A 55937-nucleotide genomic window follows, 5' to 3' on the forward strand; every position below is an offset into this window, starting at 1 on the left:
GGGAATCTCGCTCAGATCTTTCTTCATGATTCTTCTCCTCAGGCGACCTCGGGAATCGTCGCCGAACCGGTGGCGATCGTCTCTTCGGGAATGGCCGAAAGATGGGATTCCGCCGCCATCATCCAGTGCGCCAGGCCGCTCATATCTGCAGGCTCGGCGGCTTCGGGATAAATATTGCGCTGAAGGGCCGCGGAAAGGGCGGCAACGTCACCGGCATCCAGCGCCTTCGAATAGGCTTCCAGCCGGCCGTAAAACATCCCAGCCAGCTTCTTCATGCGCTTCGGCACGCTGTTGTCGCCGATGCCGAGTTCGCGAATCGAATAATCGATATCCTCAAAAAAGGCGTCAACGATCTCCTGGGCGATCTCCTGGCCGCTCGTCCCGGACGTGCGGGTGCGGCGGAAAAATAGGATCATGGCTATCGACAGCATCTCGAAGCGGCCCATGACGGTATCGGGCACGTCAAGGCGCTCGTAGAGCTCCGGCATGCGGGCAGCGGCCGTAAGAGCCGCATATTGCCGCTCGACGATGGTCTGGTTGCTGTTTCTCTTACCGAAGAGCCCGAAGATCATTTGTTTTTTCCGGAAATGCCACATTCTTAGCGCCAAGCGGCACCGGGCCTTGTTGCATGATTTCGAAAGCTGGTTTACCGAAGCAGGCGCGAATTGCAATGCTGTTCGTGGCCGGTTTCGGGACAGGTGCGCTCCGGTGCACAACGAGGCGGATCGGGAGAATTCGACCCCGGAATGGCCACAATGGTTTTGCAGGAGGAAGCACGCAGTATTTGGAATGGCTGCTATCGATACTCAAGGGAGTAGATGTCGTTGAAGAAACGGTATTTCAAGTCAGACATGAAATTCTTCAGCAATGCGGCCATTGCCATCATAATCGCCTCCACCACTGCCCTTTCAGGCTGCCAGACGAGCACCGTGCTGAACGGCGGTTATATCGTCGACCAACAGTCGCTGGCGCTGGTGCCCGAGGGTTCCAGCCGCGAGCAGGTGCTGCTGTCGCTCGGCACACCGTCCACGACGGCAACCTTCGACGGCGAAGTCTTCTATTACATCTCGCAGCGCCGCCAGCGCTCGATGGCCTACCAGAAGCTGCGCGTCACCGACCAGAGCATTCTCGCCATCTATTTCGACAAGGATGGCGTCGTGACGCGCCGCGCCAATTATACCCTCCAGGACGGCAAGGTATTCGACACGATTTCGCGCGTTACGCCGACCGGCGGCCGCGAACTCACCTTCCTGCAGCAGATGCTGTCCGGCGGCAGCGCGGCGAATGCGGCCCGCAGCCTGTTCGGTGGCGGTGCCGGCGGCACGCCGCAGAACCCGTCCAGCCTGCGTTAAGGCAAGCTGTCCCATACAGAAAAACCCGCCGGAGCGATCCGGCGGGTTTTTCGTATTATTGGCTAGCGCACCTTACAGCATCAGCCCGAAAACCAGAATCGATTTTCGGAAAACCTGATGCGTAAATTCAAGGAGATAGAGCGTCCCTAGTGCGTCCGGATGGACGCACGGCGCTCTAATGGGCGAGAATCGCCAGCAGCAGCAAGGCCACGATGTTGGTGATCTTGATCGCCGGGTTGACGGCGGGACCGGCCGTATCCTTGTACGGATCGCCGACGGTATCGCCCGTCACAGAAGCCTTGTGGGCGTCCGAGCCCTTCATGTGGCGCACGCCGTCCTTGTCGACGAAGCCATCCTCGAAGCTCTTCTTGGCATTGTCCCACGCGCCACCGCCCGAGGTCATCGAAATTGCGACGAAGAGGCCGTTGATGATGACGCCAAGCAGCGATGCGCCAAGTGCTGCAAAGGCCGACGCCTTGGAGCCGGAGATGATAAGTACGCCGAAATAGACGATAACGGGCGCCAGCACCGGCAGCAGCGACGGAATGATCATTTCGCGGATCGCGGCCTTGGTCAGAAGATCGACGGCGCGGCCATAATCCGGCTTTTCCGTGCCCTGCATGATGCCTGGCTTTTCACGGAACTGCTTACGCACTTCCTCGACGATCGCGCCGGCGGCACGGCCGACAGCGGTCATGGCGATGCCGCCGAAAAGATAGGGAATAAGGCCGCCGAACAGCAGACCGGCGACGACATAGGGGTTGGACAGATCGAAGGAGATCGAGCCGATATTCTGGAAATACGGATATTGATCCGGATGCGCGGCAAAATATTGCAGGTCGTTCGCATAGGCCGCAAAGAGCACCAGAGCGCCGAGGCCGGCCGAACCGATCGCATAACCCTTGGTGACGGCCTTCGTCGTGTTACCGACGGCATCGAGCGCGTCGGTGGACTTGCGCACTTCCGGCGGCAGGTGGGACATTTCGGCGATGCCGCCGGCATTGTCGGTGACCGGGCCGAAAGCATCGAGCGCAACGATCATGCCGGCAAGGCCGAGCATGGCGGTGACCGCGATGCCGGTGCCGAAGAGGCCGCCGAGCTGATAGGTCGCAAGAATGCCACCGACGATAACGATTGCCGGCAGCGCCGTCGATTCCAGGGATACTGCGAGGCCCTGGATGACGTTGGTGCCATGGCCGGTTACCGATGCTTGGGCGATCGAGACGACCGGGCGTTTGCCTGTGCCGGTATAATATTCCGTGATGACGACGATCAGTGCGGTGACGACCAGACCGACGAGACCGCATACGAAGAGCTTCGTGCCCGTTACCTCAAAGCCGGCGACCTGCCCGAGCGAACCCCAGCCAACCGTCAGCGAAGTCGCGGCACCGAGACCGATGATCGACAGAAGGCCTGTCACGATGAGGCCCTTGTAGAGGGCGCCCATGATCGAGCCGTTCGGGCCGAGCTTGACGAAGAAGGTGCCGACGATCGAGGTAATGATGCAGGCGCCGCAGATTGCCAGCGGATAGATCATCGCAGACTGCAGAACGGGTGCGCCGGCAAAGAAGATTGCCGCCAGAACCATCGTTGCGACCACGGACACCGCGTAGGTTTCGAAGAGGTCGGCTGCCATGCCGGCGCAATCGCCGACATTGTCGCCGACGTTGTCGGCAATGGTTGCCGGGTTGCGCGGGTCGTCTTCCGGAATGCCGGCCTCTACCTTGCCGACGAGGTCGCCGCCGACATCGGCACCCTTCGTAAAGATGCCGCCGCCGAGACGGGCGAAGATCGAGATCAGCGATGCGCCGAAGCCGAGCGCCACGAGGGAGTCGATGACCTCACGCGAGCCGGGCTCGTGTCCGAGCACGATCGTCAGCACGTAATAATAGATGGAGACGCCGAGCAGCGCGAGACCGGCAACCAGCATGCCGGTGATCGCGCCCGACTTGAAGGCAATATCCAGGCCGGCCTTGAGGCTGGCGGATGCTGCCTGGGCGGTGCGCACATTGGCGCGGACGGAGACGTGCATACCGATGAAGCCGGCAGCACCTGAGAGGACGGCGCCGATCAGGAACCCGATCGCGGCCGTGGCGGAAAGAAGCAGCCATGCTGCAATGAAAACAACAATGCCTACGATGGCAATGGTTCTATACTGACGCGTCAGATAGGCCTGGGCGCCCTCGCGGATATAGCCCGCGATCTCCTGCATGCGGCTGTTGCCCTGATCGGCTGCAAGCACCGACCGGGTTGCCCAGATGGCATAGACCACCGAGAGCAGGCCACATGCGATTACCAATAAAAGAATGGTCATTCGCTCTTTCCTCCCATAAGCCGGAACTCACTCCTTCTCCGGCGACGAATGCCGTTGAATCGACTCCTCTCCACAGAAACGCTCAACAGGCGAGCGGAGATTGCGTGGTCGATAACGTCGCGTCAAGACTGCAAAACTTCAAAAGCCTTGCAGTACCGCAGAAAGAACGGGAGGGATTGTTTGGGGCTAAGTGCCTACTTCTTCTGGTCGCCGCGCACTTGCTTGGCGATGCGGTCCAGAACGGCGTTGACGAGCTTGGGCTCATCGTCGTCGAAGAAGGCACGAGCGATCTCGACATATTCGGTAACGATGACGGCGACCGGCACGTCCTTGCGGTCGACGAGTTCGAAAACGCCGGCGCGCAGGATGGCGCGTACGGTGCTATCGAGACGCGACAAGGCCCAGTCGTCCTGCAGGGCAGAGGCGATCAGCGGGTCGAGGCGGAGCTGGTCGCGCACGACGCCCGAGACGATCGAGCGGAACCAGCCGGCATCGGCCTTCAGATAGGTTTCGCCGTCAAGTTCCTGGCCGAGGCGATGCGCCTCGTATTCCGCTACGATTTCCAGAACGCCGGTGCCGCCGATATCCATCTGATAGAGCGCCTGCACAGCCGCGAGGCGTGCAGCGCCCCGCTGGTTGGCAGCCTTGACCAGTCGTTCGGTATTTTCGTCAGTCATTCTTTATGCACCCAGCTTCTTCTTCAGCTCGATCATGGTGAGAGCTGCACGGGCGGCGAAACCGCCCTTGTCCTTGTCCGAACGGCGCGCGCGCGCCCATGCCTGTTCATCGTTCTCGACCGTCAGGATGCCGTTGCCGATGGCAAGTGACTCGCTGACGGCGAGATCCATCAGAGCGCGCGAGGACTCGTTCGACACGATGTCGAAATGATAGGTCTCGCCGCGGATGACCATGCCGAGCGCGACAAAACCGTCATACTGCGTGCCATCATTATCCGCGCCATCGAGCGCCATGGCAATCGTCGCCGGAATTTCCAGCGCACCGGGCACGGTAACGACGTCATACGTAGCACCCGCTTCTTTCAGCGCGAAGGTCGCGCCTTCCAGAAGAGCATCGGCCATGTCGTCATAGAAGCGCGCTTCGACGATCAAAATATGGGGAGCGGTCTCTTTCGGCATGGTTCACCTTCGGTTGGAGGGGCGTTTTCCACTCGGGCAGGCCGCGGTCAAAACATGCCTTCGAGCGAATGGCAAGCAAATTCGGGCGGCGCCCCAAGAGGAAAGATAAAATATCTGCAATGAGATAGCGGAGTCCGGTTTTGCCAAGAGCAACGGCGCAAAAAACATGCTTAGCCGAGTGACGTGAAAACGGCGAATCAAAGGCGGCCTTCGTGAATAATTTGTAATTTGTTTTCAGTGGCTTATGCCATTGAAACGATGATGCTGCAGCGCCAAATCTCAGTCGTAACGCCAACGATCCCCTGCAACGACAGCCGACCGTCACAGCAGACGAAAGGATACACTTATGAACCGCGTTTCCAAAATCGCTTTTGCCGTCGCTTTCTCCTCCCTTGCATTTGCCGGCGTCAGCCGGGCCGAAAGTCTTGGCATGAATACCGCACAGGGTATCGAGCAGACGCTTCGCACCTTCCAGGGCGACTTCGACGTCCGGCCCGTCTATGACTGGCACAATCTCGACGACGAAAACACCGGTCCGCGCTCCGTCCTCCAGCGCCCGCAAAGCGCCGTACATGCCATCCAGGCCTCCATCGACGCCAACAGGTCGCTGGCACACAAGCTCAACAATGAAGGCGTCAATATCCGCAATGTCGTGAATGCCGAACAGGCAGCCGATGGCAGCATTACGTTCTACGTTCGCTGAGGCCGCCGACTTGGAAGGCGGGTATGGACGGCTGATTCCTCGCCGCCCATACCCGACTTTTCTCGAAATCACTGTTGCATTTTCCGCCGGATAAGAGTGTCTTCTCGTCAAAACGGAGAACTCTATGCCGACAAATGTTAAGCCGGTCATCAACACGGCCGATCTCTCCCTCGAACACTGGACGAAGGGAACGTTCTTCGAAAGCCACGATACGTCTTTCGGAAAAGACCTTGGACTTTCCAATCTCGGCATCAGCTACAGCGAAGTACCACCAGGCAAATCCGGCTGCCCTTTTCACAACCATCATGTGGAAGACGAGCTCTTCTATATCATAGAGGGTACGGGCGAATATCGGTTCGGCAACCATCGCTATCCGATCAAGAAGGGCGACGTGCTGGGTGCCCCTTCGGGCGGGGCGGAAACGGCTCATCAGATCATCAATACCGGATCGACGCCGCTGATCTATCTGGGCCTATCGACCAAGGCGAAGACCGAGATCTGCGAATATCCCGATTCCGGCAAGTTTCTCGCCAAGACCAACCGCGACGGCAGTTCCTTCGGCCATATCGGCCGAGGCGAGAACACGCTCGATTACTGGGATGGCGAACCGGGCCTCTGATATCCGCTCCGTCATCGCAACTCCATTTCAGAGCAGATTTTCATGATCGATATTCCGACACTGGAAACCCGGCGGCTCATTCTGCGCGCACATCGGCGCGACGATTTCGACGCGCATTTCGAGCTCTGGCGTGACGAGAATGTCGTGCGCTTCATCACAGGCGTGCCCTCCACCCGTGAGCAGAGTTGGGCACGGCTGCTGCGGATTGCCGGCATGTGGCATCACATGGGCTTCGGGTTCTTCGCGCTCGAAGAAAAAGAAAGCGGCCGTTTCATCGGCGAAGCAGGTTTCCTCGAAGCCAAGCGCGACATGGAGCCCTCGATCGAAGGCACTATGGAGGTGGGCTGGGCCTTGCTGCCTTCCACCCAGGGCAAAGGTTACGCCACAGAAGCCCTGAAGGCGATCATCGGCTGGGGTGAGACGCAGTTTCCAGGACGGCCAATGACTTGCATCATCAGCCCGGACAATGCGCCGTCACTGAAGCTCGCCGAAAAGCTTGGCTTCCGAGAAACGGCGCGAACTGACTATAACGGCTCGATCATTCAGTTTTCGCGCTAGGAAACTCCGCAAGGCGGGCAGCATACCGCGCCATCGTGTCGACCTCGAAGTTGACGAAGTCGCCGGCCTTGCGTTCGCCCCAGGTCGTGACCTCCAGCGTGTGGCGGATCAAGAGCACGTCGAAATCCGTGCCATCGACGGCGTTGACGGTTAGCGACGTGCCGTCGAGCGCAATCGAACCCTTAGGTGCCACGAACTTCGCGAGATGAGCTGGTGCGCGCAGGCGGAAACGAGTGGCATCGCCTTCTTCCGTCACAGACAGGATCTCGGCCTTGCCATCGACATGGCCGGAGACGATATGGCCGCCAAGCTCGTCACCGATTTTCAGCGAACGTTCGAGATTGATATGGCTGCCCGCCTCCCAGGTGGAAATAGTGGTGAGGCGTAGAGCCTCCTCCCATGCCTCCACCTCAAACCAGCAGCCGTTGCTGCCCTCCTGCGGCAAGCCGGTCACGGTCAGGCAGATGCCGGAATGAGAGATGGAAGCGCCCATATCGATGGTCGCCGGGTCGTAATTCGTCGTGACGCGAAGCTTGATGCCTTCTTTCAAAGGCGCAACGGATTCGATCGTGCCGATATCAGTGATAATTCCGGTAAACATCAATTCTCTCTTTCGTATTCGTCCAGGCGATCCGCGCCAAATATGTAAGTGCCCCTGTGGGCGAAACCGGATGGTATGTCGGTTGGCTGCAGCGGGGATTCAATACCACCGTCACCGATGACGACAGGGCCCTGATAAAGCTGGATGCGATCGACGAGGCCGGCTTCGAGGAAAAGTTTCGCGGTTTTCGCGCCGCCTTCGACGAGGAGTGAAGAGATGCCGCGTGTGGCAAGCGCCAGCAGCAGGACTTCAGGATGATAGGGATTGCAGTAGAGGACTTCGACGCCGGCGGCTTCGAGAGCGGCGTGGCGGGTGTCGATCGCGGCGGGTTCGGTGGGTGTGTTACCCCCCTCTGTCCCCAACGGCGATCCATCTTCACTTGCCACCACAATAACGGGCACTTCCCGCGCCGTCTCGACCAGCTTGCTCGTCAGCGGCAGCGCCAAAGCGGGATCGAGCACGATGCGAACAGGCGATTGCACCTCAAGACCCGGTGTCCGCACCGTCAGCAGCGGATCGTCTGATATTGCCGTGCCGATGCCGACAAGGATGGCATCGGTTTCGGCCCGCAGCGCCTGGACCTGGGCGCGGGCTTCCGGACCAGTTATCGCCACCTGCCCTACTCCCTTGCGGCCGATCATGCCATCGGCGGAAACGGCAAGCTTGAGAGTCACATAGGGGCGGTTCTTCGTCTGGCGGGTGAGGTATCCAGCGAGCGATTGCCTTCCTTGTTCCTCCAGCACGCCTGTCGTGACTTCGATGCCGGCATCGCGCAGCATGGAAATGCCGCGGCCGGATACCCTGATATCGGGATCGGTCACGCTAATGACGACGCGCCCGACGCCATAGGCGATCAGGGCTTCGGCGCAAGGCGGTGTCTTGCCGTGATGCGAGCAGGGTTCGAGCGTGACATAGGCGGTTGCACCGCGGGCAAGTTCGCCGGCTTCAGCGAGCGCCTGTGGCTCGGCATGCGGGCGACCGCCGTGTGCCGTCACGGCCCGACCGACGATCACGCCATCGCGAACGATGACACAGCCGACGGATGGATTGGTGGACGTCTGGCCCGTGTGCCATCGCGACAGGCGGATCGCGGCTGCCATGAAGCGTTCGTCCTCAGGCTGCGCGATCCCCTCGCCCATGGTCATACGTCCAGCGGATCGCCGGCGATTTTGGCGTTGAGCTCGGCGATCAGTTTTTCGAAATCCTCGGCATGCGAAAAATCACGATAGACCGAGGCGTAGCGCACGAAACCGACATCATCGAGACCCTTTAACGCTTCCAGAACCTGCAGGCCGATCTGCTCGGAGGAGATTTCCGTCTCGCCTGAGCTTTCCAGCCGGCGCACGATACCGGAGACAGCGCGCTCGATACGGTCGCGATCGACGGGCCGCTTGCGCAATGCCACATCGAAGGACCTGACCAGCTTATCGCGGTCGAAGGGAACCTTTCTGCCGGTCTTCTTCGTGACCATCAACTCACGCAGCTGCACGCGCTCGAAGGTCGTAAAGCGACCGCCGCAATCAGGACAGATGCGGCGCCGGCGGATGGAGGTGTTATCCTCCGCCGGGCGTGAATCCTTGACCTGAGTGTCTTCCGAACCGCAATAGGGGCAGCGCATGCCTTCTCCTTAGCCCATGTAGTCATACATGGGGAAGCGATCAGTCAGATTCACCACCTTGCCGCGGACGGCAGCTTCGACGGCGGCATTGCCTTCGTCGGAATTGGCGACCTTCAGGCCGTCGAGAACCTCGACGATGAGGTTACCGATTTCACGGAATTCGGCTTCCTTGAAGCCGCGCGTCGTGCCAGCCGGTGCGCCGAGGCGAACACCCGAGGTGACGAAGGGCTTTTCGGGATCGAAGGGAATACCGTTCTTGTTGCAGGTGATGTAGGCGCGGCCGAGTGCGGCTTCTGCGCGCTTGCCGGTGGCGTTCTTCTTGCGCAGATCGACGAGCATCAGGTGGTTGTCGGTGCCGCCGGAGACGACATCGAGGCCGCCGGCAACAAGCGTTTCGGCCAGCGCCTTGGCGTTCTTGACGACCTGGGCGGCATGTTCCTTGAATTCAGGCTGTAGCGCTTCGCCGAAGGCAACGGCCTTGGCGGCGATGATGTGCATCAACGGGCCACCCTGAAGACCGGGGAAGACGGCGGAGTTGAACTTCTTCGCCAGATCCTCGTCATTCGTCAGGATAACGCCGCCGCGCGGACCGCGGAGCGACTTGTGGGTCGTGGTCGTCGCAACATGGCAGTGCGGGAACGGCGACGGATGCACGCCACCAGCGACGAGACCGGCGATGTGGGCCATGTCAACCATCAGGTAGGCGCCGACCGAGTCAGCGATCTCGCGGAAACGCTTCCAGTCCCAGATACGGGAATAGGCGGTGCCGCCGGCGATGATCAGTTTCGGCTTGTGTTCTTTGGCCTTACGCTCGACGTCGTCCATATCGAGCAGGTTATCGCCCTCGCGCACGCCGTAGGACACGACGTTGAACCATTTGCCGGACATGTTGACCGGCGAACCGTGCGTCAAGTGACCGCCGGAATTCAGGTCGAGACCCATGAAGGTGTCGCCCGGCTGCAGCAGCGCAAGAAACACGGCCTGGTTCATCTGCGAACCGGAATTCGGCTGAACGTTGGCGAAGTTGACGCCGAAGAGCTTCTTGGCGCGCTCGATGGCGAGTTCCTCGGCGATATCGACGAACTGGCAGCCACCGTAGTAGCGCTTGCCGGGATAGCCCTCGGCATATTTGTTTGTCATGATGGAGCCCTGGGCTTCCAGAACGGCGCGGGAAACGATGTTCTCGGATGCGATCAGTTCGATCTCATGCCGTTGACGACCGAGTTCCTTTCCGATCGCGCCAAAGATTTCCGGATCGACGTCCGCAAGCGAGCGATTGAAGAAGGATTCGGTGGAAGCATTGGTCATGGGCTGGCTCCTTCACTGGGATGCGGCAAGGTATTAGCCTTCCACCGATGCGAGGGCAATACGAAGAACGACATTTGCTGGGCTAAGCGCGCGAGCCGAACAGTTTGCGTCTGATATCGCCTCGCGGAAATGAAAAAAGCCGCGCACATGGCGCGGCTTTGCGTGAACTCCATACGCCGGACTTACTGTACCGGCTGCTCCATGCCTGCGGTGGTGTCGAGCGCCAGTTCGGCATTGCCGTCCATCTGGTAGATGTCGTCGCGGAACTGGACGACGCCATCAGGCATGCCCCAGGCCGAGATATAGACGAAATAAACGGGAACTTCGACGGCAAGCTTGATCGGCGTGTTGACGCCGCTTGCGATCACCTGCTCCATCTGCTGACGGCTCCAGCCAGGGGTCTCGCGCAGCAGCCATGTCGACAGGTCTCGGACATTCTGGACGCGCACGCAGCCTGAAGATTCGAAGCGCATGAGCTTGTTGAACAGGCCCTGCTGCGGCGTGTCGTGCATGTACTCGCCGTTCTTGTTGTAGAAGTTGATCTTCGTGGAGGCCATGGCGTTGATCTTGCCCGGATCCTGACGGAACATCAGGTTCGGCGCCTCGCCGTTCCAGTCGACTGTCTCAGGGGCGACTTCGTTGCCCTTGCCGTCGATCAGGCGGATTGCGTTCTTTTCGAGATAGGTCGGATCCTTGCGCATCAGCGGCATGATGTCCTTCTCGACGATCGAGCGCGGCGCCGTCCAATACGGGTTCAGGATGACTTCATATACCTTGGAATTGACGATATGCGTCGGGCGGCTGAGGCGGCCGACGACCGCGGTATGGCGGGTCGCAACGCTGCCATCTTCAACGGCTTCCACATAGGCGGCCGGAATGTTGACCATCAGGTGACGGCGGCCCATGTCTTCCGGGAAAGTCTGAATGCGGATCAGGTTGGTGTTCAGCTGCTGCAGACGCACATCGGCCGGGATATTCATCGCCTTCAGCGTGAATTCGCCGAGAACGCCGTCGGCCGGCAGGCCGTGACGGGCCTGGAAGCGCTTGACGGCGCCGTCGACATAGGAATCGAAGGCGTTGGAAAGGCCGGCCTCACGCGGCAGGTCGCCGGTGATCGCCAGACGCTGGCGCAGCGCCTGGACAGTGGGAGAACTGACACCGAGCTGCAGGCGCTGATCGCCCGGATTGACCTCCGGCCAACCGCCGGCGGACGCGATCTGCTGATACTGCATGATCGCCTGCTGCGTGCTCGGCACCGACTGCGGGCTGAGGATCGGCGTATTGGAGAGAACGGCCGTCGCCGTGCGCGAGGCGGCTTTCGCGTCGAACTGGTCGTCCCAGTTGCCGCGTTTCGGGGCATTCAGGAGCCCATCGAGCGCCGATTGCGCGAATGCGGGTGCGGCAAGCGCGCCGGCACCGACCGTTGCCGCCGACGCCAGAAAGGCGCGGCGCGAGAGAGCTTCAATTCCGTTCTTCTTAGACATTCGTCCCAACCACTCAATGCCACGGTGGAGGAAGCCGCGGCCCTTTGCGATATTCTGCGCTTTAACGCAGATCCCTATCCGTTCGTTCTTCCGGCGCAGCAGGAAATTCCGCCAGTCCCATCACAAGATTGCGAGCAACCTGGATGGTGCCAATGGTCCAGCGAGGACGCCGGCTATCGAATATTCCGCTGTCACATCAATATGGCCAATTCGTGTTGCCGGGCCGGAAGACAGACTGCCGGTTGCCGGAAACCGCGTGCACCGAACCACATGACCGGTAAACCGTGGCGGTTAATAACGACTAAAAAACGGCTTGAATACCGGGCTTTTCGCTTGGCTGGCTTGCGTTGCAAAGATGCCACGCAGAGGCGAGCGGTGAAAGCGAGGCGTGGATTTTCGTCAACCCTGAAGTCTCGGACCCAGAGGCGGTACAGGATCTGATCGTTCCAGAAGTGGCTGCTCGGCCAAGGCCCCAATGGCGACCTACGGAATTACTCATGGGATAACGGCGGCCTGCCTCTCGAATCTCGGCTACCACTTCTGGTATTCGTCTGGCATGGAACATTCGACCTCCCGCTTCAAACTCAGAATTGTCCGGAATCGCTATCGCGAGTGGCTGGAGCGGTCGAATGACGTAAACGCGCTGACACTCATATGGGCCGTGAACGCGCTCCAGTCTGGAAAAGCCAAGCTCGCTGCCAGATACATAACGTTCCCGAAGGAAGCAGTGATCGGAAAGCGAAGGTTCGACGAGTACGCCATCCACCCATGGGAGCTTGAAACAATCGTTACGTCACTTCTTTCGACTCCAAAGGATCGACCACGTACCGGCCGCTATAAATATACGAACCTCACTCGGTTTGAGTCGCTCGGCGTATTGGTCAACTTGCTGCGGGAGTTGGAAAACGGCGAGTACGGGATGACGGGAACAGCCGACAACATCTGGGAGGAAATGTATCGGATTGGCCAGAGGCAATTTGCATGGCAGCGCGGATACAACACCGAGCAGCTTTACCGCTACGCCTATGTCTATGGGCAGGGCGAGTGCGGAGAGTTTTTCGAAGAGAAGAACGGCATCTCAGTTTCGAATTTCTTGTACTTAAGCGTTGCCCTGTTCGGACTCCTCCTAGAAAAGCCTTGGCTCACTGAACCTGATACCTCCGCGCTTGGTTTGTCGCAGGAGGATATGGCAAGAACGCTTGCTTTACACAGTATCGGGCTTATAGAGGCTCGCGCGAAGGCGACTAAGATGAACGCAGATTCGGTGAGAAGTCTCGGGACGCCAATGCGAACGGCATATATGCCAAGCGTTTTACGCCAACATCCGATCATCCGCGTTAGCCACCGAAGTTTAATTTACACTGCGCCTTTGCCGCCACTTATCATGAACCGGGCTACCGCCGGGCTCTACTACGACATCAAGCGAGGCCCAACTCGCTTGATGACTGAGGCCAACGCCCGTTTTGAGGACTACGTGAGAAAGCTTGTAGAAGCTTACCATTCGCGCTTTCAGGCTCTGAAAGGCAAACCATACGGACGGAGTAAGGCGACGTTTGTAGATCCCCCGGACTGCCTTATCAGAGACGGCGATCAGATCACGATAGCGATCGAATGCAAGGCAACCAAGCTCACCTTCGAAGCCCAATTTTCGGATAATCCGGCGATTGCGGCGAAGCAAGGATTCGAGCAGGTCGTCAAAGGAATCTTTCAGCTATGGCGGTTTTTCTCGCACGCGCGTCAGGGAGTCTACTCCGCCAACACAGTATCTGCCACCGCATACGGAATCGTCCTTACGATGGACAGCTGGATGCAAATGGCCACCAAACTTCGACGATCAGCGCTTGAACGGGCTAGGCAGCTAGCTGCTTCCGATCCCGATATTATCGAAGCAGATATGCGGTTGGTTGTTTTTGCGTCGATACAAGAACTGAACGACAGTTTCGCTCAGACAGAAACAGACGGCTTTATGGAGGTTTTAGGCCATGCCGTTACAGAAAAATACGAAGGTTACGGGTTGTCTGAGCTAACGAGGGATTGCGGCGTAGTGCTTACGCGCAAGCCGTTCCCCATAGATGTCACCCAGATCCTACCTTGGTGGTCCAAGATGGAAGGTCCGAACGACCGCCCACTCCTCTAACTACGGACGACTTATATGAATATAGCCGGGCCTGGACGATACGAGCTAGCCTATACGCCGGAAGCGTTCACCGTCCAATGTTTGCAGGGCTCCTCTCGCTTTTCCGGAATAGCTAAATCCCTGCAACCGAAGCTTTATATCGCCAGTATCGACAATAAGCCGATCTACGTCGGGATCACCAAGAGGAGCATGCGGCAGCGGCTCTCCTACGGTTGGAAAGCCGCCGGAAGTCATGGCTATTACGGATACGCTTGGCGTCATCACGGTGCATATGCGGTGTTGGATGTTTGGGAACATGTAGACCTGAGGGCCGGAACGAGCGAGAAATCGAGACGGTCGAGGCCGAAGTAGTATTTCTGATACGACAAGCGGGCCAGTGGCCCGCCTTTCAGACCGAAATCCATTTCTACCAATCAACCGAAGAGCATCGGCGTCTGGCTGAGGAAATCGTCAGCCGGTACGATCTCTAAGCGTCCGAGGCGCGCGTTGCCAACGGCGGCGCTCAAAAGGGGACAGAGCGGCGCGTGGCCGTGTCAGAAAGTGATCGGGGTACAGCAGCAGAAAAGCGCGTCGCGGAGGGAAAGCCGCGCGCGCTCTAAGTGCCGATGGAGGTCGGTTTACTGGCACGCAATTGTAACGCAGCTAGCTGCGATCGCGTGCTTCTTGGTACTATTTGATGCCTGCCGCGCGCTTTAGTCCCACTGCCAAGCAAGCATTGCCACTCGATTAAACCATTACAATCTATACAAAATCTGATCGTTCCAGAAACGGTCAAGACGCTGAAGCAGCTTGTTCATCTGCGTAAACTCATCCGTGCCGATGCCACCAACCTTGTCGATCGAGGCGATGTGGCGTTCGTAGAGCCGGGCCACCGTTTCGGCGATGTCCTGGCCGGTTTCGGTCAGGCTGATACGGACCGAGCGGCGGTCGATGCGGGAGCGCTGGTGGTTGATGAAGCCGAGGTCGACCAGCTTCTTGACGTTGTAGGAAACGTTCGAGCCGAGATAGTAGCCGCGAGAGCGCAGCTCGCCGGCGGTCAGCTCGGAGTTGCCGATGTTGAAGAGCAGGAGTGCCTGAATGGCGTTGACGTCACTGCGGCCCTGACGGTCGAACTCGTCCTTGATGACGTCGAGCAGACGACGGTGAAGACGTTCAACAAGATGAAGGGATTCCATGTAAAGATCACGGATGCCCTGTTCGTGTGCATGGAAAGTCGATGCCGCCTGCGGCTTGATTTTCGTGTTCATTTGACTGCCTCACTGTTTTGTTTGGCGGTGTCGTTTTCTTCCCGCCTTGAGTGAGACCCTATCGAATACATATAAAATTCGACTTAAACCGCAGGCTTAACAGAGGCTTACGAAAACCCCTTGATGTATCAGGGTAAATCAACACTTACCTGACGGCGCTGCCGGCGCCGCTCCAGCCACAGGGAAAGCCTGAAAATCCAGTAGATGACCGCGACGATCACGTGGAGCAGAATGATCAGGTGATTGGGTCCGAAGATCTGCGGGAGCAGACCGTACATGAGGATCTGGCCGCCTGCGGCGAGCACCCAGATAACCGGCCCCCAGGAAACCGTGAGCCAGAGGCCTAGCGAGGCGACCGGGAAAAGAACGGCAAGCGAGGTGCTTGCGACCTTCCATGGCAGGCTCAACAGATCGAAGCGGCCGGCGCCGACAAGCGAGTAGCCCACGAGCATCGCCCAATACTGCAAACCGAACCAGAAGCAGGAGACGGCAACGAGCCGCAGGAAGAAGATGAAGAGGATATCCGTCAGCGTCCGTTTCGGTATCGTCGGAGAATCGGTTTCCATGGCGGAACATCACACTCGAGTTGCGGCTTCAGTTATTCGGCTTTCATCCGCCGCGGCCAATCGTCCGGTTTGGATTTTCCGGGGCGCATGATAATGACCGCTTCGATAAATGGAATGGCCCAGGGACAGATATCATGCAGGACAAGACGCATCTCGTCGATGAAATCACCGGTCACCGCCGCATGCGGCGCAACCGCAAGGCCGACTGGACGCGCCGGCTTGTGCAGGAAAATCGCCTGACGGTCGACGATCTGATCTGGCCAATCTTCATCGTTCCGGGAACCGGCATCGTCGATCCGATCGCGGCCATGCCCGGCGTCAACCGGATGAGCGTCGACAAGGCGGTCGAGGCGGCGAAGGAAGCGGCCGATCTCGGTATCCCTGCCCTTGCTACCTTCCCCGATATAGAGATGGAATTGCGCGATGAGACAGGCTCGAACAGCCTCGTCGCCAATAACCTCATCAATCAGACGACGGCTGCCATCAAAAAGGCAGTGCCCAATATCGGCATTATTACCGATGTGGCGCTCGACCCCTTCACCAGCCATGGGCATGACGGCATCCTGCGCGATGGCGAGATCGTCAATGACGAGACGGTCGACCAGGTGGTCAAGGCGGCGATCCTGCAGGCCGATGCCGGCGCCGACATCATCGCCCCCTCGGAAATGATGGACGGGCGCATCGGCGCGATCCGCCGTGGGCTCGATGCCGCCGGGCATCAGAATGTCGGCATCATGTCCTACGCAACGAAGTTTTCTTCCGGCTTCTACGGGCCCTATCGCGAGGCGATCAATACCAAGGGCCTGCTGAAGGGCGACAAGAACAGCTATTACATCAATCCGGCAAACGGCACGGAAGCGATCCGCGATGCCGCCCTCGATGTCGAGGAAGGCGCCGACATGCTGATGGTGAAGCCGGGTCTTGCCTATATCGACATTTGCTGGCGGGTGAAGGAGGCTTTCGGCCTGCCGACTTTCGCCTATCAGGTTTCCGGCGAATATTCGCAGATCAAGGCTGCGGCTATGAACGGCTGGATCGACGGCGAGCGAATCATGATGGAGACGCTGCTTGCCTTCAAGCGTGCCGGCTGCGACGGCATCCTCACCTATTTTGCGCCGGAAGTGGCGAAAATCCTCGCAAAAAGGTGATTTTCGGGCGAATTATTGTATTTCCCCCTGACGATACCATATCAGCGGCATCGTCTTTCGAAGGGAGATATGGATGAGCTACAATCCCAACCCGGTCTATGCCGCACCGGAGGACTGGCGCGCCTATAGCGGTGTGCTCAGCCGTCGCGTCTTCGCCTTCATCCTCGACTACGTCATCGTAGCCCTGCTCTGCATTCCGGCGGCGATCGTTGTGTTCTTCCTGGGGATCGTCACGCTGGGGCTCGGCTTCATTCTTTATCCGGCCCTCTTTGTCATCGTCGCAGGTCTTTATTTCGGCATGACCGTCGGCGGCCCTGCACAGGCTTCGCTGGGCATGCGCGCGATGGGTATCGCGATCGTGCGCGTTGATGGAAGGCCAATGGACTTCATCCTGGCGATTGCGCATCTGGCGCTGTTCTGGATCCTGAATTCGGTACTGACACCGCTGATTCTTCTGGTTGGCTTATTTACGGAGCGCTCGCGCCTGCTGCATGATTTCCTCGTCGGCACGGCGACGGTTCGCACCAACTGATCCATCCCGGCGGAGGCGAAATAAAGTCTCCACCGGCCCTTTGACGGCCACAAAAGAGCGCCATATCCAAGAAATCGAATATTCGATTGCGCGGCACTGAATGTCGCGCGGTTGACGTTTTTTATTCTTGCGTCATGCTGTCTGAATTGACACGCGCTTGAAAGGAAATCTCCGCGAGAGATGAATACGCAGACCACGCCATCCCCGCAGTTTTATCTGACGGCTCCGGCTACCTGTCCGTATCTGCCGCATGAGATGGAGCGTAAGGTCTTCACCCATCTCGTCGGCCCGCGTGCGGCAGAGATGAACGACATCCTGACCCAGGGCGGCTTTCGCCGTTCGCAGAACATTGCCTACCGACCTGCCTGCGAGGCTTGCCGCGCCTGTGTCTCCGTGCGCATCCTGGCGCAGGAGTTCGAACCCACCAAATCGATGAAGCGGGTGCTGACGAGCAATTCCGATATCATCGCCACGGAATTTCCGGCTCAGCCGTCTAGCGAGCAATATTCTCTCTTCCGACGTTACCTCGATTATCGCCACCAACAGGGCGGCATGTCCGATATGACCGTGCTCGATTATGCGATCATGGTGGAAGACACGCATGTGAACACCAAGATCATCGAATACCGCCGGCGCGAGGAAGGCTCCGGGCTGGAAACGCGGCCGAAGGGCGAGTTGCTCGCCGCCGCACTGACCGATACGATGAGCGACGGTCTCTCCATGGTCTATTCCTACTTCAATCCTGATCTCGATCGGCGCTCGCTCGGCACTTTCATGATCCTCGATCATGTGCGCCGCACAAGAGCGCTCGGCCTGCCGCATGTCTATCTTGGCTACTGGGTTCAAGGATCGCGGAAGATGGATTACAAGACACGCTTCCAGCCACAGGAACATCTGACGCCGCGCGGTTGGGAACGTTTCGATCCCTCTTCTCTCGAGGACGATCCGCAGGACTGATGCCCCTTCCCCACCTTTCCGATCACCGGAAGGGCCTGCTGCTGACGGCGATCGGCGGATTGGCACTTTCCATGGATATTCCGCTCGTTCGCCTTGCTGACGGCGATATCTGGTCGATCCTCAGTGTGCGAAGCGTGGCGACGGTTCTTGCCACGCTCGTCATCCTGATTGCGATGCGCCTTTTCTCCGGCAGGTGGCCGCTGCTCGTTCCAGGTCGTCCCGGCCTGCTGGCCGGGCTGCTTTACGGGCTTTCTTCCGTCACCTTCGTATTGGCAGTCTTCAACACGGCCACCGCCAATGTTGTCTTCATCGTCGCCTTCAACCCGATGTTCGGGGCGCTGCTGTCCTGGCTGTTTCTCAAGGAGAAGCCGCAGCCGGCGACGCTGATCGCCATGCTGTTCATGATCTTCGGCGTCGGACTGATCGTACGCGAGGGACTTTCGAGCGGCCATTTCTTCGGCGACGCCATGGCGCTGCTCAGTGCGCTGGTGCTTGCTGCCGCTATCACAGTCGGGCGCGCCTCGCGCCGGGAAATGGGTTTCGTGCCGCTGCTTGCCGCAATCCTGCCGGCGGCACTCGGCCTGGCGCAGGTCCTGCCTTCCGGACTTTCAATCGCCCACCCCGGCTGGATCGCCTTCAACGGCGCCATCATGATGCCGGTCGCCTTCTGGTGCCTGGCGACGGGGCCGCGTTATCTCTCTGCGCCTGAGGTCGGAATGTTCTACCTGCTGGAGACGGTGCTTGCGCCGATCTGGGTCTGGATGATCTTTGCCGAAACGCCAGCCACCATGACGCTCGTCGGCGGTGCGATACTGGTTGCGGCGATTGCGGCCCATTCCGTCTGGATGGCGAAAGGCAAGAGCGTTCAGCCCGCTTGATCGGCGAGTGATTATGACCTATCTTCTGTTATAACTCTGTTATTACGGGAAGCGGCTATGAACGTCACCATCCGCAAAATCGGCAATTCGGAAGGGGTCATCATTCCGAAGGAAGTACTTCAACGTCTTGGGCTCAGCAGTGGCGATAGCCTTGAGTTGCGCGAAACGGACGGCACAATCCACCTGGTTCCGGAATCCGCAGATCTTGCAGAACAGATGCGCGCTGCACGCATCGGCATGGAAAAATATAGGGTTGCCCTTCGTGAACTCGCGAAATGAGCCGTTTGAAGTGGCTCAGCCGGGAAGCGATTGAAAAGATGCATGAAGAGCAGATCGCCGAACACGGCGGTCTTCCAGGGCTTCGCTCTTTCGATTCATTGGAAATGGGCTTGGCACGACCGATCAACAAAGCGGCTTATGGTGAGCCGGATATTTTCGCGTTGGCGGCAGCCTATCTGCACGGGATCGTTCGAAACCATCCCTTCGCGGACGGCAACAAGCGCACCGGTTACCTCGCAGCTTTTACATTTCTCTATATCAACGGCTACCTTATCGATGCCGACAACGCGCAAATCATCACCTTCGTGCTGGATGTCGCGGCAGGAGAAATCGACGAGGACGGCGCGACACGCTTCCTGCGCGATCACACGATACCGCTCACGCCATAGCGCCGGCCGACTGTCCTGCTTCGGGATTCGACCGTTTCGAACTTGCGGAAAGCTCCAGTTCCCGATCTAGCCCTTCGATGATGTGCGTCCAGCCCTGGCGGGTCTTTTCCTCGTATTCCGCCCATTCCGCGCACATTTCGTGCGTGAGGGTCAGGCGGCTGCCGCTGCCGAGCGGTTCGATATCGATTTCGACGCGATCGCAATTGTGGTCGTGCTCCTCGACCGAAAAGCAAAACACAATGCGTCTGGGGCGTTTCAATTCCAGGAATACGCCGTGATGAAAGGCGTCGCCGGTCGGGCGGCGGTCGACGATGATGAAGCGGCCGCCGACGCGCGGATCGATATCGGCGCGGACGACATGGCCGTCATCGGTTGCGAATAAAAAGCGGCGGGCGATTTCGGGATTGAGCCACGCATCGTAAATCGTAGCGGGCGGCGCCCTGTAGCTGTGGGCGACATGCAGCTTGATGGTATTGGCGGGCATCGGCATTCCTCCGTTGGCGGGCCTCCGTTGTCGGGGCCTCCATTGTTCGCGCGCGCTCTCAAGCGCACGGCTGACGGCCATCCCGCCCGCCCGCGGAACGACATTGCCCTTCTTGTTGGCCCTTCTTTTGGTGACAGGACAGAGATAGAGGAATTGCTCCGCCCGCCAAGGGCGGAGCTTCAAAATTCCCGGATCAGCCGGCGAATTTGCCGCTGCGCGGGAAGCCCTTCGGCACCGTGCGGCCGGCGGTGGCGCGGTCGGCCAGCCATTCGGCAAGCTCGTCCTTGTTCTTCGTGAAAGTACGGCCGGCACTGTCTTCCCAGCTCAAGCCATCGGTGATGGCAAAGCAGCGAACGTCGGAAATGCCGCCATCCTTGTAGCGCTGCAGGCGCACGCCCTTGCCGCGCGTCATTTCCGGCACTTGGCTGAGCGGGAAGACCAGCATCTTGCGGTTCTCGCCGACAACGGCGATGTGATCGCCGGACACAGGCACGAGAAGCTTGGTCTCATCGGGCATGGAAACGTTCATGATCTGCTTGCCCTTGCGGGTATTGGCGACCATTTCCGCCTCCGGCACCACGAACCCGTTACCGACGGTCGAAACGATCAGCATCTTGCGCGCAGCATCGTGGACGAAGGCGGTCAGCACATCCTGATCGTTTTCCATGTCGATCATGATGCGCAGCGGCTCGCCGTGGCCGCGGCCGCCGGGCAGCTTGTCGCCACCGAGCGTGAAGACCTTGCCGCCGGTCGTGACAATCAGGATCTTGTCGGTCGTCTGCGCGGGGAAGGCAACCTTCAGACCGTCGCCTTCCTTGAAGGCCAATGTCGACGTATCGGAAATGTGGCCCTTGAGAGCGCGGATCCAACCCTTTTCGGAGACGACGACGGTGATCGGTTCCTTCTCGATCATCGCGTGCTGGATGGCTTCCTCGTCGGCCTCGGGGGCTTCGGCGAACTGCGTGCGGCGACGGCCGACCTCGGTGGCTTTGGCGAATTTCTTCTTCACCTCGCCGATTTCCCAGGCAACCGTCTGCCACTGCTTCTCGTCGGAGGCGAGCAGCGCTTCGATATCGGCCTTTTCCTTGGTGAGTTCGTCGTGTTCCTTACGGATCTCGAATTCTTCGAGCTTGCGCAGAGCGCGCAGCCGCATGTTGAGGATCGCCTCGACCTGAACGTCGGTCAGATCCCAGCGCGCCATCATGACCGGCTTCGGCTCGTCCTCTTCGCGGATGATGCGGATTACCTCATCGATGTTCAGGTAGGCGATCAGCAAACCGCCGAGGATTTCCAGGCGCCTGTCGATGGCCGCCAGACGGAAGCGCGAGCGGCGCTGCAGGACTTCGCGGCGGTGCGCCAGCCATTCCTTCAGCACCTCGTTCAGCGCCATGACGCGGGGTATGACGCCCATAGACAGGACGTTCATGTTCAGCGGGAAACGGCTTTCGAGCTCCGTCAGCTTGAACATCGATTCCATGAGGATGGTTGGATCGACGGTGCGGCTCTTCGGCACAAGGACGATTCGGATATCCTCGGCCGACTCGTCCCTGATGTCTTCCAGCAGCGGCAGCTTGCGGGCGATCAGGAGTTCGGCGATCTTTTCGATCAGGCGCGACTTCTGCACCTGGAAGGGGATCTCGGTGACGATGATCTGGTAGCCGCCGCGGCCGAGATCTTCCGTCTCCCATTTCGCACGCACGCGAAAACCGCCGCGGCCGGTGCGGTAACTTTCGATGATGCTTTCTTTGTTATCGATGATGATGCCGCCCGTCGGAAAATCCGGGCCGGGAATGAACTCGACGAGCTTCTCGACGGTAGCATCGGGATGTTTGATCAGATGCAGCGCGGCGTCGCAGACCTCGTGCACATTGTGCGAGGGAATGGACGTCGCCATGCCGACTGCAATGCCCGAGGAACCGTTCGCCAGAAGGTTCGGGAAGGCGCCGGGAAGAACGACCGGCTCGGAATTGGATTCGTCGTAGGTATCGCGGAAATCGACGGCATCCTGGTCGATACCTTCGAGCAGCAGCTCGGAAACCGCGGTCATCTTCGATTCGGTGTATCGCATGGCAGCGGGACTGTCGCCGTCGATATTGCCGAAATTGCCCTGCCCGTTCACTAGCGTGTAGCGCTGCGAGAAATCCTGCGCGAGGCGTGCCAGCGCGTCATAGATCGACTGGTCGCCATGCGGATGATAATTACCCATCACCTCGCCGACGATCTTGGCGCATTTCCGGAAGGCCGCATTCGGCCGCAGACCCATATCGTTCATCGCATAGACGATACGGCGATGGACCGGTTTCAAACCATCGCGCACGTCAGGCAGTGCGCGGTGCATGATAGTCGACAGCGCATAGCGAAGGTAGCGCTCTTCGAGCGCCGCCTTCAGGTCGACCGGATGAATATTGTCGCCGTCTCCGCCGGAAGGCGGTAAAATCTCTTGTCCCATGGAATCCTGACTAGCTCAGAAGTGCCTGTGGGGCAAGGAATCCGGGCGTTCCGGCTGTGGATGACGTCTTCGTGCCGACACGAAAGACGGAAAAAGTATCACCTGAATTTGGACTTCGTTTGCCGATCCCCTCAACAGAAATTTAGGGGTCTGCAAATATAAAGGCGGACCGTTCCGCAGTAGCTTCATTGCAATAGTCAACGGCACTTGCCATCCAGGGGACTTTCTCATGACCTTTTACCGCACAACGCGGCTGATGCTTTCGAGCGCAGCCATTCTTTCGTTCGCCGGCTCCGCTTTCGCGCTCGACGGACAGGACCTCCTGAAGAAGATCAATGCCGCCTACAGCCAGCAGGGCGGGATGGTCGTCGCTGCCGATAGCGTTGATATCGACGGCACGACAGTCACACTCAAGAACGTCAGCTTCAAACCGGCGGGCGGCGAAGCTGTCTCCATCGGCGAGGTCACCCTCTCCGGGGTCGAGGAGCAGGACGGCGGCAGCTATTATATTGAAGAGGCCGCATTTCCGGATATCAACTCATCCAAGGACGGCGTAACCATCAGCGCCTCGGACCTGACGCTCGGCGGCATTTCCGTTCCCGCGCAACCGGGCGACAGCATCGATGCCATGTTGTTCGCCGAGAGCGCCCATACCGGTGCGATCAAGGTGACCAAAGATGGTATGGAAACGTTCTCCGTCCTCGAAAGCGACATGAACGCCACGCTGCGCGAAGATGCGTCCGGCTTCGATTTCGACGGGGCGTTCAAGAGCTTGAAGGCCGATCTCAGCCAGGCCGGCGACGATCCGGCGAGCAAGGAAGCTATCGAGAAGCTCGCCCTTCAGCATATCCAAGGCGACATTTCCATGAAGGGTGGTTGGGATCTTGAGCCCGGCACAGTCGATCTTTCCGAGATTTCCTTCGACTTTACCAATATTGGCAAGCTGAATTTCGGCTTCAAAATCTCCGGCTGCACGCTGGCCTTCATCAAGTCGATGCAGGACGCGATTACCCAGTCGGAAGCCAACCCGAACAAGGAAGAAGCGCAGCAGGCGTTTGGTTTCGCCATGCTCGGCCTTGCCCAGCAACTTAACTTCGAAGGCGCGCAGATCCGCTTTGAGGATGCATCGATCACCAAGCGTGCACTGGAATATGCTGGCTCGAAGCAGAACGTCTCCGGACAGCAGATGGCGAATTCGCTGAAGGCCATGACGCCGATCATACTCGCGCAGCTCAACATTCCGGAACTGCAGAATGCCATCTCGGCTGCGGTCAGCACCTTCCTCGACAATCCGAAGAGCCTGACCATGAAGGCCACGCCTGATAAGCCGGTCGCCTTCCCAATGATCATCGGTGCCGCCATGGGTGCGCCGAACACAGTGCCGCAGATGCTCGGCGTGAAGGTTTCGGCGAACGACTGAGCCTGTTCTGGATCCAACAAAAAAGCCCGGCGATGATCTCGCCAGGCTTTTTTGTTGAAGAACTTGCGTCTCAGTCTTTCTTTTGCGGCGGGATCGGGCGGATCGCCAGTTCGCGGAGCTGGGTGGGCGTTGCCGGGGTCGGCGCGCCCATCAAGAGGTCCTGAGCCTGCTGGTTCATCGGGAAGAGCGAGATTTCGCGCAGGTTCTTGGCGCCGACGAGCAGCATGACGATGCGGTCGATACCGAAAGCAGCACCACCATGCGGAGGCGCGCCGTACTGGAAGGCGCGATAGAGGCCGCCGAAACGATCCTCAACATCCTGCTGGCTCAAGCCCACCTTTTCGAAGGCGGCGACCATGGTTTCCGGTGACTGGTTACGGATCGAACCCGAGGCGATTTCGAAGCCGTTGCAGACGGCGTCGTACTGGAACGCTTTGATCGTCAATGGATCCTGGTTCTGCAGCGCATCGAGGCCGCCCTGCGGCATCGAGAACGGATTGTGGGCGAAGTCGACCTTCTTTTCTTCTTCGTTCCATTCGAAGAACGGGAAGTCGACGATCCAGCACAGTTCGAAGCGGTCGCGGTCGACAAGATTCAGTTCCTCACCCGCCTTGGTGCGGGCTTCACCGGCGAACTTGTAGAACTTGGCGGGATCGCCGGCAACAAAGAAGCAGGCGTCGCCGTCACCAAGGCCGAGCTGCGTGCGGATCGCGTCGGTGCGCTCCTCACCAATGTTCTTGGCAAGCGGACCTGCGCCCTCGAGCTTTTCGCCTTCCTTGCGCCAGAAGATGTAGCCGAGGCCCGGCTGGCCGGTCGACTGCGCCCAGGCGTTCATGCGGTCGCAGAAGGCTCTGGAGCCGCCGGTCTTGGCCGGGATCGCCCAGACCTGAACCTTCGGGTTAGAGGCGATCATATTGGCGAAGACCTTGAAGCCGGAGCCGGCGAAATGGTCGGTCACCGCTTCCATGACGATCGGGTTGCGCAGGTCCGGCTTGTCGGAGCCGTATTTGCGGATCGCTTCGTCATAAGGGATACGCGGCCATTCCTTGGTGACCGGCTTGCCTTCGGCGAACTCCTCGAAGATCTTGGTCATCAGCGGACCCATCGTGTTCCAGACGTCTTCCTGGGTCACGAAGCTCATTTCGAGGTCGAGCTGGTAGAATTCGCCCGGAAGGCGGTCGGCACGCGGGTCTTCGTCGCGGAAGCAGGGCGCGATCTGGAAGTAACGGTCGAAACCTGCAACCATCAAGAGCTGCTTGTACTGCTGAGGGGCCTGCGGAAGTGCGTAAAAGGTGCCGGGATGGATGCGGCTCGGCACGAGGAAGTCGCGCGCGCCTTCCGGCGAGGAGGCGGTTAGGATCGGCGTCGTATATTCGGTGAAGCCGACATTGCCCATTTCACGGCGCATGGCGGAGATCACCTGCGTGCGCTTGACAATGTTCTTGTGCAGCGTCTCGCGGCGCAGGTCGAGGAAGCGGTATTTCAGGCGAACGTCTTCCGGATAGTCCGGCTCGCCGAAGACCGGCAGCGGCAGCTCCTTGGCAGCAGAGAGCACTTCGATCTCCTGCGCGTAGAGTTCGATCTCGCCGGTCGGCATGTTCTTGTTGACGGTATCTTCGGTACGGGCCTTGACGAGGCCGTCGACGCGGATGACCCATTCGCCGCGAACGGTTTCCGCCTGCTTGAAGGCAGGCGAATCCGGGTCCGCAACGATCTGCGTCGTGCCGTAATGATCGCGAAGGTCGATGAACAGCACGCCGCCATGATCTCGGACACGATGGACCCAGCCGGAAATACGGACAGTCGAGCCGACGTCCGATTTACGAAGAGCGGCGCATGTGTGGCTGCGGTAGCGGTGCATGATCTCAATTCCTGGTATTTGGCTTAAGACGGCGGCATGGTCCGCAGACCTGCAGCGCCGACAAGAAAATCGGGCGGACAAGCGCATGGACGCTCTGATTTGTCAAGGCTTGGCGGGGCAAACGAGCCGTTTACGTCAGCGTTTCCGAGGGAGTTGCGGTGCTCGCGCTGCGGCAGTTTGGCCGAAGCCAGCATATTGATGAAGGCGGCAGTCAACTTTAAAAGGAAGCATCGTCAAAGACGGAGTTTCCGATGCCCCTGCTCACACGCCGCAACCTCATCAAGGCTTCCGCCGTTGCCGGCGCCTATGGTGCGGGCATGGCCATTGCGGGACGGTTCGGGCTGGCGGAAGCCGCACCCGAGCCGCGTGTGCTGACGGCGCGAAAGACCGAAGCGCAGATCATCGATGGTTCACCGACGCGAGACATCATGACATGGGGTGACGAGGGCTTGCCGCCCGTTCTCAGGATGCCGCGGGGGAAACCCTGCGCCGCGCGGCTGAGCAACAACCTCGACGAGCCGACGACGATCCATTGGCATGGGCTGCGTATCGACAACAAGATGGACGGCGTGCCCTTCATCACGCAGCCCTATGTCTATACGGGGGACAATTTCGACTATCTCTTCACACCGCCGGATGCCGGCACCTTCTGGTATCATCCCCACTGCAACACACTGACCCAGATGGGTCATGGCATGACGGGCGTGCTCGTGGTGGAAGATCCGTCCGATCCTGCCTTCGACGCGGAAGTCGTGCTCAACTTGCGCGACTGGCGGCTCGGCGGTGACGGACAGTTCATCGCGCCCTTCCGCCCGCGCGATGCAGCCAAGGCCGGCACTTATGGCACGATCCGCACCGCAAACTGGCATCAGGAGCCAATATATGATGCGCCCGCCGGCGGGCTGATCCGCCTGCGTATCGCCGTCACCGACGTGACCCGCATCTTCTCGCTGAAGATGGAAGGTGCCGAGGCGACGGTCATCGCCATCGATGGCAATCCGGTGCCGAAGCGCTTCCCGCTGGATCTCCTGCAGATCGGCCCCGGCCAGAGGCTCGATCTTGCCGTTCGCATGCCTGATAGCGAGGGGGCGGTCGCGACGCTGGAAGATATTCGCGGCACGACACCCAAGGTGATCGCGAGACTGCGCGCCACCGGGCAATCGTTGAAGCGCGATATCGGCGATCTCGGCGCGCTCGCAGAAAATCCGGTGCCGAAGGCCGATCTCTCTTCGGCGGAAACGATTCCGCTCGTGCTGTCCGCAACCGCGGAGAACGCCGCCGTCGACAGTATTTGCGGCACGCTCGGCTACAGCTTCTGGGCCATCAACAAGGTCCCGTGGCCGGGCGACACGTCCGATCCGACCGCGCCGCTCGCCGAGCTGAAGCTTGGCAAGAGCTACATCTTCAATCTGGAAAATGTCACGCCGCACACTCACCCGATCCACCTGCACGGCATGAGCTTTACCGTCATCTCATCCTCGACGCGCGAGGTGATACCACTCATCTCCGATACCTACCTCGTGCAGCCGGATGAGAAGGTGCAGCTTGCTTTTGTCGCCGACAACCCCGGCGACTGGGTGCTGCATTGCCATATCATCGAGCATCAGAAGACGGGCATGACAAGCTATCTTCGCGTGGTTTGATATTATGCCTCGGTTGTCGTCCTGTTGACTCAACGGCAGAAAATATCGCCTATATCCCGGCGAATAAGACTTCGCGAAGGTGAAGCCCGCTCCCCGTATTGACATATCTCTTCGAAAGGGGAAGGAAGGTTCAACTGACCTCTTCCTTGTGAATGAATTGATATGATCGAAACCACCGCCGATCTGGCGGCCGCCTGCAAAGAGCTGGCCAAGTCCGATTTCATTACCATCGATACCGAATTTCTGCGTGAGACGACATTCTGGCCTGAACTGTGCCTGATCCAGATGGCGAGCCCGACGGTCGAGGTGCTGGTCGATCCTCTGGCGAAAGGCATCGATCTTTCGCCCTTCTTCGAGTTGATGGCCAATCCAAACGTGCTGAAGGTATTTCATGCGGCGCGGCAGGATATTGAAATCATTTTCAATCGTGGCAACCTGATCCCTCACCCTATCTTTGATACACAGGTCGCCGCCATGGTCTGCGGCTTTGGCGACAGTGTTTCCTACGACCAGCTCATCAGCCGCACCAAGAATGTTCATATCGACAAGTCCTCGCGCTTTACTGACTGGAGCCGACGGCCGCTGTCCGACAAGCAGCTTGAATATGCGCTGGCCGACGTCACGCATCTGCGCGACGCCTATCTCTACCTGAAGGCCGAACTGGAGCGCGAAGGCCGCGCTTCCTGGCTGCGCGAGGAAATGGACATTCTGGAATCGCGCGAGACTTACGATATCCATCCCGATGACGCCTGGCAGCGGCTGAAGCTGCGCCTGCGCAAGCCGCAGGAACTGGCCATTCTGAAATATGTCGCCGCCTGGCGCGAGCGCGAGGCGCGGTCGCGTAACGTGCCGCGGTCGCGCGTGCTGAAGGACGACGCGATCTACGAAATCGCGCAGCAGCAGCCGAAGGACGCCGAAGCTCTCGGCCGCCTGCGCACGATTCCGAAGGGCTGGGAGCGCTCGGCCACGGGGGCCGCGGTGCTCGAAGCGGTCAATACTGCGCTTGCGCTGCCACGCTCCGAAATGCCGCATGTGCCGCGCCAGGCGCAGCCGCCGGAAGGTGCGGCAGCAGCCGTCGAGCTTCTGAAGGTGTTGCTCAAGCTGATTTCCGAAAAGCACGGCGTGGCGCCCAAGGTGATCGCCAATAGCGACGACCTGGACAGGATAGCGGCTGAGGGCGAAACGGCCGATGTCGCGGCCATGCATGGCTGGCGGCGCGATCTTTTCGGCGAGCCGGCGCTGCAGCTCATCCGCGGCGAGATCGCCTTGCGCTTCGCCGGCCGCAAGGTCGAGACAGTCGTTCTACCTGAGTAAATTCAAAATCGCTTGACCACCGCCAAACGCAGGAAACAATAGCCGAATGAAGTGCTTCGGCGAAAGGGCGGCATGAGAGAGATATCCCCGACGCAGAACTGGATCCTGATTGCGCTCGTCCTGGCACTCAGCGGCGTGGTCTACGACCTATACTTCTTTGCCGGCCAAACGCCGGTCATCGGCGCGATCTTCGCGCTCTTCATTGGCATGCCGATCCTCGCCTTCGAGCGGAAGGTATTTCTGCGCAGCCTCTACCGGCGCATTCAGAAACTACCAACCCTGCTCTTTATCATCTCCGAGCTCGTCATCTACGAAATCCTGATGAGCATCGGCTTTGCGGCAGCCGGCTTCCTCCTCGCGCTGCTGGGCGCTCTGACGCCACCGAAGATGATCGACGTGCTGATCATGCCGTTCGACGTCTTTCTCTATGCACTCGCGGTCTGCGCTACGTTGATCTTCCTGCTCAGGGTGCGCGAACTGCTGGGGCGCGAAGTTTTCATCAGCATGCTGATCAGCCGCTATCGAAACCCGATCAAAGAAGAGCGGGTCTTTCTGTTCATCGATCTCGCCGAATCTACCGCCTTTGCCGAAAAGCATGGTGACCTGCGTGCACAGCAGCTTCTGAGTTCGCTGTTTGCCGCCTTCGCAGAGCCGGTACGGCGTCACAAGGGCCTGATCAACGACTATGTCGGCGATGCGGCGATCATCACATGGCCTCTGGCGCGCGGCGTCAAAGATGCGCGCTGCGTACGCTGCCTCTTCGATATCCTCGCCGATATCGACGCCAATGCCGCGAGCTGGAAGAAAAGCTACGGCCATGTGCCGAAGCTCAGGGCCGCCCTTCACGGAGGCAGCGTCATTACGGCCGAGGTCGGCGTAGACCATCACAAGATCAGCTTCTTCGGCGATACGGTGAACACTACCTCGCGGCTGGAGTCGCTCTGCCGGACACTCAACCGGCCGGTGCTGATGTCCGCCGAGCTTGCCCAGCGCATCACGCTGCCGGAGGAGATTATCGGCGAAAACCTTGGCAATCACGCCGTACGCGGCCGTGGCCAGGGGCTCGATGTCATCGCACTTTCTTCACGCACCGTGACTGTCCTCAATCAACCAGCGACTCTCAGGCGCGGTTGAAACGAGGCTTTATCCACCCGTCACCAAAGCTTCACCCAATCGTCAATGTGCCGACATGAATGCCCTGCTAAGCGGATGGCGCTTTTGCACTCCGTTCTATGGGGACATCATGAAGAACGTTCTTTTCGCTTCCGTATCCATTTTCATGCTCGTCGCAGGCTCCGTCTCCGCCGACCAGCAGCTCTTCCCGGCGAAGCTCGCCGGCCAGGCCATTCTGCCTGCCAACACGTTGACCCCGGCTCCGGCCGATGCGCCGGCTTTTCTCAAGACCTCGGGCAAGTTCACGACCCCTGACCGCAAGCGCACCGAGAAGCTCGGCACCATCGACGGCAAGGATGGCGCCCGCGTCACCGACCTTAAGCTGCCGCTCGACGGCCAGCCGATCCAGGGTTTTTCCGGCATCAAGACCATGCCCGACGGCACCTTCTGGACGCTCTCCGACAACGGCTTCGGCTCGAAGTTCACCTCGTCCGACTCCATGCTGTTCCTGCATCAGCTGAAGTTCGACTGGAACGCCAACAAGGTTGACGTCGTCAGGAACCTCTTCCTGTCCGACCCGAACAAGATCGCTCCGTTCCCGATCGTTACGGAAGCCTCCGACACCCGTTATCTCACCGGCGCCGACTTCGACATCGAATCCGTGCAGCCGGTTGCCGACGGCTTCTGGCTCGGCGACGAATTCGGTCCTTACCTCCTGAAAATCGACACCGAAGGCCGCCTGACGGACGTCATCCCGACGACACTCGACGGCAAGCCGGTCCTGTCCCCCGACAACCCGCTGATCCAGCTGCCAGCCAACCCTGCCGCCAAGATGCCGACTTTCAATCTGAAGCGCTCCGGCGGCTTCGAGGGCCTCGCCATGTCGAAGGACGGCTCAAAGCTCTACGGGCTGCTGGAAGGCGCGATCTACAATGATGGTCAGATGGAAACGGTTGACGGCCACACCGCCATCCGCGTCATCGAATTCGACGTCGCTTCCAAGAAGTGGACCGGCCGCAGCTGGCTCTATCCGTTCGAAGACAAGGGCGCTTCGATTGGCGACTTCAACATGCTTGACGAGACCACCGCTCTCGTCATCGAGCGCGACAATGGCGCCGGCACGAAGGACAAGGCTTGCGCCGACCCCAAGCAGCCGAAGCCGGACTGCTTCGAAGCTCCGGCCGAGCTGAAGCGCGTTTACAAGATCGAGTTCAATGATGCCAACGTCGGCAAGGCTGTCCGCAAGATCGGCTATATCGATCTCCTGAACATCCAGGATCCTGATAACAAGAAGAAAGCCGGTGATATCCCCGGCGTCTACAACATGCCCTTCGTGACGATCGAAAACGTCGACCGCGTCGACGCCACCCACATCATCGTCGGCAACGACAACAACCTGCCATTCTCGGCCGGTCGCGCTGTCGACAAGGCCGACAATAACGAGTTCAGCATCCTCGAAGTCGGCGAGCTCCTGAACGCGAAGTAATCCGGGTTTGGTGTGAGATCGAGAGGGCGGTGCGAGAGCGCCGCCCTTGTTGGTTGATCCTATTGAGTCGTCTATTCGAAGCGAAATGCCAACCGCTTGTTCGTAAGCCGCGACAATTGCTGCAGGCGACCATCCAGCCGCTCGCCGGCAAAGTCGTGGTATTCGTGCGGCACGACGAATTCCAGATCGAGGTCGGGGGACGCGGACTTGCGGAAAGTCAGGTTGCGCACGATCCCCGGCATGGAAGCCGAGAACAGGTAGACGACTCGCAATATGCCGCCAAGCAGCTTTGCGCGATCGACGAATTGCGGACCGGCGATCGAAGAGAGCGGCGCCGTGGAGCCATCGTCGTGCAGGCCTTCGAAGCGGTAGTAATTGGTCAGGGCAATGAAGGCACGGCCGGGGTGGCTGATGCCGACGAAGGACGAGTGAGCAATGACGTTCAGCGCCTGGGCACCGCGATAGTCGGGATGGGCGCGCCAACTGATATCGGCCAGCAGGCAGGCTGCCTGACGATAACGGCTTTCCTCGTCGGTTTCCTGAATGCCGAAGAAGGGCATCATTCGGCCGGTCCAATCGGCCAACTCGCGGGCGTGTTCCGGCGAACGGGCTCGCAGGATGGCAAGTTCGCCAGCAGCGGCAAGCAGCGGGTCCGACCGGCGCTCGGATTCAGACAGCAGCGAGTAGAGATAACCTTCGCGCACACCCTGGGCGGAAAAGGAAATCACTGAAGGCTTCATGGCGTTCAGCACTTCCTTCATGGCGATAGCACCAAAGGGCAGCAGAGAACGACGGTGCTTGGATACCGCCTGCAGAGCCGGCTCTTTGGAATCCTTAGCCGTAACGACCTGATCGAGGAACTGCATCATGCCTTCGAGAGACACCTCGTAGCCTTGCATCATGTGCAGTGGATAACGGGTGATCTCCATGTGCAGCTTGGCAATGTTTCGCCAGGTGCCGCCGACGGCGTAGAAGGTGCGCCCCTGCCCCCTGGAGAGAAGTTTGGCGGTCTTGACCTGCTTGCGGGCAAAGGCACGCGCTTTGGCGAGCGACCCGCCAGCATATTCGGACAGACGCAGACCGCCGAGCGGCAGGGTAATACCGCCACTGACATCCTTGCCCCTGATATCGATCAGTTCCAGAGAACCACCGCCAAGATCGCCGGCGATACCATCAGGATTGTAAAAGCCGCTGATGATGCCGAGCGATGCGAAGCGCGCCTCTTCCTCGCCCGAGAGTATGCGGACATGGCGCTGCAGGATCGTCTCGGCCTGATGGATGAAATCGGGGCCGTTGCTTGCCTCACGCGCGGCCGCCGTCGCCAGCACATACATGGTGGCGGCGCGCGCCTGATCGGAGAGCGCCTTGAAGCGATGAAGGGCCTGAAGCGCGCGTGCGACGCTTTCCTCATCCATCTTGCCGGTCAGGGCTATGCCCTTGCCGAGGCCGCAGAGAACCTTTTCGTTGAAGAGGATGGTGGGCGAACGCGACAAGCCTTCGTAGACGACCAGACGGATGGAATTCGATCCGATATCGACAACGGAGACCGGGGCGATACCCGGAAGTCGCCCCTGGGCTTCAGATTCAACCATTAGGTCCAGTTTACTTGTTGTTCCGGCCGGCAAGCAGACCGGCGATCAGCTTCGGCGCACTCGATTTCAGAGCTTCACCGCGGCCCGACAGGCTGGGATTGGTCATGAAATACTGCTGCGCATTAAACGGTTCCTCGCCCTTACGCACTTCCATGCGCCGTGACGTACCGTCGGGCAATATCTCGTAGCTTTGTTGATTGTCAATCACGTTGCCGAGCATAATCTGTGACAAAACCTGCTCGTGAACGGTCGGATTTGTCAGCGGAACGAGCGTTTCGACGCGGCGATCGAGGTTTCTCGGCATCATGTCGGCCGAGCCGATATAGACAAGGGCCTTGTCGGACGGCAAGCCATAACCATTGCCGAAGCAGAAGATGCGGCTGTGTTCGAGGAAACGGCCGACGATCGATTTGACGCGGATATTATCGGACAGGCCCGGCACCTGCGGACGCAGGCAGCAGATGCCACGCACGACGAGATCGATCTCGACGCCGGCACGACTCGCCGTATACAGCGCGTCGATGATGTCGGGGTCGACCAGCGAGTTCATCTTCATCCAGATCGCCGCCGGGCGGCCTGCGCGGGCATGCTCGATCTCTTCGTTGATGTGGCGAAGGATGCGGGGGCGCAGTGTGTACGGCGAAACGGCAAGCTGCATCCCTTCTTCCGGCTCACCGTAACCCGTGATGAAGTTAAAGATGTTCGCCATGTCGTGGGCGATCACGGGGTTGCAGGTGAAAAAGGACAGGTCCGTGTAGATCTTGGCGGTGATCGGATGGTAGTTGCCGGTGCCGAGATGGCAGTAGGTGCGCAGCTTGCCTTCCTCACGACGGACGACGAGCGACATCTTGGCGTGGGTCTTGAGCTCGATGAAACCGAAGACGACCTGCACGCCGGCGCGTTCCAGATCGCGCGCCCAGCGGATATTGGCTTCTTCGTCGAAGCGGGCCTTGAGCTCGACCAGCGCCGTCACCGACTTGCCGGCTTCGGCGGCATCGACCAGAGCACGTACGATCGGGCTGTCGTTCGATGTACGGTAGAGCGTCTGCTTTATCGCCAGAACATCAGGATCGTGCGCAGCCTGGAGAAGGAACTGCACCACCACGTCGAAAGACTCGTAAGGGTGGTGGACCACCATGTCCTTTTCTCTGATGGCGGCGAAGCAATCACCGGCGTGTTCACGGACACGTTCCGGAAATCGCGCATTGTAGGGCGGAAAGCGCAGGTCGTCGCGCGGCGCCTTGGTAATTTCGGAGAGCGTGTTGAGCGCCAGAAGGCCTGGCAAAACCGCAACGCGATTGTCCGGAATGCTGAGTGCCTGGACCACAAATTGGCGCAGCGAAACCGGCATTTCGGAATCCGTCTCGATACGGATAACCTTGCCCCGGCGCCGCCGCTTCAGCGCGGTTTCGAAGAAGCGCACGAGATCCTCGGCCTCTTCCTCGACTTCAATATCGCTGTCTCTGATGACACGGAAGGTGCCTGAACCCTGCACCTCGTAGCCGGGATAAAGCCGGTGAATGAAGATATTGGCGACGTCTTCCAGAGTGATGTAACGGATCGTATTGCGGTCGTCAGGCAGGCGAATGAAGCGGTCGAGCGCCGGCGGCAGGCGCAGCAAGGCCGTCATCGGCTCGCGGCCATTGCGGCTAACGAGCTGCAGGCCAATGGAGAAACCGAGGTTCGGAATGAACGGGAACGGATGGGCAGGATCGATGGACAGCGGCGTCAGCACCGGGAAGATCGCCTGCTCGAACTCGTTTGCCAGCCATTGGCGATCGGCATCGCTCAGCGCACCCGGACGCACGATCAGGATGTCTTCCTTGGCGAGGTACTGCTGCAGGACGGCAAGCGACGCCTGCTGTTCCATCTGCAGATGATCGATCTCGCTCAGGATCGAATCGAGCTGTTCGGCGGGTGTGCGGCCATCCGGGCTCTTGATCACGATGCTTTGGCGCACCTGGCCTTCGAGGCCGGCGACACGCACCATGAAGAATTCGTCGAGGTTGGCAGCCGAGATCGACAGGAAGCGCACGCGCTCCAAGAGCGGATGCTCGGTGTTCAGCGTCTCCTCAAGGACACGGCGATTGAATTGCAGCCAGGAGAATTCACGGTTTATGAAACGCTCAGGGCTCGACAGCAGCTGCTCCAGCGGCGGCAGATCGACATTGTTGTCCGGGGTGGCTTCCTGATGTTCCTGATAAGCACTATCCATGGTCCACTCACCCTGCTTTTACCCGCTCGGCGAATATATCAGTTTCACGACGGAACTGTGACAGTCAATCGCCCGAGCCGGAATTGCCCAATTCATTCAATACTTCGGCGGCAAGCGAACGGGTAATCCCTGTACTTCTGGAAAGCGCCAGCCGATCGAGCCTTTCGACAATCGTCTGGGCGGCACTCAGCGACCGTTCCATGCGATTAACGATATAAAGGACGAGTTTGTCATCTATATAAAGCTGCCGGTCGGCAAAGAGCTTGACGATGACCTGCGACAGCAATCCCTCATCGGGTTCGCCGATCTCGACGATCGTCGCGGCCTTCAGGCGCGAACGCAGATCAGGGAGCGTGACCGGCCAGGACATTGGCCAGAGACGGCTCGTCATCAGCAGGCTGGTGCCATTTTCCCGCACGCTGTTGATGACATGAAAGAGCTTGACGTCATCGAAGCCCGCGCGGTCCACATCTTCAAAAAGGACGGGACCATTCGCAGCCGTAATCGCAGCATCGGAACCGGCGAGGGGATGGATGACCTTCGCTCCGCTCAATTCCTTCCAGATGCCCGCGAGATGCGATTTGCCGGATCCAACGGGACCGGCAAGGATGACGACCGGCGACGGCCAGCTCGGCCAGGCATCGACGATCGAAACGGCAGCGGCCAGCCGCTCCGAGACCAGGAGGTCATCGCGCCCGGTCGCGGCGTCATGCGAAAAGGCCAGGGGAAGCTGTTCTCCGGCCTTGCGCTTCGGATCAGCGTTCTTCACGTCATTCATCGGAAACAGATTTCGTCTTCCCGGCCCGGCCGCCTGGCGACCCGCCATAATAGAGATCGCTCTGAAGGTAGCGCGAAAGCGCGAAGCGGACAAGGACGCCGACCGCAGCAGCGGCCGGCACCGCGATCAGCAGACCGACGAAACCAAAGAGTGCGCCGAAGGCAAAGAGCGCGAACATCAGCCAGACGGGATGCAGGCCGACGCTGGAGCCAACGAGCTTCGGCTGCAGGATGTTGCCTTCGAGAAACTGGCCGCTGAAGAAGACGGCAAGAACAGTGACGATCCATATATAATCGGGCCAGAACTGGACGATCGCCACACCGATTGCAAGCACAAGCCCGACCATCGAGCCGACATAGGGGATGAAGCTGATCATGCCGGCGAAAAGCCCGATGAGCAGGCCGAAATTCAGGCCTACGATCGAGAGGCCAACAGCATAATAAATGCCGAGGATGAGGCAAAGCGAACCCTGCCCTCTGATAAAGCCGGCAATTGCCTGATCCATCTCTCTGGCAATCTGGCGGACGTCGTCCACGTAATCGCGCGGCACCCACTGATCGACCTTGGCAACCATGCGGTCCCAGTCGAGCAGAATATAGAAGGCGACAACCGGGGTGATGACGAGCAGCGAGATGACGTCGACAATCGCCTTGCCGGAGTTCCAGATCTGGGCAAAGAGCCCCGTCAGGAAACCCATGCCTTCCGACAGGATGCTGGAGAAATTACTCTTGATGGTGCCGAGCTGGCTTTTGATCCAGCCAGGCAGCACGGAATCCTGGTAGTCGGCGATGAATTGCTGCAGCAGGGTAATATAGCCCGGCACGCGCTGGGCAAAATCGTTGAACTGGTTGATGAGAACGGGGATCAGGATCACCAGCGCCAGGGCGAAGACGATGACGAAGGCCACCAGGATGACGATGGTCGCCATCAGGCGGCTCAAGCCCAGCCGCTCCAGCCTGTCGGCCACCGGATCGAGAAAATAGGCGATCGTCATGCCGGCAATGAAGGGCAGCAGGATTGAACTAAAGATATAAAGGAAAGCGACGAAGACGAGCAGAACCGTCGCCCAGAAGATGACCTGGCGCTTCAAAATCGTTCCGCTGACCTGTTGTAGCATCGCTTCCCCGCTGATCGCTCGCCCCTGCCCACGCCGCTTTAGAACGACCTTGGCCGCTCCAGCACATAGGATGGAGGCGCAAAGATGGTCAACCCAGTTGCACCGAATCCGGAAAGCGCACAGGGATTAGCTGGAAAATGGGGGCTTTTCCCTTGCAACCCTTGCATAAAGCGCACTCTCATGCAATTGCGACCGGCATGTGACGCGGTCCCTTGTCCGCAGCTTTAAATCCTCCGGAGATCAGCATGAGCCAGTCTGGAAAAAACGGCCTGACCTATAGCGATGCAGGCGTCGACATCGATGCCGGAAACCTGATGGTGGAGAAGATCAAGCCGGCCGTGCGCTCCACGCGCCGTCCGGGTGCCGACGGCGAGATCGGCGGCTTCGGCGGCCTCTTCGATCTCAAGGCCGCCGGCTTTACGGATCCCGTGCTCGTCGCCGCCAATGATGGCGTCGGCACCAAGCTGAAGATCGCGATCGATGCCGACTATCATGACACCGTTGGCATCGACCTCGTCGCCATGTGCGTCAACGACCTGGTGGTCCAGGGCGCAGAGCCTCTGTTCTTCCTCGACTATTTCGCGACCGGCAAGCTCGATCCGGATCAGGGTGCAGCGATCGTCGGCGGTATCGCTGCAGGCTGCCGCGAGGCGGGTTGCGCGCTGATCGGCGGTGAAACCGCGGAAATGCCAGGCATGTATTCCTCTGGCGATTACGATCTCGCCGGTTTTGCGGTGGGTGCAGCCGAACGTGGCAAGCTGCTGCCATCGGGCGATATTGCCGAAGGCGATGTCATTCTCGGCCTCTCCTCGTCCGGCGTCCACTCCAACGGCTTCTCGTTGGTGCGCAAGATCGTCTCGCTTTCCGGCCTCGACTGGGATGCGCCGGCACCCTTTGCCGAGGGCAAGAAGCTCGGCGAGGCGCTGCTGACGCCAACACGTATCTATGTGAAACCGCTTCTGAAGGCGATCCGCGAGACGAGCGCGCTGAAGGCGCTCGCCCATATCACCGGCGGCGGTTTCCCTGAAAATATTCCGCGGGTACTGCCCAAGCATCTCGCCGCCGAGATCGATCTTGCCGCCGTCGAGGCGCCAGCCGTTTTCTCGTGGCTTGCCAAGACGGGCGGCGTCGAAGCCAAGGAAATGCTGCGCACCTTCAACTGCGGCATCGGCATGATTGTCGTCGTCGCCGAGGAGAATGTCGCAGCAGTCTCCCAAGCGCTTGAAGCCGAAGGTGAGAAGGTCGTGACGCTCGGCCGCATGGTCGCCCGCGCCGAGGGCGATGCCGGCGTTATCTACAAGGGCACGCTTGCTCTATGAATTCGCCGCGTAAACGCACTGTCGTCTTCATTTCCGGCGGCGGCTCCAACATGATGGCGTTGGTGCAGGCGGCAAAGGCTGAGGATTATCCGGCCGAGATCGTCGGCGTGATTTCCGACAAGGCCGATGCAGGCGGGCTTGCCAAGGCGGCGGCCGAGGGCATTCCGACTTTCGCGTTCGTGCGCAAAGACTATGTCAGCAAGGACGCTCACGAGGCGGCGATCCTTGCCGCGCTTGATGAGCTTTCGCCTGATATTATCTGCCTTGCGGGCTATATGCGGCTGCTCTCGGGCGCCTTCATCCAGCGCCATGAAGGCCGGATCCTCAACATCCACCCTTCCCTGCTGCCGCTCTTTCCAGGGCTGCACACGCATCAGCGGGCGATCGACGCCGGCATGCGGATCGCCGGCTGCACGGTTCATTTCGTCACCGAAGGCATGGATGAAGGCCCTGTTATCGGCCAGGCCGCCGTGCCTGTGCTTTCAGGCGACACCGCCGATGCGCTGGCAGGACGTGTGCTGGCCATCGAGCACCAGCTTTATCCGCAAGCTCTCCGTCTCTTTGCGGAAGGCAAGGTGAAGATGGAAGGCGGTAAAGCGGTCGGGGCGACAGCTTCCGCCACCGCCCCGAAATCCCAGCTTATTTCGTTGATCGGCGACTGAAGCAATTCCAGCAAAAGCGCTAAGCGGTTGTGCGTCCGCAATTGCGTGAAAACCCGTAGCCAGGGCAGTTCCGTCGTTCGAAGAGAAACGGAAGTGCTCTGCCTTCAGCCACAAGGGTCTGAAGCGGATGCAGCGTGCATGGCTATAGACGAACTGGCAGCCGCCGCAGGTGGCGCGGATTCGATGCACATCGCCCGGCAGAACGGACGGCGTTCGACGTGGCCATCGCTCCGGCAGCGGGAGACGCTCCCCACCATTTCCGACAACCTAGCCGTTCTCAATCCGCACAGAACCTTCGCCCATCTGCCTCGCCGACAGATTTGTGGTCACCGATCCTGCCCAGTATTTGCGTCGGAGCCGGAGGCGGTCATCGTATTGATTAGTTATAATCTTACTAGTAATAATATGACTATGACATCGATCAAACGCTCTCCAATCGCTCTCGCCGTCCTTGCAATGCTCATGGAAGAGCCGCTGCACCCTTACCGAATGCAGCAGCTCATCAAGGAGCGGGGCAAGGACGAGGTGATCAATGTCACGCAGAGGGCGAGCCTTTATCAGACGATCCAGCGGCTTGAACGCGAGGCTTTGATCACCCCACGGAAAACAATCCGGGATGACAAGCGTCCCGAGCGGACGGTGTACGAGATAACCAGGAAAGGCCGCGACGTCGCGCTGGACTGGATGCGGGCCATATTGTCGACCCCAACGCGGGAATATCCGGAATTCCCCGCAGCCATATCGTTTCTTCCGCTGCTTTCGCCTGATGATGTGGCAAGCCAGCTTGAGCTCAGAGCAAAAGCCATGGAGGCGGAGCTTCGCCGGATCGACGAGACTCTGCACGAAGCGCAGGCCGTCCCAAGGCTCTTCCTGCTCGAGATGGAATATCTCCGAGCGCTTCACGCAACCGAATTGTCCTGGGTCACCAGCGTTGTCGCGGACCTGCGCGCCCAGCGCATCACCTGGACGGAAGAGTGGCTGAGGCAGATCGCCACCCAATTCACCATCGAACCTAAACTCGACCAGGACTAGAACCATGAAGGTTTTGATTATCGGCGCCGGGACTGGCGGTCTGGCGCTCGCTCATCTGCTCAAGGGGGCCGGCATCAGCGTTGCGGTGTATGAGCGCGACCGCGCGCCGAACGCCGACATCGGCGGGTATCGCGTCGGAATCAGCCCAGCTGGAAGCCGCGCGCTGAAAGCCTGTGTCCCCGACGAACTCTACGACCTCTATGTCGCCACCTGCGCCAGGTCACCGCGCTATTTCAACATGCTGACTGAACAGCTTGGCGAAGTGCTGAGCTTCGATATCGAAGATGCAGGCCCGAATGCTCTGGATGGCGAACGGAACGTCATTCGAAAGACGCTGAGGCGGGTTCTGCTCAGGGGACTTGAAGCAGAGGTATTCTTCGGGAAGACGTTTCAAGCCTACACAAATAACGCCGACGGATCAGTCACTGCTCGTTTTCAGGATGGAAGCCTCGCGACAGGTGATGTCCTTGTGGGGGCGGACGGCACGAGTTCGACTTTGCGTAAGCAACGTCTGCCGGAAGCGCGCCTCGAAGACACGGGGATCGTGTCGCTCGGGGGTAAAATTCCCATGACGGCCGAAACGAAGGCTCTGCTGTCGGACAAAATGTTCAAGGGCATGTCGCTGATTATGGCGCCGATGGGCTTTGGCGCCATCATTCACTCGCTCGAGTTCGCCCACGGCAGAAACGACCCTAGCTTTGCTGCCCGTTGGCCGGATTTCGTCGAAGCCCTCGACGAAGATAGTATCGGCTGGGGCATATGGGGCGCTCGGCAGAACCTCCCACAGGATCCGGCCGGCCTGAGCGGCGAACAATTGCGAGAGCTTGGCTTGGAGATCGCTCGGGACTGGCATCCGCACTTGCGGGCGATCATCCGTATGACGGAACCCGCGACGATCCATGATGTCAAGATGAGGACCTCGGTACCGCTGACGCCCTGGACAAGTTCGAATGTCACGCTGCTCGGCGACGCCGTCCACACGATGACACCCGGGCGAGGCGCAGGTGCCAATACGGCGCTTCGCGATGCCGCTCTGTTCGGACGCATGCTGATCGAAGCTGACCAGGGACGAAAGTCGCTCCTCGAAGCCATACGAGCCTACGAAATCGAGATGCTTCGCTATAGTACCGAAGCTGTCCGGGAATCGAAAAAGCAGATGGATGCCGGCGATCTGGCTCATCGGCCGATTATCGGCAGGCTTCAGCTCGGTGTCGCGCGTGGCGTCATGCGCACCGTCAACGCAATACCTGCGCTCAGGCGGCGCACCTTTCGGCAAATGATGCGCGTTCGAGGGGAAAACTGACCTTGTCGCGGATCATCTCGATCCGCCCCATCGATCGGCTTGCCCGTTATCGAACTTCGCCTTTGTTCAACAATACCCACTGCAGCAGCGTGATCGTCTTGAGATCGATGATCTCTCCCCTTTCGACCATCACGAAGGCTTCCTGCAGCGGGACTTCCAGCACCTCGATATCCTCGTGCTCTTCTGCAAGGCCGCCGCCGTCGGATGTGCGATCGCCGGTGTCGATCGTTGCGGCAAAGAAATGTACGACTTCGGTAATGGAGCCGGGCGCCGTATAGGACTTGAAGAGGAAACGGACGTCGCGGACCGTATACCCCGTTTCTTCCATTGCTTCGCGGCGGATCGCGGCCTCGGGTTCATCGCCGTCCAGCAGACCGGCCGGGACTTCGATCATCCAGGCGGGATCGCCGTTTACATAGGCCGGCAGGCGGAACTGCTTCACCAGCACGACGACATCGCGCTTGGGATCATAAAGCAGGATGCAGGCGGCGGGTGTGCGGTGATAGACCTCGCGCGGCAAGCAATGGGTCACGCCATTGCGGTCGGTATAATTGAGCTGGTAGCCGGTCAGCTTCGTCCAGCCGTCGGACAGGATTTCCTTGCCGACGATTTCCACTTTTGCCTTAGATTGCGTCATACGACGTCCTTGCGAAGCCAGACCTTGTTGTCGTGGACGGCAGCGCCGCCATAAGGCGCCACGGGATCGGCGCCGGTGAGAACGTTGATGCCTTCGCCATCGACATGCGCCTTGTTGGGCCAGAGGCCCTCGGCGATCAAAACGCCTGGCTTGACCTCGGTCGTCACGCGGGCGTGGATGCGCAGGTCACCGCGTACATTGCCGATGCGGACGAGATCGCCATTGCCGACGCCATTGGCCTCGGCATCAACAGGGTTGATCATCACTTCCGGACGGCCTTCCTTTTGGCGCGAAGTTCTGGTTTCCGTGAAGCTCGAATTCAGGAAGTTACGCGCCGGCGAAGTCGCCAGGCGGAACGGATGTTCAGGGTCGGCAAGTTCGATGACGTCGACCTGATCCGGGAATGGCGGCAGTTCGGCATAGGGGCCGAGCGTGCCGACGGAAGCTGGCGGTTTGTTCGGTGAGGCGCCGTTTATCCAGTCCGGCCGAAAGTGGAACTTGCCGTCGGCATGGGCGAAACCATTGAGATAGTGCGCGTCCTCAAAAGCCGGCTGGCGGTCGAACCATTTGTGCTCGAGGAAATGGTCGTAGTCCGGCAGATTGCTCGCCGCCAGAACGCGATCGACCATTTCGCGGGCCGTGAAGCCGAAGCCGGGGCGATCGGCGACGCCAAGGCGTTTTGCCAGTTCCTCGATGACGAAGAGGTTGGTGCGCACGGTGGGTGGCGGCTCAACGAGCTTGGGGCCAAGCAGAATGTGGTTCTGGCCGCCGGCGCGATAGATATCCTCGTGCTCGACGAACATGGTGGCAGGAATGACGATATCGGCCATTTCGGCCGTCTCGGTCATGAACTGCTCGTGGACAGCGACGAAAAGATCGTCGCGGCCAAAGCCGCGCTTCACCAGGCGCTGTTCCGGGGCGATATTCACCGGATTGGTGTTCTGGATCAGCATGGCCGTCACTGGTCCGCCATGGCGGAGTGCGACGGCATCACCCGTCAGCGCACGGCCAATCTGCGACTGGTCGATCATGCGGATATCGGCATCCTTCATCGACTTTCCGGTCAGCTCCGCATTGTTCATGCGGAAGATATCGCTGTTGGAATGGAAAGCGCCACCGCCCTCATATTGCCAGGAACCGAGCACGGTGGCGATAGAGGCGGCCGCATGCATGGCGACCGCGCCATTGCGCTGGCGGGTGAAGCCGTAGCCGAGGCGGAAGAAGGTCTTCTTGGTCGTGCCGACGAGCTTGCCGAAAGCTTCGATCTCCTCGACCGAAAGACCCGTGATCGCGGCAGCCCATTCCGGCGTCTTTGCCTTCAGATGCGCTTCAAGGCCGGCGGGATCGTCGGCATATTTCGCCATGTAGTCGCGGTCGGCGTAACCGTCGCGGAAAGCGATGTGCATGGTGGCGCAGGCAAGGGCCGCATCGGTGCCGGGCTTGACGATGAGGGCCATATCGGCCTGCTTCATCGTCGGATTGTCGTAGATGTCGACGACGACGATCTTGGCGCCGCGTTCCTTGCGCGACTTGATCGCGTGAGTCATCACATTGACCTGCGTGGCGACCGCATTGGTGCCCCAGATGACGACGCAGTCGGTGCGCGCCATCTCGCGCGGATCGGGCCCGCGCAGCATGCCGGTTGCCATGGTGAAGCCGGTCCAGGCAGGATTGGTGCAGATCGAGGAGAAGAAGCCCGAATAACGCTTGGCATGGCGCAGGCGCTCGATCGAGTCGCGCTGCACCCAGCCCATGGTGCCAGCGTAGAAATAAGGCCAGATGGCCTCACTGCCATCCTTGGCCTCGGCCTTCACGAAGGCTTCGGCAATCTCGTCCAGCGCGTCATCCCACGAAATCTGCTGCCACTGCCCTGCCCCCTTGGCGCCGGTGCGGCGCAGCGGGTGCATGAGACGGTCCGGATGATAGAGGCGCTCGGCATAGCGGGCGACCTTAGCGCAGATGACACCCGACGTGTAGGAATGGTCGTTCGCGCCCCTGATACGGCCGATGCGGCCGTCTTCCGTAATATCCACCTCCAGCGCGCAGGTGGAGGGGCAGTCATGCGGGCAGGCCGTATGGCCGATCCGGGATTTGGCGTGGATGGGGGTCGCAATGTTCATGCGATTTCTATATGCCAAGGCTCGACCGCCCAAAAGGCACAAAAACGCCCAATGATCCGAATTCATAGCAGGCATCAGCGAAAATGAACTACCGCCACATCTATCATGCAGGCAATTTTGCCGATGTTCTGAAGCATGCGGTGCTGGCGCGGCTGATCCGCTATATGCAGAAGAAGGAGGGCGGTTTTAGGGTGCTCGACACGCATGCCGGCATCGGCCTCTACGATCTTTCCTCCGAGGAAGCTCAGAAGACCGGGGAATGGCAAGACGGCATCGGCAAGCTTCTGGAAACCGATCTCGGGCCGCAGGTCTCCGAATTGCTGGAGCCTTACCTCACCGCCATCCGCGAGCTGAACCCACACGGCGGCCTGCGCTTCTATCCCGGCTCGCCCAAATTAGCCCGCATGCTCTTCCGCCCGCAGGACCGGCTTTCGGCGATGGAACTGCATCCGGAGGATTTTGTCCGCCTGCATCGCGTCTTCGAAGGCGACCATCATGCGCGCATCACCGAGCTCGACGGCTGGCTGGCGCTCGGCGCGCATCTGCCGCCGAAGGAAAAGCGTGGCATCGTGCTCGTCGATCCGCCTTTCGAAGAGGACGGCGAATATGAACGGCTGGTGGATGGCCTCGCCAAGGCTTACAGGCGTTTTCCTGGTGGTACCTACTGCCTCTGGTATCCGCTGAAGAAGGGCGCACCGATCAAGGAATTCCATGAGGCGCTGCAGGCAACCGATATTCCGAAGATGCTCTGCGCCGAACTTGCCGTGCGCAGCGACCGCGAGACGACCGGGCTGACGGGTTCAGGTCTCATCATCGTCAATCCGCCCTTTACGCTGAAGGACGAACTGCATCAGCTGCTGCCGGCCCTGAAGGACCATCTGGCGCAGGACCGGTTCGCCTCGCAACGGGCCTTCTGGCTGCGCGCAGAAACGAAGCCAGCCAAGGCCGATTGACCGACTCTCGGTGCTCGGGAATAGTCCGGCACCAACAGCCTATCCAAAAGGTGCCCCATGAAGCTTCTCTGCTCCCCGACCTCCCCTTTCTCCAGCAAGGTGAGCATGGCTGCCCACCATCTCGGCCTGGAGATCACGGAAATCCGGGTCGATACGAATGCGGGGCCGGCGATCCTCGTGGACAACAATCCACTCGGCAAGATCCCGACGCTGCTGACGAATGGCGGCGTTTCCATCTTCGACAGCGTTGCCATCATGCATTATTTCGACCGGCAGACGAAGGGCGCTCTCTATCCTTCCAAGAAGAGCAAGCGCACCGATGCCGAAGTGCTGGAAGCGCTGTGCGACGGCGTCTGCGACTGCCTGCTCGCGATCGTCTACGAGCGCCGCTTCCGGGACGAAGAAAAGGTGCATCAGCCCTGGATCGACCGGCAGTGGAAGAAGGTCGAGACCGCGCTGAACTATCTGGCCGCCAATACGCCTAAGCTCGGCAAGAGGCTGCATGGCGGGCATTTCGCACTCGCCGCCACGATCGGCTACCTCGACCTGCGCTTCAAGGGCCAGTGGGAAGAAGACCATGCCGAGCTGATCGGCTGGCTCAGAGTATTCGAGAAAAAGTTCGACGGCTACGAGCAACTGAAGCCGCAGGCCTGAGACGCAAGAAGACAATAAAAAAGCCGGGCACAAGGTCCGGCTTTTTCATGTCATATGCAATCAGGATCAGAACTTGACGCCGATACCGACCTTGACGCTGTTTTCGTCGAAGCCGCGCGAGACACTGCCGGAGTCGAGGTTGTAATCCTTGCTCTGGTAGTCGGTGTAGCGGTATTCAAGACGCGTCGTGACGTTGTTGGTCACGAAAGCTTCGACACCAGCGCCGACCGTGTAACCATAGGCGGTCTTGCTGTCGGAAGACGTGCCGTCGGAGACCTTGGTGTCGGCGAGCGCCAGACCTGCGGTACCGTAGAGCAGGAAGGGGTTCAGATCGTAGCCGACGCGGCCGCGGACGGAGCCGTTCCAGCCGGTCTTGTTCTTGATGCCGCCTTCGGTAACGTCTGCATTGCCATAACCAAGATCGGCTTCAGCGCCGTAAACGATCTGGCCCTGCTGGAAATTGTAGCCGGTGAAGAGCTGGCCGCCCCAATCATAGGTGTCACGATCGTGACCGAAGCTGCCCATGTTGTAGGTGGCGGCACCACCGAGATAGAAGCCCTGCCAGTTGTTGACCGGAGCCGGGGTTTCCTCAGCGACCGGAGCCTGTGGAACCTGATCCACGGCGTCGGCTGCCTGTGCGACCGAGAAACCGCCAACGGCAAGAGCGGAAGCCATGAGGCCAGCAAAGAGTATACGCATACTTGTCTCCTTTCAGTCCCGCGCGCTCGTCAACTTAAACTCGGCGAAGCATTCACGGGGGATTACTAAATGTCCCTTCCGGATCGAGAGTGAAATTGGAATGCAAATGCGGATTTGAAAGAGCCAAATTGTGATATCATTGTGGCTCCGCGGCGGCAGAAATTCGATGTTGCTTGGTTGCAACATACCGTTTATTAAGGATAATAAACAGTTAAACTTACAATACTTATTTTAACAAATCGCGACCGCAAATAATACATAGAATATCCGGTCCACACAGGCAATCGTTTCCGCCTATTTATATAATCAAAGGCTGCCCTTATATAGTCAGCAAACGGACTCGCAGGACCAGAAGGCAGCACCTTGACTAAGAAAAGACTTCGCGCGGCGCTGGTGACGGGTGCTGCCAAGAGAATAGGCCGGGCAATCGCCGAAGACCTTGTTGCTGATGGATTTTCGATCGCAATCCATGCGAATGGGTCGCTCGACGAGGCCGAGGAGTTTGCGGCGGAATTGCGGCAAAGAGGGCACCGGGCGGTTGCGATCCAGGCCGATCTCGCCCAAATCAGTGAGACCGCAGGTCTTGTCGAGAAGGCATGCGAGGCGCTCGGGCCGATCGATCTTCTCGTCAACAATGCATCGATTTTTCTTGAGGATTCGCTCCGCAAATTCGATGCGCAGGTGTGGGACGAGCACTTCGCCCTGCATGTTCGCGCACCGTCGATCCTTGCTGCCAAATTCGCCGAGCAGCTGCCGGAGGCGCATGAGGGGTTGATCGTCAATGTTATCGATCAGCGTGTCTGGGCACTGCGGCCAAGCTTCTACTCCTATACGCTGTCGAAATCGGCGCTGTGGACGGCGACGCAGACCATGGCGCAGGCGCTCGCGCCGTGCATCCGCGTCAATGCGATCGGTCCCGGCCCGTCGATACCGAGCGAGCGGCAATTGCAGGAAGACTTCCAAGCGCAGGTTTCAGCCCTTATCTTGAAGCGTGGACCTGAGCTTGCGGAATTCGGCCGAACGATTCGTTTTCTGTTCGAGACCCCCTCGATCACGGGTCAGATGATTGCACTCGACGGCGGCCAGCATCTCGCATGGCAGACGCCTGACGTGCTGGAGATCAAGGAATGAATGCCAAGAAGCTGCCCGATGGCGGTGTTCTTTACGACGAAACCGATGAAAACGACGACGACATCATCGAGGTGGAAGGCGACGCCTCTGCCTCGCCGATTTCGGCGTCGATCGACTGGAATGCTGGCAGCATCAACGAAACCGGCCTTCTCGGCGCCGATCTGATCGCCGAATTCGTCAAGCGCCTGCCGAACAGTCCCGGCGTCTACCGCATGTTCAACGAGGCGGGCGACGTACTCTATGTCGGCAAGGCCCGCAGCCTGAAGAAGCGCGTCGGCAACTACGCGATGGGGCGCGTGCATTCCAACCGCATCGCCCAGATGGTGCGCCAGACTGCCAATATGGAATTCGTCACGACGCGGACGGAGACCGAGGCCCTGCTGCTGGAAGCGAATCTGATCAAGCGCCTGCGGCCGCGCTTTAACGTGCTGCTGCGTGATGACAAGTCGTTTCCCTATATCCTGATAACCGGCGATCACCGTGCGCCCGCCATCTTTAAGCATCGTGGCGCCCGCGCTCGCAAGGGCGACTATTTCGGCCCCTTCGCCTCGGCAGGCGCCGTCGGCCGCACGATCAATTCACTGCAGCGCGCCTTCCTGATCCGCACCTGTACGGACAGCGTCTTCGAGACGCGCACCCGGCCCTGTCTGCTTTACCAGATCAAACGCTGTTCCGGTCCCTGCACCCGTGAGGTCAGCGACGAGGGCTATGCGGAGCTGGTGCAGGAAGCCAAGGACTTCCTATCCGGCAAGAGCCAGAAGGTGAAAGAGCATATAGCGGAGGCGATGAATGCCGCGGCCGAGGATCTCGATTTCGAGCGGGCTGCCATTTATCGCGACCGTCTTGCAGCACTTTCGCATGTGCAGAGCCACCAGGGCATCAATCCTGCCGGCGTCGAGGAGGCTGACGTATTCGCCATCCATCACGAAGGCGGGATTTCCTGTATCCAGGTGTTCTTCTTCCGCACCGGGCAGAACTGGGGCAACCGCGCCTATTTCCCGAAGGCCGACCCGCAACTGTCAGGCGCCGAGGTATTGAACGCGTTCCTCGCGCAGTTCTACGATGACAAGCCGGTGCCGCGGCAGATCATGCTGTCGGAAACAGTGGAGGAACTGGAATTGCTGGCCGCCGCACTCAGCGAAAAGGCCGGGCACAAGGTCTCGATCCTCGTTCCGCAGCGCGGCGAAAAGCGCGATCTCGTCGAGCATGTCATTGCCAATGCCCGCGAGGCGCACGGGCGAAAGCTTGCCGAAACGGCCTCGCAATCGCGGCTGCTGGAAGGCTTCAAGGAAACCTTCGGGCTGCCCTACGTGCCGCAGCGCGTCGAGATCTACGACAACTCGCATATCATGGGAACGAATGCGGTCGGCGGCATGGTGGTCGCCGGACCGGAAGGCTTCGTGAAGAGCCAGTATCGCAAGTTCAACATCAAATCGACCGAGATCACCCCCGGCGACGACTTCGGCATGATGCGGGAGGTGATGACGCGGCGCTTCTCCCGCCTGCTCAAGGAAGAGGGCATTCCCGATCGCAGCGCGCAGGTTTCCGCAGCCGATGCGGCCGACTTGCCCTTCCCCGCCTGGCCCGATGTCATCCTCATCGACGGCGGTCAGGGACAGATGACGGCGGTGCGCGCGATCCTCGAAGAGCTCGGCATTACCGACAGCGTGATCGCCATCGGCGTCGCCAAGGGCGTGGATCGTGAAGCCGGACGCGAGCGCTTCTTTGCCCCCGGCAAGGGAAGCTTCACGCTGCCGCCGCGCGATCCGGTACTCTACTTCATCCAGCGCATGCGCGACGAGGCGCACCGTTTCGCAATCGGTTCCCACCGTGCAAGGCGCAAGAAGGAGATGGTCAAGAACCCGCTCGACGAGATCGGCGGCATCGGGCCTTCGCGCAAGAGGGCACTGCTGCAACACTTCGGCACTGCAAAGGCGGTGTCGCGCGCCGCCCTTTCCGATCTCATGGCGGTGGAAGGAATTTCCGAGACCGTCGCAAAGCAGGTCTACAATCATTTTCACGACGACGCCGCGAAATAAGCGGCGCCGGTCGCAAATTCCACGCAAAGGCAGCGAAAAAACAGAAAGAATGTTGACGGTCGAGGGCCAAAGCCGTCATCTACCGCCGCATTATCAAAGAGAACCGCTCATGGCATCGCGTGCGTATAACATTCCCAATCTCCTGACATACGGCCGCATCCTCGCTGTGCCGCTGATCGTTCTCTGCTTCTTCATCGAGGGCAAACTTTCGATCAGCAACACCGCGCGTTGGGTGGCGCTCTGGATATTCATCATCGCCTCGATCACCGATTTCCTTGACGGTTACCTCGCGCGCATCTGGAACCAGACATCGAATATCGGCCGTATGCTGGATCCGATCGCCGACAAGCTGCTGGTCGCCTCGATCCTTCTCCTGGTCGCGGCCGACCAGACCATTGCCGGCTGGTCGATCTGGGCGGCGATCACCATTCTCTGCCGCGAAATCCTGGTTTCGGGCCTGCGGGAATATCTGGCTGCTTTGAAGGTGAGCGTGCCGGTGACCCGCATCGCCAAATGGAAAACGACTCTGCAGCTTGTCGCTATCGCTTTCCTGTTGGCCGGCCCCGCCGGAGATGAGATTTTCCCTTATACGACACAGGCCGGCATCGGGCTTCTATGGATCGCCGCGCTGCTGACCATCTATACCGGCTACGACTATTTCCGGGCGGGGCTCAAACATATCGTGGATGACGAAGAATGACGCGGCTTATTTATTTCGCCTGGGTGCGCGAACGTATCGGCAAGGGAGAAGAGGAGATCGAACTTCCTTCCTCCGTCGTCAGCGTTGCGGATCTTCTGAATCATTTGAAAGGCTTGGGCGAAGAATATGAAATGGCTCTTCAATATCCTGATGTAATCCGGGTGGCGATCGACCAGGAACATGTGGAGCATGACGAGCCGATCGCCGGGGCGAAAGAGATCGGTATTTTCCCGCCGATGACGGGCGGGTGAGAACGGCCGTGCCGCCGGGCTGAGGAGCGTGCTGTGACCATTACTCCCACTATCCGCGTCCAGCGCGAGGATTTCGACCTGCAGGCGGAAGTCGACCGGCTTTCCAAAGGCAAGCCCGGCATCGGCGCAGTCGTCACCTTCTCCGGCCTCTGCCGCGATGAAGGCGGCACACTCTCCGCACTCGAACTCGAACACTATCCCGGTATGGCCGAAGCGGAGATGACCCGCATAGGGGAGCTTGCCATCGAGCGGTTCGGGCTCAACGGCCTCACCGCCATCCACCGCTTCGGCAAGATTGCGGCCGGCGAGAATATCGTGCTGGTCGTCGCGTCGGCACCGCACCGGCAGGCCGCCTTCGACGGCGCGAGCTTCGTCATGGATTTCCTGAAAACATCTGCACCCTTCTGGAAGAAGGAGCACGGCAAGGATGGACATTCGGACGAATGGGTCTCGGCAAGGGACGCCGACAACAAGGCGCGAGACCGCTGGAAATAATCAGAGTACGACGCGTTCGCGGCGACTCATCACCAGCAGGAGTACCAGCAGCGAGAAAATGGCGAGATCGCGCCAGATGAAGGAGCCGTAGGCGCCCCAAAGCGTCTCGACCAGTGCGAGGCCGGCCGCACCGGCGGCCGAGCGTAGCGGATCGGAATAGCCGCCGACGGCTGCGATCAGCAGCACCTTGAGGCCGAACATCAGCCCTGCGCCGAAATCCATCGATCCATAATAGAAGGTCGCAAGAATGCCGCAGCAGGTGGCAACGAGCGTCGCGGCCCCATAGGACACCAGGAAGACACGGCTGGCGCTGGTGCCGCAGAGTTCGGCAGCAAGCGGATCATCAATAACGGCCCGCCATAAACGGCCCCAGGCGGTACACTTCAGAATCAACGTACCTATTACAATGATCGCGCACATCAGGACCGTATCCAGAAGCTGGATATAGGTGAGCGTTACCCGGAAAACGCCGTCGCTCCAGAAGGTGACGTTATCGTTCAGCAGCGGCGGCAGCCAGATAGCGCGGGTATTGGCCGCAAGACGCGCCGTCTCCATCAGCACGATCATCATGCCGAGTGCCGCAACCATGACCGTGTTTGGCGACTTGCTGACGAGCGGCTGCATGATGGATCGGCCGATCCAGATCCCCGCCCCCACTGAATAGATCAGCGAGGCGCAGACGCCGATCGATATCGCCGCCGGCAGCACCAGCCACAGGCGATTGTAGGCCATGTCTGTGAAGAGCAGCAGGATCTGACCGGCAAAGGCGATGATCGCCCCATAGGTGATGTCGGCGCGCTTTGTGACACCGAAGGCGATCGAATAACCGAAGGCAAGCGTGGCGTAGAGTGCTGCGAGCGGCACCGCATTCGCCAGTTGCTGCAGAAGATAGGCCATTCCCGAAACTCCGGATCGCTTTAAAATAATAACTGGCAAAATGTGTTTTACCAGTTATATTTTTCTCATGAGCTTTTCCTGGACCCCTCACCGCTTTTCGGGCGGCGCGCTGGCGCTCGATGTCGCCAACAGCGTCATCCTTCGCCACGACACGGCGCGCCGTATCGATCGCTTCGAGGCTGAGGGACAACTGGAGCGTTTCCCCGAGGCAGCGCAGGAATTCTGCGCCGAACGGGCGCTTTTTGGCGACATAGCGCCGGTAGGAGCGCAGAATAGAGCGAGCTTCATCGAGCTGCGCGAGGCAACGGACAGATATTTCCGGCAGCGCGTGCTTGAGGGAAATGACGACCGGCTGCTTGCCGAATTGCTGGAGGCGCTGGCGCGCACGCTGCGCGGGGCAGCGGAGAAGGGTCTCGATACCGCGACGGCGCATTCGGTCCTGCGACTGATCGCCATGCCCGATCCTGAGCGGATGAAGATCTGCGGCAATTGCGGCTGGCTGTTCATCGACCGCAGCAAGAACAAAAGCCGCACCTGGTGCGATATGGCCGTCTGCGGCAACCGCGCCAAGGCGATCAGGCATTACCGGAGGAAAAAGAAGGAGGAGACGCCATGAAACGGCGCTCAATCATCACGGCTCTTGCGGCAGCGGCACTCTTGCTTGCCGCCTGCCAGCGCCAGGCCGAAAGCATGCTGGAAGTGACGGGGCATCTCTTCGTCTTCAACTATCGAAACGCCAGCGCCACCTATCTGCTAACAATGAAGAAGACGGCCCCCATCCCCGATGGCTCCGCCATCGTTGCCGAATTCGAAAACCCGCAGGGCGGTGCGCCGCTGGTGCTGAACCAGAAGGTTTTTCCGATGGATGACAAGATTTCGGTCCAGAGCGAAAACCTGCACTGCGTGGTTAAGGACCGGCCTTATTCAGTGACCGTCAAGCTGGTCGATAAGGATGGCAAGATCTTGCAGGAGCTGAAGGCACAGTTCAAATCCAATCTCGACCAGACGGTGCTGCCGAGTAAACCGCTGGTGGTCGGCGCGTTATACGAGAAGAACCCCGAGGTTTTCAAGCCGGATGGGACGACGGATTTTTCCAATACGGACAAGTGTCCGGCCTGAGCCGTAAAGCAAAAAAGCCGGGACGAGCCCGGCTTTTCTCAGTCAATTCAATGCATCCGCGCTGATCAGCCGACGATCTCGGTATCGGAGAACCAGTACTTGATTTCCTGGGCAGCCGTTTCCGGAGCGTCGGAACCATGAACCGAGTTTTCGCCGATCGACAGAGCGTGAACCTTGCGGATCGTGCCTTCGGCAGCGTTTGCCGGGTTGGTTGCGCCCATGATTTCGCGGTTCTTCAGGATGGCGCCTTCGCCTTCCAAAACCTGAACGATGGTCGGGCCGGAGGTCATGCCTTCGACGAGTTCGCCGAAGAACGGACGTTCCTTGTGAACGGCGTAGAAGCCTTCTGCTTCGCGCTTGCTCATCCAGACGCGCTTGGAGGCGACGACGCGCAGGCCGGCATCTTCGAGCATCTTGGTGATAGCGCCCGTCAGGTTGCGCTTCGTTGCATCCGGCTTGATCATCGAGAAGGTGCGTTCAATCGCCATATTCGGATCCTCATACTCAGGGAAAAGTGGGCGGTCTTTACCCGCCTCACCGCCCGAAAACAAGGGGGCTCCGGCAATTTCACGCTGCTGTCACAGTCCGGCCCCGGCTTTCATGAAGATCGAGGCAGCGTTCGAACCAGGCCATGACGGGGTCATCCGGGGCCAGCATGGCGAGGCCGGCGGCGATGCGCAGCCATTGCAGGGCACCAAAGACGATGTAGTCTGCAAAAAGCGGGCTTTCGCCGCCGATGAAGGGCTGGAAGCGCAGCATGTGGCGCATCGGCTCCAGCTTGGCGGCAAAGGCTTCCCTCTCCGCCTCACGTCCGGCGGCGAAATCCTCCAGCGGCTTGCCGAGACGGCTTTCGCGGCTGGCACGGAAATAGGCCTTGTCGCCCTCATCGAGAATGGAATGAATATCGAGAAGCGCGATCCGCATGATCGCCGGATGGATGATCATCTGCGAATAACCCTCGACCATGCGCGACAGGGCCTTGCCGCCCTCGCCACCAAACAGCGACGGACGGTCCGGATAGGTATCTTCCAGGTAAAGAGCGATCTCGAAACTGTCCGATATTAGCCGGCCATTGTCGTCCAGGACAGGCACGGTCTTGGAAAAGCCGCCGCCGATATCAACAATGCGGCTGTAGGTCGTCGGAACCTCTTCGAAGTCGAGCCCCTTATGGGCGAGCGCCATCACCGCTTTCCAGCAATGCGGCGAAAAAAGGTGACGCTCGTCGGCGCCGCACAGGGAGTAGAGAGCTCTGGTCATGGCCATCCTTTCGCAATCGCAACGGGTTCATTCCACGCCAGAAAGCCGGTGCGATCAAATCAGGAATTTTCATGGGCCCATCGCGTCTGCTGCTGAGACGGATGCTGCCATTCCCGATCGGGACGCGGCAAGGGTGCATTAACCGGTTTTGCGGCTTCCCGCCCCGCAAACCTTGCAAATTCAATGTCTCTTAAAAGCTTGCCTGCATAGCGGAAGCAGAAGAGTCGATGGCCCAAGAGAACCAATGGCAATGAGGGGATCGTCATGCCGACTGCCGCTGCAAATGCATTGAATACGCGCGAGGCGACCCGGCCGGCGCCGGCAACCGACGTGCAGAAAGTCGCTCAGCACATGATGCGGCTGAACGTGGCAGGCCTGCCACGCAACTATGAACTGTTCCATGAGGCACTGATCGGCCTGAATGCCGGGCTGGCACAGGATATAGCGGCCCTCGGCCCGCATCCGCATCAGGAAGCTCTGGACGAGCTCGGCCTGCGCTACAGGCTCGTCGGCCATTATGGGCTGGCGGACGACCGCTCGCGCAACGAAACGAGCCGCGTGCTTAAGGAGACGGCGGAGCGGCTCGCCGAAGGTCGCCTGCATCACCAGGCATTCACACGCGCTTGCGAGACAATCCTCAAATCCGTCTCGGGCCAGCAGGACCAGCAGAGCCTTGCCGATTTCATGGCGGAGGTCGAGTATCTCGCCGCTTCCCTTTCAGCCGTTCTCGCAGCGGACCGGACGATCGGCACGAGGCTGGAAGAGGAAATCGAGCGGTTGACGGTGCTGGAGCGGGGCGTTTCCGCCGTGCAGGCGGCTGCTGTCACCGACAAGATCACCGGCCTGCCCAACCGTATCGGGCTCAATCGTGCGCTCGACGATCTGTACCATCAGGAAGAGGGTGCGGCCGGCAGCGCGCTGATCATGATCGACATCGATGATTTCAAGGAGCTTACCGCCCGATACGGCGCGCAGACCGGCAACAAGCTCCTGAAGAAGCTTGCCGGCCTCTTCCGCAAGACGGTGAAGAAGAACGATTTCGTTGCGCGCCTGGAAGGCGACGAATTCGCCCTCCTCTTTGCCAATGTCGGCATGCAGGACGCGCTGGCGATCGCCGAGCGGCTGCGCAGTTCCGTCCAGGACAATCTCGTTTTCGCCGCCTCCGATACATCCGAAGCAAGCGGCCTGACGATTTCTGTCGGCGTGGCACTGAGCGGCCATGCGGCCACGTCGGGTCAGCTTCAGGCCAATGCCCGCGTAGCGCTGCTTGCCGCCAAATCCAATCCGCGCTTGCCGGTGCAAGCCTTCGGCCGCTGAGGCCTTCGGCTATGAGCTATTGATGGCAAACAGTGGCAAACACGCCGCTGAGCC

The 55937-nt window shown here is 59.6% G+C and carries 54 protein-coding genes and 1 pseudogene (1 of these 55 only partly in view); 30 read left to right on the top strand and 25 right to left on the bottom strand.

Annotated features, from left to right (window positions below; all coding sequences use genetic code 11):
- Together FHT92_RS02265 and FHT92_RS02270 are read right to left on the bottom strand one after the other, a co-directional pair.
- On the bottom strand, positions 1-27 hold the 5' end (the start) of the coding sequence (locus tag FHT92_RS02265) for a YceD family protein (protein WP_183822229.1). Its footprint begins 528 nt before the window's first position; the window shows 27 of its 555 coding nt (coding positions 1-27); its start codon is at positions 25-27; its stop codon lies off the left edge, out of view.
- Between the two features lie 11 nt (positions 28-38).
- Positions 39-630, bottom strand: a pseudogene (locus FHT92_RS02270) (ubiquinol-cytochrome C chaperone family protein).
- 188 nt (positions 631-818) lie between these two features.
- Between FHT92_RS02270 and FHT92_RS02275 the strand changes: the two are divergent.
- Positions 819-1352, top strand: coding sequence for an outer membrane protein assembly factor BamE (locus FHT92_RS02275; RefSeq protein ID WP_183744058.1), 534 nt, complete (start codon positions 819-821; stop codon positions 1350-1352).
- 175 nt (positions 1353-1527) lie between these two features.
- On the opposite strand, the gene FHT92_RS02280 is transcribed toward FHT92_RS02275, so the two are convergent.
- The 3 genes from FHT92_RS02280 to ribH all read right to left on the bottom strand — a co-directional run bounded on the left by FHT92_RS02280 (position 1528) and on the right by ribH (position 4802).
- Positions 1528-3666, bottom strand: a complete 2139-nt coding sequence (locus FHT92_RS02280) for a sodium-translocating pyrophosphatase (RefSeq protein ID WP_183822231.1) — start codon at positions 3664-3666, stop codon at positions 1528-1530.
- Between the two features lie 194 nt (positions 3667-3860).
- Positions 3861-4343 (bottom strand): transcription antitermination factor NusB, encoded by a 483-nt coding sequence (gene nusB / locus FHT92_RS02285; RefSeq protein WP_183744064.1) that lies wholly within the window; start codon positions 4341-4343, stop codon positions 3861-3863.
- Between the two features lie 3 nt (positions 4344-4346).
- On the bottom strand, positions 4347-4802 hold the full coding sequence (gene ribH / locus FHT92_RS02290; protein WP_183744067.1) for a 6,7-dimethyl-8-ribityllumazine synthase: 456 nt from the start codon (positions 4800-4802) through the stop codon (positions 4347-4349).
- Between the two features lie 346 nt (positions 4803-5148).
- Between ribH and FHT92_RS02295 the strand changes: the two genes are divergently transcribed.
- From FHT92_RS02295 to FHT92_RS02305, 3 genes are all read left to right on the top strand, one after another.
- Positions 5149-5505 (top strand): hypothetical protein, encoded by a 357-nt coding sequence (locus tag FHT92_RS02295; RefSeq protein ID WP_183822233.1) that lies wholly within the window; start codon positions 5149-5151, stop codon positions 5503-5505.
- Between the two features lie 124 nt (positions 5506-5629).
- Entirely contained in the window at positions 5630-6124 is a 495-nt protein-coding gene (locus FHT92_RS02300) for a cupin domain-containing protein (protein ID WP_183744072.1), read from the top strand.
- 42 nt (positions 6125-6166) lie between these two features.
- On the top strand, positions 6167-6682 hold the full coding sequence (locus FHT92_RS02305; protein ID WP_183822235.1) for a GNAT family N-acetyltransferase: 516 nt from the start codon (positions 6167-6169) through the stop codon (positions 6680-6682).
- On the opposite strand, the gene FHT92_RS02310 is transcribed toward FHT92_RS02305, so the two are convergent.
- The 5 genes from FHT92_RS02310 to FHT92_RS02330 form a co-directional block, all read right to left on the bottom strand.
- Positions 6663-7283 carry a riboflavin synthase gene (locus FHT92_RS02310; protein WP_183822238.1) on the bottom strand — a complete coding sequence of 207 codons (621 nt, stop codon included), beginning with the start codon at positions 7281-7283 and terminating at the stop codon, positions 6663-6665. The two genes, FHT92_RS02305 and FHT92_RS02310, sit on opposite strands and share 20 nt — an antisense overlap.
- Positions 7283-8422, bottom strand: a complete 1140-nt coding sequence (gene ribD, locus FHT92_RS02315) for a bifunctional diaminohydroxyphosphoribosylaminopyrimidine deaminase/5-amino-6-(5-phosphoribosylamino)uracil reductase RibD (protein WP_183822240.1) — start codon at positions 8420-8422, stop codon at positions 7283-7285. The genes FHT92_RS02310 and ribD overlap by 1 nt, the downstream gene beginning before the upstream one ends.
- 2 nt (positions 8423-8424) lie before the next feature.
- A complete protein-coding gene (gene nrdR, locus FHT92_RS02320; RefSeq protein WP_183744083.1) occupies positions 8425-8901 on the bottom strand; it encodes a transcriptional regulator NrdR in 477 nt (158 codons plus the stop codon).
- Positions 8902-8910: 9 nt separating this feature from the next.
- Complete coding sequence (gene glyA / locus FHT92_RS02325) at positions 8911-10209, bottom strand: serine hydroxymethyltransferase (RefSeq protein WP_183822242.1); 1299 nt, start codon at positions 10207-10209, stop codon at positions 8911-8913.
- A 182-nt stretch (positions 10210-10391) separates the two neighbouring features.
- Positions 10392-11693 carry a murein L,D-transpeptidase gene (locus FHT92_RS02330; protein WP_183744089.1) on the bottom strand — a complete coding sequence of 434 codons (1302 nt, stop codon included), beginning with the start codon at positions 11691-11693 and terminating at the stop codon, positions 10392-10394.
- A 475-nt stretch (positions 11694-12168) separates the two neighbouring features.
- On the opposite strand from FHT92_RS02330, the gene FHT92_RS02335 reads away from it, so the two are divergent.
- Positions 12169-13830 (top strand): hypothetical protein, encoded by a 1662-nt coding sequence (locus FHT92_RS02335; protein WP_183822244.1) that lies wholly within the window; start codon positions 12169-12171, stop codon positions 13828-13830.
- A 734-nt stretch (positions 13831-14564) separates the two neighbouring features.
- Here FHT92_RS02335 and ldtR read toward each other — a convergent pair.
- Positions 14565-15077: a transcriptional regulator LdtR gene (gene ldtR, locus FHT92_RS02340; RefSeq protein WP_112544669.1), complete on the bottom strand. Its 513-nt coding sequence runs from the start codon at positions 15075-15077 to the stop codon at positions 14565-14567.
- 128 nt (positions 15078-15205) lie between these two features.
- Positions 15206-15643 carry a DUF6163 family protein gene (locus FHT92_RS02345; RefSeq protein WP_183744097.1) on the bottom strand — a complete coding sequence of 146 codons (438 nt, stop codon included), beginning with the start codon at positions 15641-15643 and terminating at the stop codon, positions 15206-15208.
- 134 nt (positions 15644-15777) lie between these two features.
- On the opposite strand from FHT92_RS02345, the gene hemB reads away from it, so the two are divergent.
- The 6 genes from hemB (at position 15778) to FHT92_RS02375 (ending at position 19826) form a co-directional block, all read left to right on the top strand.
- Positions 15778-16791 (top strand): porphobilinogen synthase, encoded by a 1014-nt coding sequence (gene hemB / locus FHT92_RS02350; RefSeq protein ID WP_183822246.1) that lies wholly within the window; start codon positions 15778-15780, stop codon positions 16789-16791.
- Between the two features lie 73 nt (positions 16792-16864).
- The gene (locus tag FHT92_RS02355; protein WP_183822248.1) at positions 16865-17323 is read left to right on the top strand and encodes an RDD family protein; all 459 of its coding nucleotides are present in this window, start codon (positions 16865-16867) and stop codon (positions 17321-17323) included.
- Between the two features lie 180 nt (positions 17324-17503).
- Positions 17504-18280 (top strand): arginyltransferase, encoded by a 777-nt coding sequence (locus FHT92_RS02360; protein ID WP_183822250.1) that lies wholly within the window; start codon positions 17504-17506, stop codon positions 18278-18280.
- Positions 18280-19158 (top strand): DMT family transporter, encoded by an 879-nt coding sequence (locus FHT92_RS02365; protein WP_183822252.1) that lies wholly within the window; start codon positions 18280-18282, stop codon positions 19156-19158. The genes FHT92_RS02360 and FHT92_RS02365 overlap by 1 nt, the downstream gene beginning before the upstream one ends.
- A 57-nt stretch (positions 19159-19215) precedes the next feature.
- Positions 19216-19437 (top strand): AbrB/MazE/SpoVT family DNA-binding domain-containing protein, encoded by a 222-nt coding sequence (locus FHT92_RS02370; RefSeq protein ID WP_183822254.1) that lies wholly within the window; start codon positions 19216-19218, stop codon positions 19435-19437.
- Positions 19434-19826 carry a type II toxin-antitoxin system death-on-curing family toxin gene (locus FHT92_RS02375; protein ID WP_183822256.1) on the top strand — a complete coding sequence of 131 codons (393 nt, stop codon included), beginning with the start codon at positions 19434-19436 and terminating at the stop codon, positions 19824-19826. The genes FHT92_RS02370 and FHT92_RS02375 overlap by 4 nt, the downstream gene beginning before the upstream one ends.
- On the opposite strand, the gene FHT92_RS02380 is transcribed toward FHT92_RS02375, so the two are convergent.
- Together FHT92_RS02380 and parC are read right to left on the bottom strand one after the other, a co-directional pair.
- Complete coding sequence (locus FHT92_RS02380; RefSeq protein WP_183822258.1) at positions 19816-20310, bottom strand: SRPBCC domain-containing protein; 495 nt, start codon at positions 20308-20310, stop codon at positions 19816-19818. The genes FHT92_RS02375 and FHT92_RS02380 overlap by 11 nt on opposite strands.
- Positions 20311-20503: 193 nt before the next feature.
- The gene (parC, locus tag FHT92_RS02385; RefSeq protein ID WP_183822260.1) at positions 20504-22759 is read right to left on the bottom strand and encodes a DNA topoisomerase IV subunit A; all 2256 of its coding nucleotides are present in this window, start codon (positions 22757-22759) and stop codon (positions 20504-20506) included.
- Between the two features lie 229 nt (positions 22760-22988).
- On the opposite strand from parC, the gene FHT92_RS02390 reads away from it, so the two are divergent.
- The gene (locus FHT92_RS02390; protein ID WP_183822262.1) at positions 22989-24179 is read left to right on the top strand and encodes a hypothetical protein; all 1191 of its coding nucleotides are present in this window, start codon (positions 22989-22991) and stop codon (positions 24177-24179) included.
- A 70-nt stretch (positions 24180-24249) separates the two neighbouring features.
- Here the strand turns inward: FHT92_RS02390 and aspS are convergent, their stop codons facing one another.
- On the bottom strand, positions 24250-26040 hold the full coding sequence (gene aspS / locus FHT92_RS02395; RefSeq protein ID WP_183822264.1) for an aspartate--tRNA ligase: 1791 nt from the start codon (positions 26038-26040) through the stop codon (positions 24250-24252).
- Positions 26041-26291: 251 nt separating this feature from the next.
- Between aspS and FHT92_RS02400 the strand changes: the two genes are divergently transcribed.
- From FHT92_RS02400 to FHT92_RS02415, 4 genes are all read left to right on the top strand, one after another.
- Positions 26292-27683: a multicopper oxidase family protein gene (locus FHT92_RS02400; RefSeq protein ID WP_183822266.1), complete on the top strand. Its 1392-nt coding sequence runs from the start codon at positions 26292-26294 to the stop codon at positions 27681-27683.
- A gap of 162 nt (positions 27684-27845) precedes the next feature.
- Positions 27846-28997: a ribonuclease D gene (gene rnd / locus FHT92_RS02405; protein WP_183744134.1), complete on the top strand. Its 1152-nt coding sequence runs from the start codon at positions 27846-27848 to the stop codon at positions 28995-28997.
- 72 nt (positions 28998-29069) lie between these two features.
- Positions 29070-30131, top strand: a complete 1062-nt coding sequence (locus tag FHT92_RS02410) for an adenylate/guanylate cyclase domain-containing protein (RefSeq protein ID WP_183822268.1) — start codon at positions 29070-29072, stop codon at positions 30129-30131.
- A 109-nt stretch (positions 30132-30240) separates the two neighbouring features.
- Positions 30241-31596 (top strand): esterase-like activity of phytase family protein, encoded by a 1356-nt coding sequence (locus FHT92_RS02415; RefSeq protein ID WP_183822270.1) that lies wholly within the window; start codon positions 30241-30243, stop codon positions 31594-31596.
- A gap of 71 nt (positions 31597-31667) precedes the next feature.
- Here FHT92_RS02415 and ppx read toward each other — a convergent pair whose 3' ends face one another.
- The 4 genes from ppx to FHT92_RS02435 all read right to left on the bottom strand — a co-directional run bounded on the left by ppx (position 31668) and on the right by FHT92_RS02435 (position 37298).
- On the bottom strand, positions 31668-33188 hold the full coding sequence (gene ppx / locus FHT92_RS02420; RefSeq protein WP_183744143.1) for an exopolyphosphatase: 1521 nt from the start codon (positions 33186-33188) through the stop codon (positions 31668-31670).
- A 10-nt stretch (positions 33189-33198) separates the two neighbouring features.
- Positions 33199-35403 (bottom strand): RNA degradosome polyphosphate kinase, encoded by a 2205-nt coding sequence (locus tag FHT92_RS02425; protein WP_183822272.1) that lies wholly within the window; start codon positions 35401-35403, stop codon positions 33199-33201.
- A gap of 64 nt (positions 35404-35467) precedes the next feature.
- Positions 35468-36181 (bottom strand): DnaA regulatory inactivator HdaA, encoded by a 714-nt coding sequence (gene hdaA, locus FHT92_RS02430; RefSeq protein ID WP_183744149.1) that lies wholly within the window; start codon positions 36179-36181, stop codon positions 35468-35470.
- Positions 36174-37298, bottom strand: a complete 1125-nt coding sequence (locus tag FHT92_RS02435; RefSeq protein ID WP_183744152.1) for an AI-2E family transporter — start codon at positions 37296-37298, stop codon at positions 36174-36176. The genes hdaA and FHT92_RS02435 overlap by 8 nt, the downstream gene beginning before the upstream one ends.
- A gap of 245 nt (positions 37299-37543) precedes the next feature.
- Between FHT92_RS02435 and purM the strand changes: the two genes are divergently transcribed.
- The 4 genes from purM to FHT92_RS02455 all read left to right on the top strand — a co-directional run bounded on the left by purM (position 37544) and on the right by FHT92_RS02455 (position 41614).
- Positions 37544-38617, top strand: a complete 1074-nt coding sequence (gene purM, locus FHT92_RS02440) for a phosphoribosylformylglycinamidine cyclo-ligase (protein WP_183822273.1) — start codon at positions 37544-37546, stop codon at positions 38615-38617.
- Entirely contained in the window at positions 38614-39279 is a 666-nt protein-coding gene (gene purN, locus FHT92_RS02445) for a phosphoribosylglycinamide formyltransferase (protein WP_183744158.1), read from the top strand. Before purM ends, purN begins: the two co-directional genes overlap by 4 nt.
- A 411-nt stretch (positions 39280-39690) precedes the next feature.
- A complete protein-coding gene (locus tag FHT92_RS02450) occupies positions 39691-40311 on the top strand; it encodes a PadR family transcriptional regulator (RefSeq protein WP_183822274.1) in 621 nt (206 codons plus the stop codon).
- A gap of 4 nt (positions 40312-40315) precedes the next feature.
- The gene (locus FHT92_RS02455) at positions 40316-41614 is read left to right on the top strand and encodes an NAD(P)/FAD-dependent oxidoreductase (RefSeq protein WP_183822275.1); all 1299 of its coding nucleotides are present in this window, start codon (positions 40316-40318) and stop codon (positions 41612-41614) included.
- Positions 41615-41660: 46 nt separating this feature from the next.
- Here the strand turns inward: FHT92_RS02455 and FHT92_RS02460 are convergent, their stop codons facing one another.
- Positions 41661-42251, bottom strand: a complete 591-nt coding sequence (locus FHT92_RS02460) for an NUDIX domain-containing protein (protein WP_183822276.1) — start codon at positions 42249-42251, stop codon at positions 41661-41663.
- Entirely contained in the window at positions 42248-44437 is a 2190-nt protein-coding gene (locus tag FHT92_RS02465) for a molybdopterin-dependent oxidoreductase (RefSeq protein ID WP_183822277.1), read from the bottom strand. The genes FHT92_RS02460 and FHT92_RS02465 overlap by 4 nt, the downstream gene beginning before the upstream one ends.
- 17 nt (positions 44438-44454) lie before the next feature.
- Between FHT92_RS02465 and FHT92_RS02470 the strand changes: the two genes are divergently transcribed.
- Together FHT92_RS02470 and FHT92_RS02475 are read left to right on the top strand one after the other, a co-directional pair.
- A complete protein-coding gene (locus FHT92_RS02470) occupies positions 44455-45324 on the top strand; it encodes a 23S rRNA (adenine(2030)-N(6))-methyltransferase RlmJ (protein WP_183822278.1) in 870 nt (289 codons plus the stop codon).
- Between the two features lie 57 nt (positions 45325-45381).
- A complete protein-coding gene (locus FHT92_RS02475) occupies positions 45382-45978 on the top strand; it encodes a glutathione S-transferase (RefSeq protein ID WP_183744174.1) in 597 nt (198 codons plus the stop codon).
- 66 nt (positions 45979-46044) lie between these two features.
- On the opposite strand, the gene FHT92_RS02480 is transcribed toward FHT92_RS02475, so the two are convergent.
- Positions 46045-46677 carry an outer membrane protein gene (locus tag FHT92_RS02480; RefSeq protein ID WP_183744177.1) on the bottom strand — a complete coding sequence of 211 codons (633 nt, stop codon included), beginning with the start codon at positions 46675-46677 and terminating at the stop codon, positions 46045-46047.
- Between the two features lie 363 nt (positions 46678-47040).
- Here FHT92_RS02480 and FHT92_RS02485 point away from each other — a divergent pair, with 363 nt between their 5' ends.
- From FHT92_RS02485 to FHT92_RS02505, 5 genes are all read left to right on the top strand, one after another.
- Positions 47041-47808, top strand: a complete 768-nt coding sequence (locus FHT92_RS02485) for an SDR family oxidoreductase (RefSeq protein WP_183822280.1) — start codon at positions 47041-47043, stop codon at positions 47806-47808.
- Positions 47805-49847, top strand: coding sequence for an excinuclease ABC subunit UvrC (gene uvrC, locus FHT92_RS02490; protein ID WP_183744183.1), 2043 nt, complete (start codon positions 47805-47807; stop codon positions 49845-49847). Before FHT92_RS02485 ends, uvrC begins: the two co-directional genes overlap by 4 nt.
- 109 nt (positions 49848-49956) lie before the next feature.
- Positions 49957-50547, top strand: a complete 591-nt coding sequence (gene pgsA, locus FHT92_RS02495) for a CDP-diacylglycerol--glycerol-3-phosphate 3-phosphatidyltransferase (RefSeq protein ID WP_183822282.1) — start codon at positions 49957-49959, stop codon at positions 50545-50547.
- Positions 50544-50798: a molybdopterin converting factor subunit 1 gene (gene moaD / locus FHT92_RS02500; RefSeq protein ID WP_183822284.1), complete on the top strand. Its 255-nt coding sequence runs from the start codon at positions 50544-50546 to the stop codon at positions 50796-50798. Before pgsA ends, moaD begins: the two co-directional genes overlap by 4 nt.
- Positions 50799-50831: 33 nt before the next feature.
- Complete coding sequence (locus FHT92_RS02505) at positions 50832-51293, top strand: molybdenum cofactor biosynthesis protein MoaE (RefSeq protein WP_183822286.1); 462 nt, start codon at positions 50832-50834, stop codon at positions 51291-51293.
- Here the strand turns inward: FHT92_RS02505 and FHT92_RS02510 are convergent, their stop codons facing one another.
- Positions 51294-52190 (bottom strand): branched-chain amino acid ABC transporter permease, encoded by an 897-nt coding sequence (locus FHT92_RS02510; RefSeq protein ID WP_183822288.1) that lies wholly within the window; start codon positions 52188-52190, stop codon positions 51294-51296.
- A 67-nt stretch (positions 52191-52257) separates the two neighbouring features.
- On the opposite strand from FHT92_RS02510, the gene FHT92_RS02515 reads away from it, so the two are divergent.
- On the top strand, positions 52258-52806 hold the full coding sequence (locus FHT92_RS02515) for a CGNR zinc finger domain-containing protein (RefSeq protein WP_183822289.1): 549 nt from the start codon (positions 52258-52260) through the stop codon (positions 52804-52806).
- Positions 52803-53309, top strand: a complete 507-nt coding sequence (locus FHT92_RS02520; protein WP_183744200.1) for a hypothetical protein — start codon at positions 52803-52805, stop codon at positions 53307-53309. The genes FHT92_RS02515 and FHT92_RS02520 overlap by 4 nt, the downstream gene beginning before the upstream one ends.
- A gap of 65 nt (positions 53310-53374) precedes the next feature.
- Here FHT92_RS02520 and ndk read toward each other — a convergent pair whose 3' ends face one another.
- On the bottom strand, positions 53375-53797 hold the full coding sequence (gene ndk, locus FHT92_RS02525) for a nucleoside-diphosphate kinase (RefSeq protein WP_007820064.1): 423 nt from the start codon (positions 53795-53797) through the stop codon (positions 53375-53377).
- 79 nt (positions 53798-53876) lie between these two features.
- Positions 53877-54566, bottom strand: a complete 690-nt coding sequence (locus FHT92_RS02530) for a glutathione S-transferase family protein (protein ID WP_183744203.1) — start codon at positions 54564-54566, stop codon at positions 53877-53879.
- A gap of 264 nt (positions 54567-54830) precedes the next feature.
- On the opposite strand from FHT92_RS02530, the gene FHT92_RS02535 reads away from it, so the two are divergent.
- Positions 54831-55883 (top strand): sensor domain-containing diguanylate cyclase, encoded by a 1053-nt coding sequence (locus FHT92_RS02535; RefSeq protein ID WP_183822290.1) that lies wholly within the window; start codon positions 54831-54833, stop codon positions 55881-55883.
- Positions 55884-55937: the final 54 nt, after the last annotated feature.

It is taken from the genome of Rhizobium sp. BK377 (assembly GCF_014193935.1).
In the GTDB taxonomy this organism is placed as follows: Bacteria; Pseudomonadota; Alphaproteobacteria; order Rhizobiales; family Rhizobiaceae; genus Rhizobium.

What these genes read in the sequence shown, in the direction of transcription:
- FHT92_RS02380 (WP_183822258.1), bottom strand. Translation starts at nt 20,310, where the DNA reads ATGCCCGCCAATACCATCAAGCTGCATGTCGCCCACAGCTACAGGGCG.
- FHT92_RS02330 (WP_183744089.1), bottom strand. Translation starts at nt 11,693, where the DNA reads ATGTCTAAGAAGAACGGAATTGAAGCTCTCTCGCGCCGCGCCTTTCTG.
- FHT92_RS02300 (WP_183744072.1), top strand. Translation starts at nt 5,630, where the DNA reads ATGCCGACAAATGTTAAGCCGGTCATCAACACGGCCGATCTCTCCCTC.
- rnd (WP_183744134.1), top strand. Translation starts at nt 27,846, where the DNA reads ATGATCGAAACCACCGCCGATCTGGCGGCCGCCTGCAAAGAGCTGGCC.
- FHT92_RS02530 (WP_183744203.1), bottom strand. Translation starts at nt 54,566, where the DNA reads ATGACCAGAGCTCTCTACTCCCTGTGCGGCGCCGACGAGCGTCACCTT.
- FHT92_RS02355 (WP_183822248.1), top strand. Translation starts at nt 16,865, where the DNA reads ATGAGCTACAATCCCAACCCGGTCTATGCCGCACCGGAGGACTGGCGC.
- FHT92_RS02390 (WP_183822262.1), top strand. Translation starts at nt 22,989, where the DNA reads ATGACCTTTTACCGCACAACGCGGCTGATGCTTTCGAGCGCAGCCATT.
- pgsA (WP_183822282.1), top strand. Translation starts at nt 49,957, where the DNA reads ATGGCATCGCGTGCGTATAACATTCCCAATCTCCTGACATACGGCCGC.
- FHT92_RS02415 (WP_183822270.1), top strand. Translation starts at nt 30,241, where the DNA reads ATGAAGAACGTTCTTTTCGCTTCCGTATCCATTTTCATGCTCGTCGCA.
- FHT92_RS02345 (WP_183744097.1), bottom strand. Translation starts at nt 15,643, where the DNA reads ATGGAAACCGATTCTCCGACGATACCGAAACGGACGCTGACGGATATC.
- ndk (WP_007820064.1), bottom strand. Translation starts at nt 53,797, where the DNA reads ATGGCGATTGAACGCACCTTCTCGATGATCAAGCCGGATGCAACGAAG.
- FHT92_RS02400 (WP_183822266.1), top strand. Translation starts at nt 26,292, where the DNA reads ATGCCCCTGCTCACACGCCGCAACCTCATCAAGGCTTCCGCCGTTGCC.
- nusB (WP_183744064.1), bottom strand. Translation starts at nt 4,343, where the DNA reads ATGACTGACGAAAATACCGAACGACTGGTCAAGGCTGCCAACCAGCGG.
- FHT92_RS02510 (WP_183822288.1), bottom strand. Translation starts at nt 52,190, where the DNA reads ATGGCCTATCTTCTGCAGCAACTGGCGAATGCGGTGCCGCTCGCAGCA.
- ribD (WP_183822240.1), bottom strand. Translation starts at nt 8,422, where the DNA reads ATGGGCGAGGGGATCGCGCAGCCTGAGGACGAACGCTTCATGGCAGCC.
- FHT92_RS02370 (WP_183822254.1), top strand. Translation starts at nt 19,216, where the DNA reads ATGAACGTCACCATCCGCAAAATCGGCAATTCGGAAGGGGTCATCATT.
- FHT92_RS02480 (WP_183744177.1), bottom strand. Translation starts at nt 46,677, where the DNA reads ATGCGTATACTCTTTGCTGGCCTCATGGCTTCCGCTCTTGCCGTTGGC.
- ldtR (WP_112544669.1), bottom strand. Translation starts at nt 15,077, where the DNA reads ATGAACACGAAAATCAAGCCGCAGGCGGCATCGACTTTCCATGCACAC.
- FHT92_RS02465 (WP_183822277.1), bottom strand. Translation starts at nt 44,437, where the DNA reads ATGAATTCGGATCATTGGGCGTTTTTGTGCCTTTTGGGCGGTCGAGCC.
- FHT92_RS02305 (WP_183822235.1), top strand. Translation starts at nt 6,167, where the DNA reads ATGATCGATATTCCGACACTGGAAACCCGGCGGCTCATTCTGCGCGCA.
- FHT92_RS02460 (WP_183822276.1), bottom strand. Translation starts at nt 42,251, where the DNA reads ATGACGCAATCTAAGGCAAAAGTGGAAATCGTCGGCAAGGAAATCCTG.
- FHT92_RS02515 (WP_183822289.1), top strand. Translation starts at nt 52,258, where the DNA reads ATGAGCTTTTCCTGGACCCCTCACCGCTTTTCGGGCGGCGCGCTGGCG.
- FHT92_RS02295 (WP_183822233.1), top strand. Translation starts at nt 5,149, where the DNA reads ATGAACCGCGTTTCCAAAATCGCTTTTGCCGTCGCTTTCTCCTCCCTT.
- FHT92_RS02410 (WP_183822268.1), top strand. Translation starts at nt 29,070, where the DNA reads ATGAGAGAGATATCCCCGACGCAGAACTGGATCCTGATTGCGCTCGTC.
- hdaA (WP_183744149.1), bottom strand. Translation starts at nt 36,181, where the DNA reads ATGAATGACGTGAAGAACGCTGATCCGAAGCGCAAGGCCGGAGAACAG.
- uvrC (WP_183744183.1), top strand. Translation starts at nt 47,805, where the DNA reads ATGAATGCCAAGAAGCTGCCCGATGGCGGTGTTCTTTACGACGAAACC.
- FHT92_RS02450 (WP_183822274.1), top strand. Translation starts at nt 39,691, where the DNA reads ATGACATCGATCAAACGCTCTCCAATCGCTCTCGCCGTCCTTGCAATG.
- purM (WP_183822273.1), top strand. Translation starts at nt 37,544, where the DNA reads ATGAGCCAGTCTGGAAAAAACGGCCTGACCTATAGCGATGCAGGCGTC.
- nrdR (WP_183744083.1), bottom strand. Translation starts at nt 8,901, where the DNA reads ATGCGCTGCCCCTATTGCGGTTCGGAAGACACTCAGGTCAAGGATTCA.
- FHT92_RS02425 (WP_183822272.1), bottom strand. Translation starts at nt 35,403, where the DNA reads ATGGATAGTGCTTATCAGGAACATCAGGAAGCCACCCCGGACAACAAT.
- FHT92_RS02520 (WP_183744200.1), top strand. Translation starts at nt 52,803, where the DNA reads ATGAAACGGCGCTCAATCATCACGGCTCTTGCGGCAGCGGCACTCTTG.
- FHT92_RS02365 (WP_183822252.1), top strand. Translation starts at nt 18,280, where the DNA reads ATGCCCCTTCCCCACCTTTCCGATCACCGGAAGGGCCTGCTGCTGACG.
- FHT92_RS02475 (WP_183744174.1), top strand. Translation starts at nt 45,382, where the DNA reads ATGAAGCTTCTCTGCTCCCCGACCTCCCCTTTCTCCAGCAAGGTGAGC.
- glyA (WP_183822242.1), bottom strand. Translation starts at nt 10,209, where the DNA reads ATGACCAATGCTTCCACCGAATCCTTCTTCAATCGCTCGCTTGCGGAC.
- FHT92_RS02470 (WP_183822278.1), top strand. Translation starts at nt 44,455, where the DNA reads ATGAACTACCGCCACATCTATCATGCAGGCAATTTTGCCGATGTTCTG.
- moaD (WP_183822284.1), top strand. Translation starts at nt 50,544, where the DNA reads ATGACGCGGCTTATTTATTTCGCCTGGGTGCGCGAACGTATCGGCAAG.
- FHT92_RS02455 (WP_183822275.1), top strand. Translation starts at nt 40,316, where the DNA reads ATGAAGGTTTTGATTATCGGCGCCGGGACTGGCGGTCTGGCGCTCGCT.
- FHT92_RS02310 (WP_183822238.1), bottom strand. Translation starts at nt 7,283, where the DNA reads ATGTTTACCGGAATTATCACTGATATCGGCACGATCGAATCCGTTGCG.
- FHT92_RS02335 (WP_183822244.1), top strand. Translation starts at nt 12,169, where the DNA reads ATGGCGACCTACGGAATTACTCATGGGATAACGGCGGCCTGCCTCTCG.
- parC (WP_183822260.1), bottom strand. Translation starts at nt 22,759, where the DNA reads ATGGGACAAGAGATTTTACCGCCTTCCGGCGGAGACGGCGACAATATT.
- hemB (WP_183822246.1), top strand. Translation starts at nt 15,778, where the DNA reads ATGCAGGACAAGACGCATCTCGTCGATGAAATCACCGGTCACCGCCGC.
- aspS (WP_183822264.1), bottom strand. Translation starts at nt 26,040, where the DNA reads ATGCACCGCTACCGCAGCCACACATGCGCCGCTCTTCGTAAATCGGAC.
- purN (WP_183744158.1), top strand. Translation starts at nt 38,614, where the DNA reads ATGAATTCGCCGCGTAAACGCACTGTCGTCTTCATTTCCGGCGGCGGC.
- FHT92_RS02375 (WP_183822256.1), top strand. Translation starts at nt 19,434, where the DNA reads ATGAGCCGTTTGAAGTGGCTCAGCCGGGAAGCGATTGAAAAGATGCAT.
- FHT92_RS02535 (WP_183822290.1), top strand. Translation starts at nt 54,831, where the DNA reads ATGCCGACTGCCGCTGCAAATGCATTGAATACGCGCGAGGCGACCCGG.
- ribH (WP_183744067.1), bottom strand. Translation starts at nt 4,802, where the DNA reads ATGCCGAAAGAGACCGCTCCCCATATTTTGATCGTCGAAGCGCGCTTC.
- FHT92_RS02360 (WP_183822250.1), top strand. Translation starts at nt 17,504, where the DNA reads ATGAATACGCAGACCACGCCATCCCCGCAGTTTTATCTGACGGCTCCG.
- FHT92_RS02280 (WP_183822231.1), bottom strand. Translation starts at nt 3,666, where the DNA reads ATGACCATTCTTTTATTGGTAATCGCATGTGGCCTGCTCTCGGTGGTC.
- FHT92_RS02435 (WP_183744152.1), bottom strand. Translation starts at nt 37,298, where the DNA reads ATGCTACAACAGGTCAGCGGAACGATTTTGAAGCGCCAGGTCATCTTC.
- FHT92_RS02275 (WP_183744058.1), top strand. Translation starts at nt 819, where the DNA reads ATGTCGTTGAAGAAACGGTATTTCAAGTCAGACATGAAATTCTTCAGC.
- ppx (WP_183744143.1), bottom strand. Translation starts at nt 33,188, where the DNA reads ATGGTTGAATCTGAAGCCCAGGGGCGACTTCCGGGTATCGCCCCGGTC.